Raw genomic sequence first — 57,671 nt, 5'->3', positions numbered from 1 at the left:
TTTCAGTCCCGGTTTCTTCACGGGTAAGCACTTTGCGGCAAAAATTAGCGACTCGGGTAAAAATGGTGCACCTCGGTTTTCGTGTCAGTCGTCGGAGTGAGGACAAAAAAATAGCGGCTAATCATAGCTCAGCACGACGCGTTTGAGAATGCTCGATTTCGGCGACAGCCGAAAGCTTCCAGTTATCCACTGCATTTTTCAGTAGATCCTCGTGCGTCATGTCCTGCCACTCATTAACAATAGTCTGATTCAGAAACTGTAAAGCCCTGATTAATTCCGGGCGCGGGTCGCCTGTAGAGAGCGCAGGCGCATGGTTTTGCTTTGACAGTTTATTGCCATCGCGATTCAGCGCCAGCGGCAGATGAATATAGTCAGGCACTGTCCAGCCGAAATGACGGTATAACGAGATTTGTCTCACCGTTGGTTCAATTAAATCCGCGCCGCGCACAATTTCCGTGACGCCCTGAAAATGGTCATCAACCACTACAGCAAGATTGTAGGCAAATAATCCGTCGCGGCGATGAATAATAAAATCTTCCCGCGCGAGTGATTCGTTAGTCACGATTGTGCCGCTTAAACGATCGTGAAATTGCAGAACCGGTTGAGTTTGATGCAGGCGCAGCGCCGCATTTTGCGGGCCGAGAGAAAGCGTGCGGCAATGACCGTCATAAATGCCGCCGACGCTCTGAATACGCGCACGCGTGCAGGTGCAGTAATAACTTAGACCGTGTTCGCGCAGCCACGCGAGCCGTTCACGGTAGGCATCATGGCGCTGAGACTGCCACAGAACGTCGCCATCCCAATGCAGGCCATAATGTTCCAGCTGACGCAGAATGGTGTGTGCGGCACCGGGAACTTCACGGGGAGGATCGATATCTTCGATACGAACGAGCCATTTACCCTGACGGGCACGCGCCTGGAGATAACTGCCGAGTGCGGCAATCAGTGAACCAAAATGGAGTTCGCCAGAAGGGGAAGGAGCAAAGCGCCCAATATAATCAGAATTTTCCATAGACCAGAAAGAACAAGGCGGGAGAGGACTCCCGCCAGAATTGTATTATACGAAGCGTATGACTTAGCCAGCCATCTGCTTTTCGCGGATTTCCGCCAGCGTTTTGCAGTCGATGCACAGATCGGCTGTCGGACGCGCTTCCAGACGACGGATACCAATTTCGACGCCGCAGGATTCGCAGTAGCCAAAATCTTCGTCTTCGACCTTTTTCAGCGTCTTCTCGATCTTTTTGATCAGCTTACGCTCACGGTCACGGTTACGCAGTTCGAGGCTGAACTCTTCTTCCTGGGCGGCACGGTCTACCGGATCCGGGAAGTTCGCTGCTTCGTCCTGCATATGAGTCACTGTACGATCCACTTCATCCCTGAGTTGGTTACGCCACGCTTCAAGAATACGCTTGAAGTGAGACAGCTGGGCTTCGTTCATATACTCTTCACCCGGCTTCTCTTGGTATGGCTCCACCCCAGCGATGGCGAGAATACTCAGGGACGATGTTTTACGGATTTGCCCTTCTTGCATGTTGCTTCTCCTTAACACGCACTATCGATCCCCATGTGGGGGAAAAATCAGGCCGCTATAAATAGCAGAAGCTTTTCAGGATAGCAATTGTCTAAACGTTACACTTGACAACCCTGTGAGGAAAAGCGTATTTGCGCACGCGACCAGCACATTTATTATTCAGTCGTTATCTCGGGTGTTAACACCACGGGCAACGGCTCTATCAGAGTCATATTATCGGCAGAAAGTTCCGCTTTGTAAGCCAGAATTTCAACCCCCTTTTTTTGTGCCTCATTCAACAATTGCGCGTACTTCGGATCGATATGGCGCGCGGGTGAAAAACGGGTAATGGCAGAGTGAAGTACCGCAAATAGCACTACGGCACGGTCGCCTGAGGCCGCCACGCCCATCAACTCTCGCAAATGCTTCTGACCACGTTCAGTCACCGCATCGGGGAAATAACCGTATTCAAGTTCAGCTAACGTTACCGATTTCACTTCAATATAGCAGTTTCGGCGATCTTCCGCCTGTAACATGAAATCGATCCGGCTGCGTTCTGCGCCGTATTTCACTTCACTTTTCAACACGCTATAGCCGTTTAATTCAGGAATGGCTTTTGACTCGATCGCTTCTTTTACCAGCTGATTGGCTCGTAACGTGTTGACACAAATAAATGCGCCGGTTTGCGTCTGCGTGATTTCCCAGGAGTGCGGATATTTGCGCGTTGCGCTGTCCGAGGTGGAAAACCAGACGGTATCACCCGGCGTCGCACAGCCGGTCATCGCACCGGTATTGGCGCAATGCAGCGTGAATTCTTCGCCCTCAGGCGTAACGACATCGGCAAGAAAACGTTTATAGCGTTTGAGCAAACGAGCCGGTTTGAGTGGGGGCAAAAACTGCATAGGAATTCCTTGTTATTCGGTAAGCGTCCAGCGTTCAAGCGGGGTGTAACGCGTGCGTCCGCGGGAATATTCAGAACTGTATAAAGCGAATCCATCGACGGGGACTTGCCAGGAAAAGCCCGGCGCGGGGATCGGGACGGCGTGAGCGGTATTGCGCAACAGCGTAATGTGCGGATGAAAGGGCTGCGGGCTCTGGTAGCAACCGCTGCGGGCCGCCTGGGCACGAAGCAGATTCGCTAGTTGCAACAAACCGCGTGGCGGCTGGCGTGTGCCGAGCCACACCACCTGTGAACGTAGCCATTGTCCCGCGTCGTTAAGATCTAACGTAAACCCTGGCTGGCGGATTCGCCCGGCCAGTGCGGCTAACGCCCGCTGTTTTTCTGCGCTCACTTCCCCGAGAAACGCCAGCGTCAGATGCAGGTTCGCTGCCGCAATGGGACGTCCGCTGTCGGCTGGGAAATTCGCCGCCCGCCAGTGGATAATCTGCTGCTGAATAGCGTCGGGAAGCTCAAGGGCAAAAAACAGTCTTTTGGGTTCGGGCATGCCTGGTACTCGGTAATGATTTGGCGCAATGCTACAATGCCCGGCCATTTAAAGTCACCCACTGGAGCCTTTTGTGTCGTCATTGCCGGTCGCCGTTGTCCTTCCTGAACTTCTTCAGGCGTTAAATGTTGCGCCACAGGTGCTGCTGAACGCGCCCACAGGTGCCGGTAAATCCACCTGGCTGCCACTGCAAATTCTGCAGCAGGGCGGTATCGACGGAAAAATACTTCTGCTGGAACCACGCCGACTAGCGGCGCGGAATGTCGCGCAACGGTTGGCTGAACTGCTGAATGAAAAACCGGGCGACACGGTGGGCTACCGAATGCGTGCAGAAACCTGCGTCGGTAAAAACACCCGAGTAGAAGTGGTCACGGAAGGCATTCTGACGCGCATGATCCAGCGTGATCCCGAACTCAGCGGCGTCGGGTTGGTGATCCTTGATGAATTCCATGAACGCAGTTTGCAGGCCGATCTGGCGCTGGCGCTATTGCTCGACGTGCAACAAGGGCTACGCGACGATTTAAAATTACTGATTATGTCTGCAACGCTGGACAACGTTCGGCTGCAAACGCTGTTACCAGATGCGCCCGTTATTTCCTCTGAGGGACGCGCGTTTCCGGTTGAACGGCGCTATCAGGCGTTGGCCTCCCATCAACGTTTTGATGAAGCGGTTGCCGTGGCGACGGCTGAATTGTTACGCAATGAATCTGGATCGCTGCTGCTGTTTTTACCGGGCGTAGGGGAAATTCAGCGCGTGCAGGAGCAGCTCGCCGGGCGTGTGGGAAGCGATGTAGTGCTTTGCCCACTGTATGGTGCGCTTTCTCTGAGCGACCAACGGAAAGCGATTCTGCCAGCAGAAAAAGGCACGCGTAAAGTGGTGCTGGCGACCAACATCGCCGAAACCAGTCTGACCATCGAAGGCATTCGTCTGGTGGTGGATTGCGCCCAGGAGCGCGTGGCGCGATTTGACCCGCGTACCGGTCTCACGCGCTTAATCACCCAGCGCGTTAGTCAAGCCTCAATGACGCAACGCGCAGGCCGTGCGGGGCGTCTGGAGCCGGGCATCTGTTTGCATCTGCTTGGCAAAGAACAAGCCGAACGCGCCGCCGCACAAGCCGACCCTGAAATATTGCAAAGCGATTTCAGCGGATTGCTACTTGAGCTATTGCAGTGGGGCTGCCAGGATCCGGCGCAATTAAGTTGGCTGGATCAACCGCCCGCGATTAACTTAGCAGCGGCTCGGACGTTGCTCACACAACTCGGTGCTTATGACGGTAAACAACTGACGGCTAAAGGGCAGAAAATGGCGACGCTTGGCAACGATCCGCGTCTGGCTGCAATGTTGATTGCCGCGAAGACAACCGATGACGTCGCAACAGCCGCTAAACTCGCCGCGATTCTCGAAGAGCCTCCGCGCGGGGGCAATGCCGATTTAGGCATGGCCTTTTCCCGCAACCAGCCGAACTGGCAGCAGCGCGCAAAAGCGCTAATTCAACGACTTGATTCTCCTTCCGGTGCGGCTGATGCCGGAAGGATAAGCGTTTTGCTGGCGCAAGGGTTTGCCGATCGCATTGCGCGTCGTCGCGGTCAGGAAGGGCGCTATCAACTGGCAAACGGCATGGGCGCGATGCTCGACGCGGATGATGCGTTAGGACGGCATGAATGGCTGATAGCGCCTTTGCTATTACAGGGCAGTCAGTCGCCCGATGCCCGCATTTTGCAGGCGCAGGCGCTCGATATTGACGCGCTGATGGCGGAATGTCCCGAGCTGTTAAGCCAATCTGACACCATCGAATGGGATGAAAATCAGGGCACGCTGAAAGCCTGGCGGCGCAGTCGTATCGGACAGTTGACGGTGAAAGTGCAGCCGCTGGCGAAACCGTCGGAAGACGAACTGCATCAGGCGATGCTCAACGGGATCCGTGACAAAGGACTTGGCATTCTTAACTGGACGCCGGAAGCGGAACAGCTACGCTTGCGTATTCAGTGCGCTGCCCGCTGGCTGCCGGAAGAAGACTGGCCTGCCGTTGATGATGAATCGCTGCTGGCGGGGCTTGAGTCCTGGCTGTTGCCGCACATGAGCGGTGTGCACTCACTCAAAGCGCTAAAGGCGCTGAATGTCACTCAGGCATTACAGGAGCTGTTGCCGTGGTCTTTACGACAACGTCTGGTGAGTTCGTTACCCACGCATTACACTGTGCCGACCGGGAGCCGGATTGCCCTGCGTTATGATGCGGATAATCCACCGGTTTTGTCGGTGCGGATGCAGGAAATGTTCGGCGAAGCCAGCACGCCAACGATAGCCGAAGGGCGCGTGGCACTGGTGCTGGAGCTGTTATCTCCAGCGCAGCGACCGCTGCAAATTACGCGCGATCTCAGTGCATTTTGGGCGGGGACGTATCGCGAAGTGCAAAAAGAGATGAAAGGGCGTTATCCCAAACATGTCTGGCCGGATGACCCGGCGAACACGGCACCGACGCGGCGAACGAAAAAGTATTCCTAGTTTTCAGATCGCACACCCCTTTCCCTATCAGAAAGGGGCATTATTTTGAGAGATTTCTTCTTTCACTTGATTGTGAAAGAAAAGAGAATCAGGCGCTTACGCCTGAATTTAGCGGAGAAAAAGTATGGCGGGGAATGACCGCGAGCCAATTGGACGTAAAGGCAAGCCTGCACGTCCGGCTAAGCAAAAGGTTAGCCGTCGTCGTCTCGAGGACGATGAGTACGACGACGATTACGAAGATGAGGATGATGAACCCATGCCCCGCAACGGAAAAGGCAAAGGTAATGGCAAAGGCCAAAAACCTCGGCGCAAATACGGCTGGTTCTGGCTGCTGGTAAAACTCGGCATCGTATTTGCGGTGCTGATGGCGATTTACGGCGTCTATCTCGACCAAAAAATTCGCGCCCGCATCGATGGTAAAGTCTGGCAGCTGCCTGCGGCGGTTTACGGTCGCATGGTCAATCTTGAACCGGATATGCCCATCAGCAAGAACGAGATGGTGCGCCTGCTGACCGCGACACAGTACCGCCAGGTGACGGCGATGACCCGTCCGGGCGAGTTTACCGTGCAGGCGAACAGCATCGAGATGATCCGCCGTCCGTTTGATTTCCCGGACAGCAAAGAAGGCCAGGCGCGCGCGCGGCTGACCTTTGACGGCGATCGTCTGGATTCGATCACCAACATGGATAACAACCGCCAGTTCGGTTTCTTCCGTCTCGATCCACGTCTGATCACCATGATGTCGTCGCCGACGGGCGAACAACGCCTGTTCGTGCCGCGCAGTGGCTTCCCGGATCTGCTGATCGACACCCTGATCGCCACCGAAGACCGCCATTTCTACGAGCATGACGGCATCAGCTTCTACTCGATGGGCCGTGCAGTGCTGGCGAACGTTATGGCGGGGCGTACCGTGCAGGGCGCAAGTACCCTGACGCAGCAGTTGGTCAAAAACCTGTTCCTTTCCAGCGAACGCTCCTACTGGCGTAAAGCCAACGAAGCGTACATGGCGCTGATCATGGATGCTCGCTACAGCAAAGACCGTATTCTTGAGCTGTACATGAACGAGGTGTATCTCGGTCAGAGCGGCGACAACGAAATCCGTGGTTTCCCGCTGGCGAGTCTCTATTACTTTGGCCGTCCGGTGGAAGAGCTGAGCCTCGACCAGCAAGCATTGTTGGTGGGCATGGTGAAAGGGGCGTCAATCTACAATCCGTGGCGTAACCCGAAACTGGCGCTGGAGCGTCGTAATCTGGTCCTGCGTCTGCTGCAACAGCAGAAGGTTATTGATCAGGAACTGTACGACATGCTGAGTGCGCGTCCGTTGGGCGTACAGCCGCGCGGTGGTGTGATTTCCCCGCAGCCAGCGTTCATGCAGATGGTGCGTCAGGAGTTGCAGGCGAAGCTCGGCGATAAGGTGAAAGATCTTTCCGGCGTGAAAATCTTTACCACCTTTGATTCCGTGGCGCAGGATGCGGCTGAAAAAGCAGCGACCGAAGGTATTCCGGTGCTGAAGAAACAGCGCAAGCTGAGCGACCTCGAAACCGCGATGGTGATTGTTGACCGTATGACTGGTGAAGTCCGGGCGATGGTCGGTGGCGCGGAGCCGCAGTTTGCGGGCTATAACCGTGCTATGCAGGCGCGCCGTTCGATTGGCTCGCTCGCAAAACCCGCGACCTATCTGACCGCACTGAGCCAGCCGAATATCTATCGTCTGAACACCTGGATTGCCGATGCGCCAGTGACGATTCATCTGTCTAACGGTCAAACCTGGTCGCCGCAGAACGATGATAAGCGCTTCAGCGGGCAGGTCATGCTGGTGGATGCGCTGACCCGTTCGATGAACGTGCCAACGGTCAACCTCGGCATGGCGCTGGGTCTGCCAGCGGTCACTGATACCTGGCAGAAACTGGGGGCGCCGAAAGAGCAGCTCAACGCCGTTCCGGCGATGTTGTTGGGGGCGCTGAACCTGACGCCAATCGAAGTGGCGCAGGCGTTCCAGACCATTGCCAGTGGCGGTAACCGTGCCACGCTTTCAGCGCTGCGTTCCGTCATTGCCGAAGACGGCACGGTGCTCTACCAGAGCTATCCGCAGGCTGAACGCGCCGTTCCGGCACAGGCCGCGTACATGACGCTGTGGACGATGCAGCAGGTTGTGCAGCGTGGTACGGGTCGCCAGCTTGGCGCGAAATACCCGAACCTGCATCTGGCCGGTAAAACCGGGACCACCAACAACAATGTCGATACCTGGTTTGCCGGCATTGACGGACGTGAAGTGGTGATCACCTGGGTCGGCCGTGATAACAACCAGCCAACCAAGCTGTACGGCGCCAGCGGGGCGATGTCCATCTATCAACGCTATCTTTCCAACGAAACGCCGATCCCTCTGGATCTGACAGCGCCGGAAGATATCGTCAATATGAGCGTGGACGACAACGGCAACTTTATCTGTGACGGGGCGGGTATGCGGCAGTTGCCGGTGTGGACCACAGATCCGGATCAGCTGTGCCAGCAGAGCCAGGCGATGCAGCAGCAGTTGCAGCAACAGCAGCAGGATGCCAATCCGTTTGGCGGTTCGACGCAACAGCAGCCTCAGCAACCGCAGCAGCAACAGCAACAGCCAGCGAAGCAAGAGAAAAGCGATGGCGTTGCAGGCTGGATCAAAGATATGTTTGGCAGCAACTAAGCCAATTGACCCCTTCACCGCAGGGTGAAGGGGTTTTGTAGGCCGGGCAAATGCAGTACCGCCCGGCGAAAAGCCCGGTGGCGCTATGTTTACCGGGTCTACATTTTCCCCAACTGCGGTTTTTTTTAACCTCGCCATAACTCCCCATCAACCATCAGGTTATTTTTTAAACCCTCAATTCAGCCAGGGATGTATTCCGCTTGCTATGACTTCCGCGTTTCGCCTATTATTCTGCGGGCATAATAATAATTCTCGTTTACGTTATCATTCACTCAATATCATCAGAGAAAAATAATGGCGCGTCTCAACACTGCTCAGCCAACAAATACCTCGCTGCGCAAGCTCGCAGTGGTAGTAGCCACAGCGGTCGGCGGCATGTCTGCTTTTGCACAAGCGGCAACACAACCGAAAGAAGAAACCATCACCGTGACGGCAGCACCTGTCGCACAGGAAAGCGCGTGGGGTCCATCTCCGACCATCGCGGCTAAACACTCTGCCACCGCCACCAAAACCGATACGCCAATCGAAAAGACGCCACAGTCGATTTCGGTCGTGACGCGTGAAGAAATGGACATGAAGCAGCCGACCACGGTAAAAGAAGCGCTGGCCTATACGCCAGGCGTCTTTGCGACTCGCGGCAGCTCTACGACCTATGACGTCGTGTCTATTCGTGGCTTCACCACCTCTTCAACGGTCAACACCAACCAGTACCTCGACGGCATGAAACTTCAGGGCGATAACTACTCTGAAATGTCGATGGACCCGTATTTCCTGGAACGCGTGGAAGTGATGCGCGGTCCGGTTTCCGTTCTGTACGGAAAAAGTAACCCAGGCGGGATTGTCAGCATGGTCAGCAAGCGTCCGACCACTGAGCCGCTGAAAGAAGTGCAGTTCAAAATGGGCACTGACAATCTGTGGCAGACCGGTTTTGATTTCAGCGATGCGATTGATGACGATGGCGTGTGGTCTTACCGCCTGACCGGTCTCGGCAGCAGCCAGAACGCGCAGCAGGAAATGGTGAAATCCACCCGTTATGCGATTGCACCGTCCTTTAGCTGGCGTCCGGATGACAAAACCGATTTCACCTTCCTGAGCAACTTCCAGAGCGACCCGAATGCGGGTTATTACGGCTGGTTGCCGCGTGAAGGGACCGTCGTGCCGTATCATGATGCGAATGGCAATGAACATAAATTGCCAACCGATTTCAACGAAGGCGATCCAGACAATAAAATGTCTCGCCGTCAGAAGATGGTGGGCTACAGCTTCGCGCATGAATTTAATGACACCTTCACCGTGCGCCAGAACCTGCGTTACGCCGAAGTGAACACACTGTACCGTTCCGTTTATGGTAATGGTTATATTGCGCCAGGCCAGATAAGCCGTGCGTATGTGCGTTCTGATGAACAGCTGAACTCGTTCACCGTTGATAACCAGTTGCAGTCTAAATTCGCAACCGGCCCGGTGGATCACACCTTGCTGACTGGTGTCGATTACATGCGTATGCGTAATGACGTCGATGCTGACTACGGTTCTGCTGATCCGATCAGTATGCAGGATCCGCAATACAACAACCCGAACATCAACGTGACGTTCCCGTATGCAGTGCTGAACCGTCAGGAACAAACCGGCGCATATGTTCAGGACCAGGCAGAATGGGATAAGTGGGTGCTTACTGTTGGTGGTCGCTATGATTACGCAAAAACGTCTACCCTGACGCGTGCCTCAAATACCACTGCCGAAGTTAATGACCACAAGTTTACCTGGCGCGGTGGTCTGAACTATCTGTTCGACAACGGCATCTCTCCGTACTTTAGCTACAGCGAATCCTTCGAGCCTGTTTCGGGCGCGACCATGGGCGGTAAACCGTTCAATCCGTCGAACGGGAAGCAGTACGAAGGCGGTGTGAAGTACGTGCCGAAAGATATGCCTGTGGTGCTGACGGCGGCGGTTTATCAATTGACCAAAGACGGCAACCTGACGGCGGATCCGAGCGCACCGACCAGCGGCTTTAGCGTTCAGGGCGGCGAAATTCGTTCCCGTGGCCTTGAGCTTGAAGCGAAAGCGGCGGTGAATGCCAATATCAACGTCACGGCGTCCTATACCTATACCGATGCGAAATACACGCAGGATACCTGGTATGAAGGCAAACGTCCGGCAGAGATCCCTCGCAACATGGCTTCTCTGTGGGCGGATTACACCTTCCACGAAACGGCCCTCAGTGGTTTGACTATCGGCGCAGGCACTCGTTACATTGGCAACACCGTGAGCTATTACTCGGCGAACTCACCGAAAGCGTATGAGTCGTTCAACGTAGCGGGTTACATGCTGGCGGATGCGACCATCAAGTACGATTTGGCTCGTCTCGGCCTGCCAGGTTCGTCAGTTGGTGTGAACGTGAACAACCTGTTTGACCGCGAGTACGTTTCCAGCTGTTACAGCGAATATGCGTGCTACTGGGGCTCCGAGCGTCAGGTTGTGGCAACAGCCACCTTCCGTTTCTAATCTCGTCATTAGGCGCGGGTTTTCCGCGCCATTTTTAACAAGTTGGCCGTTATGCAGGACACCACAACTCAGACCGACACCACGTTCGCCCTGAACGATGTCGCTTTTCGTGTACCAGGCCGTACGCTGTTGCACCCGCTTTCGCTGACCTTTCCACCCGGCAAAGTCACTGGCCTTATCGGTCATAACGGCTCGGGAAAATCCACGCTACTGAAAATGCTCGGTCGCCATCAGCCGCCTTCTGAAGGCGATATTTTGCTGGATGGTCAACCACTCGAAAGCTGGAACAGCAAAGCCTTCGCGCGCAAAGTGGCGTATCTGCCACAGCAGTTACCGCAGGCGGAAGGGATGACAGTGCGCGAACTGGTGGCGATTGGTCGTTATCCGTGGCACGGAGCGTTAGGCCGTTTTGGCGTAGCGGATCGTGAGAAAGTGGAAGAGGCGATTGCGTTGGTCGGCCTGAAACCGCTGGCGCATCGTCTGGTGGACAGCTTGTCCGGCGGAGAGCGTCAGCGGGCGTGGATTGCGATGCTGGTGGCACAGGACAGCCGTTGTTTGCTGCTTGATGAACCGACGTCAGCACTGGATATTGCCCACCAGGTCGACGTGCTGGCGCTGGTGCATCGTCTTAGTCAGCAGCGTGGATTAACGGTTATCGCGGTATTGCATGACATCAACATGGCGGCGCGTTATTGCGATTATTTGGTCGCATTGCGCGGCGGTGAAATGATTGCTCAGGGCACACCGGAAACCCTGATGCGCAGTGAAACGCTGGAACACATTTACGGCATTCCGATGGGGATCCTGCCGCACCCGGCAGGCGCGGCCCCGGTAAGTTTTGTTTATTGATGAATGATTCTCTCCTGATTAGCCGTCGTCGTTTACTGACGGCGATGGCGCTGTCGCCTCTGTTGTGGCAGATGAAAAGTGCGCACGCAGCGACGGTAGATCCGCATCGCATTGTGGCCCTCGAATGGCTCCCGGTCGAACTGTTGCTGGCGCTGGGCGTGACGCCTTACGGCGTGGCTGATATTCCCAATTACAACCTGTGGGTCAATGAACCGGGGTTACCTGCGTCGGTGATCGATGTTGGCCTGCGTACTGAACCGAATCTCGAACTGCTGACCGAAATGAAACCGTCGTACATGGTGTGGTCGGCAGGTTATGGCCCGTCGCCGGAAAAACTGGCGCGTATCGCCCCCGGGCGCGGCTTCAATTTCAGTGATGGTAAACACCCACTCACCAACGCCCGCCAGTCCTTGACCGAAATGGGCAAATTGCTGGGTATGGAAAACCAGGCGCGCGATCACCTGAATCACTTTGATGATTTTGTGGCGCAGCATAAACCGCGTTTTGCCGCCCGTGGCAGCCGTCCGTTACTGATGGTCACGCTGCTCGATGCCCGTCATATGCTTGCTTTCGGTCCGAACTGTTTGTTCCAGCAAATTCTTGATGACTACGGGATCGTTAACGCCTGGCAGAGCGAAACTAACTTCTGGGGCAGCCAGGTTGTGGGCATTGATCGACTCGGCGAGTTTAAAGATGTGGACGTGATTTGCTTCGATCACGGCAACGAAGCCGAGATGCAAAAACTGATGGCGACGCCGCTGTGGCAGGCGATGCCATTCGTACGGCAGCAGCGTTTCCAGCGTGTGCCTGCCGTATGGTTCTACGGTGCGACGCTGTCGGTGATGAATTTCGTGCGCATTCTTGATAATGCGTTGGGAGGCAAGGCATGAGCCAGCGCATAGCGCGTTTCCCGGCGTTGCTGCTTCTGCTGTTGTTTATCGCTTCGGCGTGGCTGAGCTGGCACAACTTCAATGTGGCGTTGCCGCGTGCGCAGTGGCGCGAGGCGCTGTGGCAGCCGAACGTCGACAGTATACGCCAGATGTTATTCCACTACAGTTTGCTGCCACGAGTGGTGGTTTCGCTGCTTGTAGGTGCTGGACTTGGGCTGGTGGGCGTGCTGTTCCAGCAGGTGCTGCGAAATCCGTTGGCTGAGCCGACAACGCTTGGTGTCGCAACGGGCGCGCAACTGGGCATTACCTTTACCACTTTGTGGGCGCTGCCGGGCGCATTCACTACGCAATTTGCTGCACTGGCAGGAGCCTGCGTGGTCGGGGCTCTAGTCTTCGGCGTATCCTGGGGAAAACGGCTTTCGCCAGTGACGCTGATCCTCGCGGGGTTAGTGGTCAGCATGTACTGCGGTGCGGTCAATCAACTGCTGGTTTTGTTCCATCATGACCAGTTGCAAAGCATGTTCCTCTGGAGTTCCGGCACGCTGACGCAAACCGACTGGGGCGTCGTGCAACATCTTTGGCCACAGTTGCTCGGCGGGGTGATGTTGACGCTGCTGCTGTTACGTCCGTTAACGTTGATGGGGCTTGATGATGGCGTCGCGCGGAATTTAGGCCTGGCATTGTCACTCGCTCGCCTTGGTGCGTTGACGCTGGCGATTGTGATCAGTGCGCTGCTGGTAAACGCTGTCGGGATCATCGGTTTTATTGGCCTGTTTGCGCCACTGCTGGCGAAAATGCTCGGCGCACGGCGTTTGCTCTCCCGTTTGATGCTGGCCCCGCTGATTGGGGCGTTAATCCTCTGGCTTTCCGACCAGCTGATTTTGTGGCTGTCCCAGGTGTGGATGGAAGTCTCTACCGGTTCAGTGACCGCATTGATTGGCGCGCCGCTATTGCTGTGGCTGTTGCCACGACTGCGCAGCATCAGCGCTCCGGCAATGGACGCGGGCGATCGTGTGGCGGTAGAACGTCAGCGAGTGCTGGCGTGGTCGCTGGCGGCGCTGGGCTTACTTCTGCTCGGTATGTTGGTGGCCGTATCGCTTGGGCGTGATACGCATGGTTGGCATTGGGCCAGCGGTGATTTGCTGAATGCGTTGATGGAATGGCGTGCGCCCCGCATTCTGGCGGCGCTGGTCGCCGGGATGATGCTGGCGGTGGCGGGCTGTATTATTCAGCGTCTGACCGGCAACCCGATGGCAAGCCCGGAAGTGCTGGGTATTTCCTCCGGCGCGGCGTTTGGCGTGGTGTTGATGCTGTTCTTTGTGCCAGGCAATGCTTTCGGCTGGCTGCTGCCTGCGGGCAGTCTCGGGGCGGCGGTGACATTGATGATCATCCTGATTGCTTCCGGGCGCGGCGGGTTTTCCCCGCATCGAATGTTGTTAGCCGGGATGGCGCTCAGCACGGCATTCACCATGTTGCTGATGATGTTGCAGGCGAGCGGCGATCCACGGATGGCGCAGATCCTGACCTGGATTTCCGGTTCGACCTATAACGCCTCTTATCAGCAGGTCTGGCACACCGGGATCGTGATGATGGTGTTGCTGGCGCTGGCGCCGTTTTGCCGCCGTTGGCTAACGATTTTACCGCTCGGCGGGGATACCGCGCGTGCCGTGGGCATCGCGTTAACGCCAACACGCATTGCGCTACTGTTGCTGGCGGCCAGTCTGACTGCGGCGGCAACCATGACCATCGGTCCGTTGAGTTTCATCGGCCTGATGGCACCGCATATCGCGCGCATGATGGGCTTTCGTCGAACGATGCCGCACATGATTCTTTCTGCATTAGTGGGGGGGATTTTGTTGGTGTTCGCGGACTGGTGTGGACGGATGGTGCTGTTCCCGTACCAAATTCCGGCCGGGTTGCTGTCGACGTTTATCGGTGCGCCGTATTTTATTTATTTGTTGAGAAAACAGAGTCGGTAATAAAAGCAAAACGGCAACCGAGGGTTGCCGTTTTGCTTTTTGTTGGCCGGGTAGGGCGTTAACCGCCACCCGGCACCACGATTACAATTTGGCAAACACCTTACGCGCGGCGTCGATGGTGTTGTTGATATCCTGCTCGCTGTGCGCCACAGACATGAAGCCCGCTTCGAACGCGGACGGTGCCAGATACACGCCTTCTTCCAGCATCAGATGGAAGAACTTCTTGAAGCGTTCCACGTCGCATTTCACCACGTCCTGGTAACAGGTCACGGTTTTCGCGTCGGTGAAGAAAATGCCGAACATGCCGCCGACGTTATTTACCACCAATGGAACGCCCGTTTCGCGTGCTGCGCGCAACAGACCGTCAGCCAACTGATTGGTCAGACTGGTCAGGGTTTCATGCACGCCAGGCTGTGCCACTTCGCTCAGGCAGGCAAAACCGGCTGCCATTGCAATCGGGTTACCGGAAAGCGTACCCGCCTGATAAACCGGGCCGGTTGGGGCCAGCGCTTCCATCACGTCACGACGACCACCAAATGCACCCACTGGCATCCCGCCGCCGATGATTTTGCCAAGACAGGTCAGGTCAGGAACAACGTTGTAGTGATCCTGCGCGCCCGCCAGTGCCACACGGAAGCCGGTCATCACTTCATCGATGATAAACAGTGCGCCAAATTCATCACACAGCGCACGCAGGCCCGGAAGGAAATCCGGCTCTGGTGGAATGCAGTTCATGTTGCCTGCAACCGGCTCGACGATGATACAGGCGATATCCTGCGGGTATTGCTCGAACGCTTCACGCACCGAAGCCAGATCGTTATAGGTGCAGGTCAGGGTGTGTTTGGCGAAATCAGCCGGCACGCCCGGGGAGTTTGGCTGGCCCAGCGTCAACGCGCCAGAACCGGCTTTCACCAGCAGGCAATCGGCGTGGCCGTGATAGCAGCCTTCGAATTTGATGATTTTGTCACGCCCGGTAAAACCGCGAGCCAGACGGATGGCGCTCATGGTCGCTTCCGTACCGGAGTTCACCATGCGTACCATGTCCATGGTCGGCACCAGTTCGGTGACCAGTTCCGCCATTTTGACTTCCATCTCGGTCGGCGCGCCGAAGCTTAAGCCACGTGAAGCCGCTTCAATCACCGCATTACGGATAGCAGGGTGGTTGTGGCCCAGCACCATCGGGCCCCAGGAACCGACGTAATCGACGTAGACTTTGCCGTCCACATCGTATAAATAGGCGCCATCAGCACGTTCGATAAACAGCGGAGTGCCGCCGACGCCGGTAAAGGCGCGAACCGGCGAGTTAACACCGCCGGGGATCAATTCACGTGCCGCGCTGTACAGATTCTCAGATTTACTCATTGCGAGGTTCCTGGTTCGTAGAAAGCTTGTTAGCCGACTATTCTAAGTTATTCCCGGAAGGTTATGAAAGTTTTGCCCAATTGAAACAATGTAATAATGAAGGAACTTTAACGCGACGTACCCCCTTTTGGGTGGGTACAATGCAATCTGCGATTTTTCCTGGCAATAATGATAATGGCATGAAACCAGAAACTCCCTCTTTTGAATCACAGCAAATCGTTCGTCTGCGCCGCGGAGATGCGGTACGCCGTTTAGTTCGTAGGGATAAAACACCGTTAGCCATTCTTCTGATGGCTGCCGTTGTCGGTACGCTGGCGGGGCTGGTGGGTGTGGCTTTTGAGAAAGCCGTAAACTGGGTTCAGCACCTGCGGATCGGTTCGCTGTCCCACGTCGAGAACCATTGGTTTTTAGTCTGGCCGCTGGCCTTCATTCTCTCCGGATTGCTGGCGATGGTTGGCTATTATCTGGTGCGTCGCTTTGCGCCGGAAGCGGGCGGTTCGGGCATTCCTGAAATTGAAGGCGCGCTGGAAGAATTACGCCCGGTACGCTGGTGGCGTGTCATCCCGGTGAAATTTATCGGTGGCATGGGCACGCTGGGCGCGGGGATGGTGCTTGGTCGAGAAGGCCCGACAGTGCAGCTCGGCGGTAATATCGGGCGTATGGTGCTTGATATCTTCCGCCTGCGCACCGCAGAAGCGCGACATTCTCTTTTGGCAACCGGTGCGGCGGCGGGTCTGGCGGCGGCTTTTAACGCGCCGCTGGCGGGGATCCTCTTTATCATCGAAGAGATGCGTCCGCAGTTTCGTTACAACCTGATTTCCATCAAAGCCGTGTTTATCGGCGTGATTATGTCGAGCGTCGTGTTCCGCATCTTTAATGGCGAAACCGCGGTGATTGAGGTGGGAAAACTCGCCAATGCGCCGGTTAATACGCTGTGGCTTTATCTGGTTTTAGGGATGATCTTCGGCTGTGTCGGCCCGTTGTTTAACGCGCTGGTGCTACGTACGCAGGATATGTTCCAGCGTATTCACGGTGGCGATATCAAAAAGTGGGTATTGATTGGTGGCCTGCTGGGCGGCGTCTGTGGCTTGCTCGGGCTGATAACGCCAGAAGCCGCAGGTGGTGGCTTCAATCTGATTCCTGTCGCGGCAGCGGGTAATTATACCGTTGGTCTGCTGATGTTTATCTTTATTGCTCGCGTAATCACGACGCTGCTGTGCTTCGGTTCGGGCGCGCCAGGCGGGATTTTCGCGCCGATGCTGGCGTTGGGTACACTGTCAGGTACCGCGTTTGGTATGGCGGCCACGGCCTGGTTCCCGGCCTATCATCTGGAGCCTGGGACGTTTGCGATTGCGGGGATGGGCGCGCTGTTTGCCGCTTCAGTACGTGCGCCGCTCACCGGGATCGTGCTTGTTCTGGAAATGACCGACAATTATCAGCTCATTTTGCCAATGATTATTACCTGTCTTGGCGCAACACTATTAGCCCAGTTCCTTGGCGGAAAACCGCTCTATTCCTCGATCCTGACCCGCACGTTAGCGAAGCAGGAAGCGGAAAATGCGGCGAAAGAGAAACCGCCCGTCGGGGAGAATACTTGAACGATTTAGTCAGGTATTGGATAATGAGTAAAAGACCCGGCGAGACTTTAGGCCTAGCGAATTAACTGGAGTATGAAATGAGTGATGACGTAGCGCTGCCCCTGCAGTTTACTGATGCGGCTGCCAGCAAAGTAAAAAACCTGATTGCGGATGAAGAAAATCCGGACCTGAAACTGCGCGTCTATATCACTGGCGGTGGTTGCAGCGGATTCCAGTACGGCTTCACCTTCGACGATAAGATCAACGAAGGGGATATGACCATCGAGAAACAGGGTGTTGGCCTGGTGGTTGACCCGATGAGCCTGCAATATCTGGTGGGCGGTTCGGTGGACTACACCGAAGGTCTGGAAGGTTCACGTTTCATCGTGACCAATCCGAACGCCAAAAGCACCTGCGGGTGTGGTTCTTCGTTCAGCGTCTGAGTTATTCAGCCGTCGAAACAAAAAAGCCGTGTTATCAACAACACGGCTTTTTGCTATCTGGCATTCTCGTCTAACGCAAAAGTCGGCAACTTCAAATGCCAGCGTATTGCCGCCAGACGTATCGCAAGCGTCACCAGCATCCCGAACATAGCCGCATTTTCCAGCGAAACGTTAAACGTGTAGTGCGCCGTGGCGTGAACAATCCCCCCGAGAATACAGGCGGTGGCGTAAATCTCCGTGCGCAGGATCATCGGTATTTCACGTGCCAGCACGTCACGAATAATCCCGCCGCCCACGCCCGTGATCACGCCCATGCAGATGGCGACCAGCGGTCCGCTTCCGGCGACAAAGGCTTTGTTTACGCCTATACCGACGAACACCGCCAGACCGACGGCATCCAGTACCGGTAAAATCCATTTTGGTATCCGGCGCGGTTGGCGCACCAACAGAATAGTCAGCATGCTGGTGACCATCGCCACGACCAGATCGGTGGGGTCTTTCACCCAGAATACCGGGCCATTTGCGAGTGCCATATCGCGTATCGTGCCGCCGCCCACGGCGGTGACGACGCCAAGCACCAGCACGCCAAAAGGATCCATGCGCAGTTTCCCGGCTAACAACACGCCAGAGATGGCAAATACGGCTGTGCCCACTATATCCAGCCAATAGACAAGCATTGATGCGTTTCCCGTTAATTGACCTGCGCCATTGCGGTGCAGAGTTGTTTTGCGGCGAGGATAATACGCGGGGAGGCGCGTTCAAACCAGTCGCTGTTGACGGGAATCACCGGAATGTTGAGCTGACCATGCCAATACTGCCCAATTTTCGCCGCTTCTGCCTCGCCACCTGCGGTGATAATTAATTGTGGCTGGCGTGCAAGCACCTGCTCGCGACTCACCTGCGGCCACGGCACACGGCTGTCAGCAAAGAGATTGGTTCCCCCGCAGGCCTCAATCACTTCATTCTGGATCGAATCTTTATTACTGGTAAACAACGGGTTAGTGCCAAATTGCAAGAATACCGTTTTTTTCGGGGTATTAGCGTGCGCTCGCTTGAGCAGGTTGAAATCCTGCAGCAACGTCTGCGCCGCCTGCGTTGCCTGTTGAGGTTTTGGGCTCAAGGCCGCGAGCTGTTGCAGAGTGCTGGCGATTTGCTCGACGCTGCCCGTTTCCACCCACATTACCTTAATGCCGAGCGCACTGAGCTGATTGACTTGTCGTTCGGCGTTGCCACCTCGCCACGCCAGCACAACATCGGGCTTGAGGGCCACGATGCGTTCCAGATTCATCCCTTGCCAACTGGCAATTTCTTCAATGCCTGCGGCCTGTGGGGGATAATTAGAAAAAGCGCTTACGCCGACGGGCGTGATGCCTGCGGCGAAAGCCAGTTCGGTGTTGGCAGGGGAGAGGGTGATAACCCTCGGCGCGGCAATCAGCCACGCCGGAAGGGACAACAGCAGGGCGAAAATGCCCGATGTCAGAGACTTATGCATTCGCCAGTTTCTGGACCAGCGTTTCCACCATCAGGCTGGACTGTTTCGCCGCCACGGCAAGGAACTCGTCAAAGCTCAGATGTGACTGCTGATCGGCCACGTCAGAAATGGCGCGAACCACTACAAATGGCAGGCCGAAGTTATGGCATACGTGGGCGATGGCGGTGGCTTCCATTTCAACGGCAACGGCCTGAGGGAAGTTGTGGCGGATTTTCGCCAGACCCACGGAACCGTTGATGAACGAATCACCGCTAACGATAAGCCCGCGTACTGCGTTCAGATTAAGATGTTTGATGCAGCTTTCGGCGGCTTCAATCAGTTTTGAGTCGGCGGCGAACCCGGCCGGGCAGCCCGGAAGTTGACCATATTCATAGCCAAATGCGGTAACGTCAGCATCGTGGTAGCGTGCTTCATCCGACACCACGATATCGCCCACTTTCAACGATGACGCAAGGCCGCCTGCGGAACCGGTGTTGATGATGGCGTCGGGTTTGCAGCGCTCAATCAGCAGGGCGGCACCCATCGCGGCAGCCACTTTGCCGATCCCTGATTTCAGCAGCGCAACATCAGCGCCGTTCAACTGGCCGGTATAAATTTCGCTCCCGCCCACGGTGAGGGTCTGACGGTTCTGGATTTTGTCACGCAGCAGCGTCACTTCTTCTTCCATTGCACCAATAATGCCGATTTTCATAGATTTACTCGCGATGTGATGGGTTTAAAGGCATAGTTTATCATGGAGCTCGCATTTCCGGACCGGGAGAGGCTATGGCCGTAATTGATTTTCGCAAAAAGATAAACTGGCGTCGACGTTATCGCTCGCCGCAAAACGCCGTGACAGAGCATGAGATCCTGCGTATTTTCGAAAGCGATCGCGGGCGAATCATCAACTCTCCGGCCATTCGTCGATTGCAGCAGAAAACGCAGGTCTTTCCCCTGGAGCGTAACGCAGCGGTGCGCACGCGTCTGACGCATTCAATGGAAGTACAGCAGGTCGGGCGCTATATCGCCAAAGAAGTGTTGAGTCGCCTGAAACAGCGCAAGCTGCTTGAGGTATATGGCCTGGACGATTTAACCGGACCGTTCGAAAGCATTGTTGAAATGGCCTGCCTGATGCACGACATTGGCAACCCACCATTTGGTCATTTCGGCGAAGCGGCGATTAATGATTGGTTCCGTCAGCGCCTGTGGCCCACCGATGCGGCCAGCCAGCCTTTAAGCGAAGACCGCTGCCTTGTCAGTTCCCTGCGTTTGCGCGACGGTGAAGACACGCTGAATGAATTACGTCGCCGGGTCAGACAAGATCTTTGCCAGTTTGAAGGCAACGCCCAGGGGATTCGCCTGGTGCATACCTTGATGCGTATGAATCTCACATGGTCGCAGGTGGGGTGCATTCTTAAGTACACCCGCCCTGCGTGGTGGCGTGGCAATCCGCCAGAAAGTCACAGCTATTTAATGAAGAAACCCGGCTACTACTTTTCTGAAGAGGCCTATATTGAGCGGTTACGTAAAGAACTCGATTTAGCCCCTTACAGTCGCTATCCATTGACGTGGATTATGGAAGCCGCCGACGATATTTCTTATTGCGTGGCGGATCTGGAAGATGCAGTAGAGAAACGCATTTTTACGGTAGAGCAACTTTATCAGCACTTGCATGACGCATGGGGCGCTCATGAAAAAGGTTCCCTGTTCTCACAAGTGGTCGAAAACGCATGGGATAAATCTCGTTCTAATACCCTGAGCCGTAGCACTGAAGATCAGTTCTTTATGTATTTGCGGGTCAATACGCTGAATAAACTGGTGCCGTTCGCCGCACAGCGATTTATCGATAATCTGTCGCAGATATATGCGGGCGACTTCAATCATGCATTGCTGGAAGATGGCAGCGATTACAGCCAGCTCCTTGAGTTATATAAAAACGTCGCCATAAAACAGGTGTTCTGTCATCCGGATGTTGAGCAGTTAGAGTTGCAAGGATATCGCGTGATCAGCGGCTTGCTGGAGATCTATCAACCGCTGTTGAAATTATCCCTTGCCGATTTTAACGAGCTGGTGGAAAAAGAGCGTTTGCGGCATTTGCCGATTGAAAGTCGTCTGTTCCAGAAACTTTCTACGCGCCATCGGTTGGCCTATGTAGAAGCGGTAAATAAAATCCCGCGCGACGCCACGGAGTATCCGGTCATGGAGTACTATTATCGCTGTCGCCTGATTCAGGATTATATCAGTGGCATGACCGATCTCTATGCATGGGATGAATACCGCCGACTGATGGCCGTGGAATAACGTCGGAGTTTTGTAAAGACGGACAATAATTTTTTACTTTTTCCAGAAACTTAAATCCGGAACTTCGCGTTATAAACTGACTCTGAGTGTTACGTTCATAGCAACTTTTGCATTATCTGACATTTGAGATTACGACACATGAAAAAAACCACGTTAGCAATGAGTGCACTGGCTCTTAGTTTAAGTCTGGCCCTGTCCCCGCTGTCTGCATCGGCTGCGGAAACCGCATCTTCTGCAACTACAGCCACCGCGGCAACCACGGCCCAGCAGATGCCAAGCTTGGCACCGATGCTGGAAAAAGTGATGCCTTCTGTTGTGAGCATCAACGTGGAAGGCAGCACCACGGTGAACACACCGCGTATGGGGCGCAACTTCCAGCAGTTCTTTGGTGATAATTCACCGTTCTGCCAGGACGGTTCTCCGTTCCAGAATTCACCATTCTGCCAGGGCGGTAACGGTGGCCCAGGCGCGCCTGGCGGCAACGGCGGCAGTCAGCAGGAAAAATTCATGGCGCTGGGTTCTGGCGTCATTATTGATGCCGCGAAAGGCTATGTGGTGACTAACAACCATGTGGTTGATAACGCCAGCACCATCAAAGTCTCTCTGAGTGATGGCCGTAAGTTTGACGCGAAAGTGGTTGGCAAAGACCCGCGTTCTGACATCGCGCTTATCCAGATTCAGGATCCGAAAAACCTGACCGCCATTAAACTGGCTGATTCGGATGCACTGCGTGTCGGTGACTACACCGTGGCTATCGGTAACCCGTTTGGTCTCGGTGAAACCGTGACGTCCGGCATTGTGTCGGCGCTGGGCCGTAGCGGCCTGAACGTCGAAAACTATGAGAACTTTATTCAGACCGATGCAGCTATCAACCGTGGTAACTCCGGTGGTGCTCTGGTGAATCTGAACGGTGAACTTATCGGGATCAACACCGCGATCCTTGCACCAGACGGCGGCAACATCGGTATCGGCTTTGCTATCCCAAGTAACATGGTGAAAAGCCTGACTGAGCAGATGGTTAAATATGGTCAGGTGAAACGCGGTGAGCTGGGCATTATGGGCACCGAACTGAGCTCTGACCTGGCGAAAGCGATGAAAGTCGATGCTCAGCGTGGCGCGTTCGTAAGCCAGGTGCTGCCGAACTCTTCTGCGGCGAAAGCGGGTATCAAAGCGGGTGACGTGATCACCTCACTGAACGGCAAGCCAATCAGCAGCTTCTCTGCATTACGTGCTCAGGTCGGCACCATGCCTGTTGGCAGCAAAGTAGAGTTGGGCCTGGTCCGCGACGGCAAACCTGTGAATGTCACCATTGAACTGCAGCAGAGCAGCCAGACTCAGGTTGATTCCAGCAGCATTTTCAATGGCATTGATGGCGCAGAGATGAGCAACAAAGGCGCTGATAAAGGTGTTGTTGTGAGCAGCGTGAAAGCCGGAACTCAAGCCGCGCAAATCGGCCTGAAAAAAGGTGATGTGATTATGGGTGCTAACCAGCAGCCAGTGAAGAATATTGCTGACCTGCGTAAGATCCTCGACAGCAAACCGTCTGTTCTGGCGCTGAATATCCAGCGTGGCGACAGCACTATCTACCTGTTGATGCAGTAATTCTCCTCGCCCTTCTCCATCCGGAGGAGGGCGTTTCTCTTTTCCTCTCCTGCTTTCTGTGAACCTTCCCACAACTTCATACTTCCTCACCGCAGTTTGTGCATTTGCACAATGCACGGCATGATGCACTTCTCTATTCTGTTGTTCTGCAATGGGAGGGGTTATGGCTGGCTGGCATCTTGATACCAAAATGGCGCAGGATATCGTGGCGCGCACCATGCGCATTATTGATACCAATATCAACGTGATGGATGCGCGTGGACGGATTATTGGTAGCGGTGACCGCGAACGTATTGGTGAATTGCACGAAGGCGCGCTGCTGGTGCTTTCACAAGGTCGCGTTGTGGATATCGACGATGCTGTTGCACGACATCTGCACGGCGTGCGGCAAGGGATTAACCTGCCATTGCGTCTGGAAGGTGAAATCGTCGGTGTTATCGGCCTGACCGGTGAACCTGCATCATTGCGTAAATACGGCGAGCTGGTGTGCATGACAGCGGAAATGATGCTCGAGCAATCCCGGTTGATGCATCTGCTGGCACAGGATACCCGCCTGCGCGAAGAACTGGTAATGAACCTGATCCAGGCAGAAGAACACACGCCTGCACTGACCGAATGGGCGCAACGACTGGGCATCGATCTCAATCAGCCGCGCGTTGTGGCGGTGGTGGAAGTGGATAGCGGACAGTTGGGTGTAGACAGTGCGATGGCTGAATTACAGCAACTGCAAACCGCATTGACCGTACCGGAACGCAATAACCTGGTGGCGATTGTATCGCTGACGGAAATGGTGGTATTGAAGCCCGCACTGAATACTTTTGGTCGCTGGGACGCAGAAGATCATCGTAAGCGCGTGGAACAACTGATCGCACGCATGAAAGAGAACGGGCAGCTGCGTTTTCGTGTGGCACTCGGCAATTATTTTACCGGGCAGGGCAGCATCGCCCGTTCATACCGCACCGCGCGCACTACGATGATGGTGGGCAAACAGCGGATGCCGGAAAGCCGTAGCTATTTTTATCAGGATTTGATGCTACCGGTTCTGCTCGACAGTTTACGCGGCGGCTGGCAGGCGAATGAGTTAGCGCGCCCATTGGCAAAACTCAAAGCAATGGATAATAACGGTCTTTTACGGCGAACCTTGGCAGCCTGGTTTCGTCATAATGTGCAGGCGCTGGCGACATCTAAAGCGCTGTTTATTCATCGTAATACGCTGGAATATCGGCTGAACCGTATTTCTGAACTGACCGGATTAGATCTGGGGAATTTTGACGACAGGCTGCTGTTGTATGTGGCGTTGCAGCTGGACGAGCAGCGGTAGACGGAATTTGCCGGGCAAGCGTCTGCGCCGCCCGGCGAGAGGGACACGGCGGGGACTTATTTACCGCGAGTCAGCTTCTCAAGATCGGATTCAATTTCGGTTATCTTGTTGGCTACCACACTCTCGAGATGACGCAGGTCATCGAGGATCTTACGTTTCAGATCCACTTCGGTGCGATCGCGTTTGCACAGCTGATCCAGTTCATCGATCACATAGCGCAGGTTCGGGCTGATTTCCTGGACTTCTTTATATCCCTGACCCACACCGTCGGCGACCACGGTTTTACGCTGACGCGGATATTTAAACTTCACGCTTTTTGCGAAAAACTCGCCTTTATCCTTATGAAAATAGATTTTGAGGATATCGTTGTTGGCTTCCTGCCGGAGGCTGTAACGATCGATTTCATCAGGATTGGTAATGCCCAAACTTTTCAGATTGTCGTACATAGCGGTATCCTTGAAGTAAACTTAACCTTTGAATAATTAACGAAAAAATCTACTTTCGCCAGCGTTAGATATAAAAAAAGCGGGGTTGCCCCCGCTTTTTAAGCGACTCAGTTAGTCGATAGTACGCAGCAGTTCGTTGATGCCAACTTTACCGCGCGTTTTCGCGTCGACTTTCTTCACGATAACGGCACAGTACAGGCTGTATTTGCCATCTTTCGACGGCAGGTTGCCAGAAACGACAACAGAGCCTGCCGGAACGCGTCCATAGAACACTTCACCGGTTTCGCGATCGTAAATTTTGGTGCTCTGACCGAGGTAAACGCCCATCGAAATTACGGAGCCTTCTTCGACGATAACGCCTTCAACGACTTCGGAGCGCGCGCCGATGAAGCAGTTGTCTTCGATGATGGTCGGGTTAGCTTGAAGGGGTTCCAGAACACCGCCGATACCAACGCCACCGGACAGGTGAACGTTTTTACCGATCTGCGCACAGGAGCCAACGGTCGCCCAGGTATCCACCATGGAGCCTTCATCAACGTAGGCACCGATGTTCACATAGGACGGCATCAGTACGGTGTTACGCGCGATGTATGCACCCTGACGCACTGCCGCTGGCGGCACGACGCGGAAACCTTCTTTCTGGAAACGCGCTTCGTCATAGTCAGCGAATTTCATCGGCACTTTATCGAAGTAGCGGCTTTCCGCACCGTCGATAACCTGGTTATCGTTAATACGGAAAGAGAGCAGTACCGCTTTCTTCAGCCATTGATGCGTTACCCACTGACCATCAATCTTTTCCGCCACGCGCAACGCGCCGGAATCCAGCAGGGAAATAACCTGGTTAACCGCTTCGCGGGTAACGGTATCTACATTTGCCGGAGTGATCTCGGCGCGGCGCTCAAAAGCGGTCTCAATAACGTTCTGTAACTGCTGCATTGTTAAACTCTTTCCATTAAAAAAAACACACTACCCTTTATCGTTTGGATTGAGGGCCGCTGTCAACCGCTGTTGTACCTCTTGTTGAAGCACATTATTAAGGGCACGGCGGTCGGCTGTCGCGATTATAAATAAATCTTCTACTCGCTCGCCAATTGTCGTAATTCTCGCCCCGTGGAGCGAAATACCGAGGTCGGCGAAGACTTGCCCGACGCAGGCCAATAAGCCTGGCTGATCGAGCGCAATCAGCTCAAGGAACGATTTTCTCTCCGTATGCGTCGGCAGGAAATTGACTTCGGTATCGACGGTAAAGTGACGCAGTTTTGCCGCCTGGCGACGTGGCGTGGGTGGCTGCCACGAGCGCTGTGTGATGGCTTGCTCAAGACCCTGGCGAATGGCTTCATGACGATCACCGGAAAGTGGGCTGCCGTCGGGTTCGAGCACGATAAAGGTGTCCATCGCCATGCCGTCACGCGTCGTGAAGATCTGCGCGTCGTGAACGCTGAGATTACGCCTGTCGAGTTCGGCGCAGACGGCAGCAAACAGGTAAGGGCGGTCCGGGCTCCAGATAAAGATTTCCGTACCGCCACGCGTTGCCTGCGGGCTGAGCAGGATCAGCGGATTATTCAGATCATGTTTCAGCAGATGACGTGCGTGCCAGGCCAGTTGAATAGGTGTATGGCGCACAAAGTAATTCGCACGGCAGCGCGCCCAAATCTGATGCAACGCTTCTTCGTCGATGTTATCCATCCGCAACAGCGCCAGAGCCTGAAGCTGATGATGACGCACGCGTTCACGCATATCCGGCGTACTTTGCATTCCACGGCGAAGCTGTTTTTCGGTGGCAAAATAGAGCTCGCGCAACAGGCTCTGCTTCCAGCTGTTCCACAGCGTTTCGTTGGTCGCGCAGATATCTGCCACGGTCAGGCACACCAGATAACGCAGGCGATTCTCGGTTTGCACTTCTTCCGCAAACTGCTTGATGACTTCTGGATCCTGAATGTCACGGCGTTGGGCGGTGACTGACATCAACAGGTGATGGCGCACCAGCCAGGCCATAAGCTGCGTTTCGCGGGAATTAAACCCGTGTAGCTCAGCAAACTTCAATACGTCTTGTGCGCCCAGCACCGAATGATCGCCGCCACGGCCTTTGGCGATGTCGTGGAACAGCGCGGCGATCAGAATAAGCTCTGGATGATTGAGACGCGGCCACAGCTCGACGCACAGCGGATGGCGCGAACGCGTCTCTTCTTTGGCGAAACTTTCCAGTTTCAGCAGCACGCGAATTGTGTGTTCATCGACGGTGTAGGCGTGGAACAAGTCAAACTGCATCTGACCGACAATGTGCGACCACTGTGGCATATACGCCCACAGCACGCTATGGCGATGCATCGGCAATAACCCACGGCTGACCGCGCCCTGATGGCGCAGCATGCTCAGGAACAACTCGCGTGCTTCCGGGATATAACACAACGGTTGGCTGAGGTGGCGACGTGCATGGCGCAAATGGCGCAATGTTGTCGAATAAATGCCGGTTATGCTGCTGTTGCGCACCATGATGTGGAACATGCGCAGGATCGCCTGCGGTTCACGGATGAACAAATCGTCATTACGCAGATCGATAAGCGTGCCGCGAAGTTGAAAATCGTCGTCAATGGGGCGCGGTTTTTCGTCTTCGGTGAGCGCCAGGATCGCTTCATCAAACAACTGCAACAGCATTTGATTCAGTTCGCCCACCCGACGGGTGACGCGATAGAAATCTTTCATCATTTGTTCAACCGGCTGATTGCCTTCGCCGCTGTAGTTCAGGCGTTGAGCTACGTTCAGTTGGCGGTCGAACAGCAGGCGGTTATCGTAGCGGTTGATTTCCAGATGCAGCGCAAAACGGATGCGCCAAAGCAGATGCAGGCATTCGTTGAGTTCATTACGTTCGGCTTCGGTCAGAAAGCCGAAGCCGACCATTTCATCGAGCGATGTGGCACCGAAATGGCGACGCGCCACCCATTGCAGGGTGTGAATGTCGCGCAGGCCACCGGGGCTGCTTTTGATGTCGGGCTCAAGATTGTAGCTGGTGCCGTGATAGCGCTGGTGGCGCTCGTTTTGTTCTTCCACTTTCGCGGCGAAGAATTTCTCTGACGGCCAGAAGCCGTCACTGAAGATGTGTTTTTGCAGCTCAAGAAACAGGGCGACGTCGCCGATCAACAGCCGTGATTCAATCAAATTGGTGGCGACAGTCAGATCAGAAAGGCCTTCAAGCAGGCATTCTTCGAGGGTGCGTACGCTGTGACCGACTTCCAGTTTCAAATCCCACAGCAGTGTCAGCAGTTCGCCAATTTTCTGTGCTCGTTCATCGGGCAGCCTTTTACGGCTGAGGATCAGCAAATCAATATCAGAAAGGGGGTGCAGTTCGCTGCGACCATAGCCACCAACCGCAACCAGTGCCGCGTCTTCAACTTCACCAAAGCCGTAATGCAGCCACAGGCGCTGGAGCATTTGATCGATATATTCGGTACGGGCGGTCATCAACTGTTCGGCGGAGGTTCCGCTATCGAAGGCATCACCCAACCAACGCTGGAACGCGTCGAGGTGCGCCTTGATACTGGCGCAGTTTAGCTCTGTTTCCGCCCAACTCACCGGGTTATCCGGCTGGCCTGGCAGAACAGGTACGGCAGTGTCAGGTAAGGAATTGCTCATTGCGCCACCCATAAGAAAAAACGATTATAGATAAAATCGCCGGGAGCGATTTTAAACGTCGCTTGCGACGGCCCGAAGGGGGACGGGCAGGACGCCCGTCATATATAAAAAAACCGGCTCGCGCCGGCTTCTTGTCATTCGTTGTGCGAGATTATCGCCGGGATGGTGTCATCCTTGCGTAACGTCAGTATTTCGCAGCCGTTGTCTGTCACCACAATAGTATGCTCGTACTGCGCCGACAAGCTTCTGTCCTTCGTTTTTACCGTCCAGCCATCTTTCATCGTGCGAATGCGGTAATCACCGGAGTTGACCATTGGCTCAATGGTGAACGTCATGCCTTTCTGCAACACAACGCCGCCGTCGTCTGCATCATAATGCAGCACCTGCGGTTCTTCGTGGAACACGCGACCAATGCCGTGTCCGCAGTATTCACGCACCACAGAGAAACCTTCCGCTTCGGCAAATTTCTGGATAGCCGCGCCAAGCGTGCGCAGACGAATGCCGGGTTTTACCATCTTCAGGGCAAGGTACAGGCTTTCTTGTGTCACGCGGCACAGACGTTCGCCGAGAATGGTCGGTTTGCCGACGATGAACATTTTCGAGGTGTCACCGTGGTACTCGTCTTTAATGACGGTCACATCGATGTTGACGATATCGCCATCTTTCAGCAGTTTTCCATCATCCGGAATACCGTGACAAACCACTTCATTAATAGAGATGCACACGGATTTCGGGAAACCGTGATAGCCGAGGCAAGCCGAAACGGCATGCTGTTCGTTGACGATATAGTCGTTGCAGATGCGATCCAATTCGCCAGTGCTTACGCCCGGTTTGATATGCGATTCGATCATTTCCAGCACTTCGGCAGCCAGGCGGCCAGCGACGCGCATTTTTTCAATTTCTTCAGGTGTCTTGATTGAGATAGCCATGAATTCTGTCCATCGGGCCGATTTATCGGCAATACTAGTGTAAGTGCTGACAATGGTAACAGCCGCCGCCGCCGAGTGCCAAATTGAGAATCATTCTGACCTTTGCCTTTTGTGCCACATGCTATTTGGCTGAGGACCACGAATTGTAGTTTCTGAGTGCAATTTGTAGTTTCTGCTCTCGATTTATGGTATAAAGCGCGCCGAACTTCCATTCCGTTTGATATACACAGAAACGGTCTGGCAGCGACTAATCTCACTTTGTGTAATAACACACACGTATCGGCACATACGCCGGGGTGCCCTTCGGGGTCGGTCGTATGGGATACGTGGAGGCATAACCCCAACTTTTATATAGAGGTTTTAAAACATGGCAACTGTTTCCATGCGCGATATGCTCAAGGCCGGTGTTCACTTTGGTCACCAGACCCGTTACTGGAACCCGAAAATGAAGCCTTTCATCTTCGGCGCACGTAACAAAGTTCACATCATCAACCTTGAAAAAACTGTACCAATGTTCAACGAAGCTCTGGCTGAACTGGGCAAGATTTCTTCTCGTAAAGGTAAAATCCTTATCGTTGGTACCAAGCGCGCTGCAAGCGAAGCGGTAAAAGAAGCTGCTCTGAACTGCGATCAGTTCTTCGTGAACCATCGCTGGTTGGGCGGTATGCTGACTAACTGGAAAACCGTTCGTCAGTCTATCAAGCGTCTGAAAGACCTGGAAACTCAGTCTCAGGACGGCACCTTCGACAAGCTGACCAAGAAAGAAGCGCTGATGCGTACTCGTGAGCTGGGCAAGCTGGAAAACAGCCTCGGCGGTATCAAAGACATGGGCGGCCTGCCGGACGCACTGTTTGTTGTTGATGCTGACCACGAGCACATCGCTATCAAAGAAGCAAACAACCTGGGTATCCCAGTATTTGCTATCGTTGATACCAACTCCGATCCAGACGGCGTTGACTTCGTTATCCCTGGTAACGACGATGCAATCCGTGCAGTTAGCCTGTATCTGAATGCCGTTGCTCAGACCGTACGTGAAGGCCGTTCTCAGGATCTGGCTTCCCAGGCGGAAGAAAGCTTCGTAGAAGCTGAATAATAAGGTCTAAGCCCTTATTAGTACCGTGTATGGATAGGGGCCCTCTTAGCGGCCCCTTTTTCACTTTTAAGACCGTTTGGCTCAATGCCGGGCGGTCACAATTCCGAGGATTTTAGAATGGCTGAAATTACCGCTTCCCTGGTAAAAGAGCTGCGCGAGCGTACTGGCGCAGGCATGATGGATTGCAAAAAAGCACTGACTGAAGCCAATGGCGACATCGAGCTGGCAATCGAAAACATGCGTAAATCTGGTGCGATCAAAGCAGCTAAAAAAGCAGGCAACGTTGCTGCTGACGGCGTGATCATCACTAAGATCAACGGCAACTACGGTATCATTCTGGAAGTTAACTGCCAGACTGACTTCGTTGCTAAAGACGGTGGTTTCCAGGCTTTCGCTAACAAAGTTCTGGACGCAGCAGTCGCTGGCAAAATCACTGATATTGACGTTCTGAAAGCACAGTTCGAAGAAGAGCGTGTTGCGCTGGTTGCTAAAATCGGTGAGAACATCAACATCCGTCGTGTTGCTTCCCTGGAAGGCGACGTGCTGGGTAGCTACCTGCACGGTGCTCGCATCGGTGTTCTGGTTGCCGCTCAAGGCGCAAGCGAAGAACTGGTTAAGCAAGTTGCAATGCATGTTGCTGCAAGCAAGCCAGAATTCGTGAACCCAGAAGACGTGTCTGCAGACGTGGTAGAAAAAGAATACCAGGTACAGCTGGACATCGCCATGCAGTCTGGCAAGCCGAAAGAAATCGCAGAGAAAATGGTTGAAGGCCGCATGAAGAAATTCACTGGCGAAGTTTCTCTGACTGGCCAGCCTTTCGTTATGGACCCAAGCAAATCTGTGGGCCAGTTCCTGAAAGAGAACAACGCGACCGTGACTAACTTCATCCGCTTTGAAGTGGGCGAAGGTATCGAGAAAGTTGAGACTGACTTCGCAGCAGAAGTTGCTGCAATGTCCAAGCAGTCTTAATTATCTTAAAGGAGCCGCCTGAGGGCGGCTTCTTTTTGAGCCTCATCAAGTGAAAATCAGTCAGGTTCCTATAGGCTTGCACTGATAAGCGACTTATCTTGTCGCGAGACATTTACTCATCTCAAACGTTGACAGTCCCAGGAAAGAAATATGGCTACCAATGCAAAACCCGTCTACAAACGCATTCTGCTGAAGCTCAGTGGCGAAGCACTGCAGGGAACTGAAGGCTTCGGTATCGACGCCAGCATTCTCGACCGTATGGCGCAGGAAATTAAAGAACTGGTCGAACTGGGCATCCAGGTCGGTGTGGTGATTGGTGGTGGTAACCTTTTCCGTGGTGCGGGCCTGGCAAAAGCGGGTATGAACCGCGTTGTGGGCGACCACATGGGCATGCTGGCAACGGTCATGAACGGCCTGGCAATGCGTGATGCACTGCACCGCGCCTATGTGAATGCTCGCCTGATGTCCGCCATTCCATTGAATGGTGTGTGTGATAACTACAGCTGGGCAGAAGCGATTAGCTTACTGCGTAATAACCGCGTGGTGATCCTCTCCGCCGGTACCGGCAACCCATTCTTTACCACCGATTCCGCTGCATGTTTGCGCGGGATTGAAATCGAAGCCGATGTGGTGCTGAAAGCCACCAAAGTGGACGGCGTGTTTACCGCTGACCCGGCAAAAGATCCGACTGCGACCATGTACGAGCAGTTGTCCTACACCGAAGTGTTGGATAAAGAGCTGAAAGTCATGGATCTTGCCGCGTTCACGCTGGCTCGTGACCATAAACTGCCTATTCGTGTCTTCAACATGAACAAACCGGGCGCATTGCGTCGCGTGGTTATGGGCGAGCAAGAAGGCACATTGATTACGGAATAATTTCCGTATCCTGCAAATAAAGGTAAGATTCCGCTTCATTATTGCCTTTGTTGCAAGCCTGCCGTTTTCGGCGGCAAGAATTTTACGGACTATACTTAGCACACTCGCAAATTGGCGGGGGTGCTATATGGTCAGCCTGAGACAAGATTTCAAGGATTCGTAACGTGATTAGCGATATCAGAAAAGATGCCGAAGTACGCATGGAAAAATGCGTAGAATCATTCAAAAACCAGATCAGCAAAATCCGTACGGGTCGTGCTTCTCCGAGCCTGCTCGATGGTATTATTGTTGAATACTACGGTACTCCGACTCCGCTGCGCCAGCTGGCAAGCGTGACGGTAGAAGACTCCCGCACCCTGAAAATCAACGTGTTTGATCGCTCCCTGAGCCCAGCCGTTGAGAAAGCGATCATGGCCTCTGACCTCGGTCTGAACCCAAGTTCAGCGGGCACCGATATTCGCGTTCCACTGCCACCACTGACGGAAGAACGTCGTAAAGATCTGACCAAGATCGTACGTGGTGAAGCGGAGCAGGCGCGTGTTTCCGTGCGTAACGTGCGGCGTGATGCGAACGACAAAGTGAAAGCTTTGCTGAAAGATAAAGAAATCAGTGAAGATGATGATCGTCGTTCTCAGGACGATGTACAGAAGATGACTGATGCTGCGATCAAAAAAGTCGACGCGGCGCTGGCAGAGAAAGAAGCGGAACTGATGCAGTTCTGATTTCTGATGTTATCTGATGAACGCCGTTCAGGAAACCTCCGGGTTTTGCTGGCGGCGTTTTGCTTTTTAGCCTTTCTTCTTCGGATTTTTCATGAAGCATTTAACCGTTCTGGGCTCCACGGGCTCCATTGGCTGCAGCACGCTGGACGTGGTGCGTCACAATCGTGACCTTTTCTCCGTGACCGCGCTGGTGGCAGGGAAAAACGTCGACCGTATGGTCGAACAATGCCTGGAGTTCTCCCCGCAATATGCCGTAATGGATGATGCGCAGAGCGCGGCCGCATTGATTGTCGCGCTGCGCCAGCACGGGAGCCAGACGGAAGTTCTGAGTGGGCAGCAGGCGGCCTGCGACGTGGCTGCGATGGATGATGTTGAGCACGTCATGGCGGCGATTGTAGGGGCGGCGGGGCTGATGCCGACGCTCGCGGCGATTCGGGCCGGGAAAACCATTCTGCTGGCCAATAAAGAGTCGCTGGTGACCTGTGGACGCTTGTTCATGGAGGCGGTGAAAGAGAGCGGGGCGCGTCTGCTGCCCGTAGACAGTGAACATAACGCGATTTTTCAGAGTTTACCGGAAACAATTCAAAATCAGCTAGGTTACGCTTCCCTTGAGCAGAATGGCGTATCGTCGATTCTGCTTACCGGATCGGGTGGCCCGTTCCGCGAAACGCCTCTGCCTGAGCTGCGCGATATGACGCCAGATCAAGCTTGTCGTCATCCGAACTGGTCGATGGGACGTAAAATCTCCGTCGACTCTGCCACCATGATGAACAAAGGTCTGGAATACATAGAAGCACGTTGGCTGTTTAACGCATCGGCAAAACAGATGGAAGTCATTATCCATCCGCAGTCTGTTATCCACTCGATGGTTCGCTACCGTGATGGCAGTGTGTTGGCACAATTGGGCGAACCTGATATGCGTACGCCGATTGCCCATACAATGGCATGGCCAAACCGCGTGGAATCGGGTGTTAAACCGCTGGATTTCTATGCGCTGAGTGAGTTGTCATTTGCGGCTCCTGATTATGAGCGCTACCCATGCCTGAAATTGGCGATGGATGCCTTTGATCAAGGGCAGGCGGCGACGACAGCGTTGAACGCGGCGAACGAGGTGAGCGTTGAAGCATTTCTGACGTCGAAGATCCGCTTTACGGATATCGCCGCCGTGAACCTCGCCGTCCTGGATACCTTAAGTCTGCAAGAACCTGCTTGCGTTGATGAGGTGATGGACGTCGATGCTCGTGCCAGAAATGCGGCAAGCCAACAGGTGATGCGCCTCGCAAGCTGATGATTATCCATCCAACGGATGCGGCATCATTTGTTAGCGCTGGGCTTCAGTGTTATAGTCTGCGCCACTCGATAACGCTGTAACGACAAAGTGTTATCGAGTGAGCCGTGGATTTGCACGGCTTTTTTGCGCTAAGCGTCTGTATTCCGGTACCGCTAATTCCTTTTCATGGACTAATAACGCGTTATGTTGTCTGTTAACCAATCAATCAGCGAGAACCTGCCTGCCCACGGCTGTCATCATGTGGCTATTATTATGGATGGCAATGGTCGCTGGGCGAAGAGACAAGGCAAGATCCGTGCCTTCGGTCATAAAGCCGGGGCAAAATCGGTGCGCCGTGCCGTCTCTTTTGCTGCAAATAATGGTATTGAGGCGTTAACGCTTTACGCTTTTAGCAGTGAAAACTGGAACCGCCCCGAGCAGGAAGTCAGCGCGCTGATGGAACTGTTTGTCTGGGCGCTTGATAGTGAAGTGAAAAGCCTGCACAGACATAACGTACGCTTACGTATTATCGGTGATACCCACCGTTTTAACGCCCGTTTACAGGAGCGTATTCGCAAGGCAGAGACGTTGACCCAGGATAATACCGGGCTGACGCTAAATATTGCCGCGAATTATGGTGGCCGCTGGGACATTATCCAGGGAGTTCAGCATCTGGCTGCACAGGTTCAGGAAGGGCACCTTCGTCCTGATGAAATCACAGAGGATTTGTTGGGTCAGCAAATCTGCATGCATGAACTGGCTCCCGTAGATTTAGTAATTAGGACAGGGGGAGAGCATCGCATTAGTAACTTTTTGCTTTGGCAAATTGCCTACGCCGAACTTTACTTTACAGATGTTCTCTGGCCCGATTTCGATGAACAAGACTTTGAAGGTGCGCTGCATGCTTTTGCCAATCGAGAGCGTCGTTTCGGCGGCACCGAGCCTGGTGGCGACAAAGCCTGATGGGGGTAGCTCTTGCTGAAGTATCGCCTGATCTCTGCTTTCGTTTTAATACCCGTTGTAATAGCGGCACTGTTTCTGTTGCCGCCAGCCGGCTTTGCTATTGTCACTTTAGTGGTGTGCATGGTAGCGGCCTGGGAATGGGGACAATTCAGCGGTTTTAACACTCGTTCACAGCGAGTATGGCTGGCGGTGCTTTGCGGATTGATTCTCGCCGCAATGCTCTTTTTGCTGCCGGAATATCATCACAACGTCCATCAACCGTTGGTGGAAGGCGCCCTTTGGGCCTCGATGGGGTGGTGGATTGTGGCGCTGTTGCTGGTCCTGTTTTATCCGGGTTCTGCCGCGCTGTGGCGTCACTCTAAAACGCTGCGTCTGGTGTTTGGTCTGTTGACCATTATCCCTTTCTTCTGGGGAATGCTGGCTCTGCGTGCCTGGCATTATGATGAGAATCATTACAGCGGTGCGGTTTGGCTGCTCTATGTCATGATCCTGGTTTGGGGCGCAGATTCAGGTGCTTATATGTTTGGAAAACTGTTCGGTAAGCACAAGCTTGCGCCGAAAGTGTCTCCGGGCAAGACCTGGCAAGGCTTTATTGGTGGATTGTTCACGGCGGCTGTGATTTCATGGATTTATGGCCTGTGTGTGAACCTTGATGTTCCACCTGCAACACTGCTGATTTGCTCATTGATTGCCGCTTTAGCGTCGGTTCTCGGTGATTTAACCGAAAGCATGTTCAAGCGTGAAGCAGGCATTAAGGACAGCGGGAATTTGATTCCCGGGCATGGTGGGATCCTCGACCGAATTGACAGCCTGACGGCAGCCGTTCCGGTCTTTGCTTGCCTGCTACTTTTAGTCTTCAGGACGATTTGACGGAAGGTTTTATGCTGAGCATTCTCTGGAATTTGGCTGCATTCATTGTTGCACTGGGTGTATTAATCACCGTGCATGAATTTGGTCATTTCTGGGTTGCTCGTCGCTGCGGCGTACGTGTAGAGCGCTTTTCCATTGGTTTTGGCAAAGCGCTCTGGCGTCGTGTTGACCGTCAGGGTACTGAATATGTCATCGCCCTCATCCCTCTGGGCGGTTATGTCAAAATGCTGGATGAACGCGTTGAACCGGTTGCACCGGAAATGCGTCACTACGCCTTCAACAACAAAACCGTCGGCCAGCGCGCCGCGATCATTGCGGCCGGTCCGGTTGCGAATTTTCTTTTTGCTATCTTCGCCTACTGGCTGGTGTTTATCATCGGCGTCCCTGGCGTGCGGCCCGTTGTTGGTGAAATAACGCCCAACTCGATTGCATCCGAAGCACAAATTGCACCAGGAACGGAACTTAAAGCCGTAGATGGTATCGAAACGCCTGATTGGGATGCAGTTCGTCTGGCGCTGGTGACCAAAATCGGTGATGAGCAAACGACGCTTACGGTTGCGCCTTTCGGCACGCAACAGCGTCAGGACAAAATTCTCAATTTGCGTCACTGGGCCTTCGAGCCTGACAAAGAGGATCCCGTTGCGTCACTGGGGATTCGTCCGCGTGGGGCGCAAGTCGAAACCGTGTTGGCTGAAGTGCAAATTGACTCGGCTGCACGTAAAGCAGGTTTGCAAGCTGGCGACAGGATCGTTAAAGTCGATGGTCAGCCACTCACGCAGTGGATGACATTTGTCACTCAGGTGCGCGACAATCCCGGCAAGCCATTGCGCCTCGAGATTGATAGACAGGGAAGTGCCTTGTCTTTAACGCTGATACCAGATACAAAACCCGGCAAAGGGAAAGCTGAAGGGTTTGCGGGAGTGGTTCCAAAAATTATCCCGTTGCCCGATGAATACAAGACAGTGCGCCAGTACGGGCCGTTCGCCGCCATCATTCAAGCCACGGATAAAACCTGGCAATTGATGAAGTTAACGGTTCAGATGCTGGGGAAATTGATAACCGGTGACGTAAAACTGAACAACCTCAGTGGGCCAATTTCGATTGCTCAGGGGGCTGGGATGTCAGCGGAGTTTGGGTTGATTTACTATCTGATGTTTCTTGCGCTCATCAGTGTGAATCTGGGCATTATCAACCTGTTCCCGCTTCCCGTTTTAGACGGGGGTCATCTGCTCTTTTTGGCGATTGAAAAGCTGAAGGGCGGACCGGTATCCGAGCGAGTTCAAGACTTTAGTTATCGCATTGGCTCAATATTGCTGATGCTGTTAATGGGGCTTGCACTTTTCAATGATTTCTCTCGGTTGTAGAGAGAGTGTTAGGAAGAACGCATAATAACGATGGCGATGAAAAAGTTGCTCATAGCGTCGCTGCTGTTCGGCAGCGCGACCGTATACGGGGCTGACGGATTCGTAGTGAAGGATATTCATTTCGAAGGCTTGCAGCGAGTCGCTGTTGGTGCGGCCCTCCTCAGCATGCCAGTTCGTCCTGGCGATACGGTTACTGATGATGACATCAGTAACACCATCCGTGCGTTGTTTGCCACTGGCAACTTCGAGGATGTTCGTGTTCTGCGTGATGGGGATACGTTGTTGGTGCAGGTTAAAGAGCGCCCAACGATTGCCAGCATCACTTTCTCCGGTAATAAATCGGTGAAAGATGACATGCTCAAACAGAACCTCGAAGCCTCTGGCGTACGTGTTGGCGAATCTCTCGACCGTACCACTCTCGGTGATATCGAGAAGGGACTGGAAGACTTCTATTACAGCGTCGGTAAGTACAGCGCGAGCGTAAAAGCCGTTGTCACTCCGCTGCCGCGTAACCGTGTTGACCTCAAACTGGTCTTCCAGGAAGGCGTGTCTGCCAAAATTCAACAGATCAACATCGTCGGTAACCATGCGTTCAGTACCGATGAACTGATCTCCAACTTCCAGCTGCGCGACGAAGTGCCGTGGTGGAACGTGGTCGGCGATCGTAAATACCAGAAACAGAAGCTGGCGGGTGACCTTGAAACTCTGCGTAGCTACTATCTGGATCGCGGCTATGCGCGTTTCAATATCGATTCCACGCAGGTCAGCCTGACGCCGGATAAAAAAGGTATCTACATCACCGTTAACATTACCGAAGGCGAGCAGTACAAGCTGTCGGGCGTTGAGGTGAGCGGAAACCTGGCGGGCCACTCTGCGGAGATCGAAAGCCTGACCAAAATAGAGCCAGGCGAGCTCTATAACGGCGCCAAAGTGACCAAAATGGAAGATAACATTAAGAAACTTCTCGGTCGCTACGGTTACGCTTATCCACGCGTACAGTCCCAGCCTGAAATTAACGATACTGACAAAACCGTGAAGCTTCACGTGAGCGTGGATGCGGGTAACCGTTACTACGTGCGTAAGATCCGTTTTGAAGGAAACGATACCTCCAAAGATGCCGTTCTGCGTCGCGAAATGCGTCAGATGGAAGGCGCATGGCTCGGTAGCGATCTGGTCGATTCAGGTAAAGATCGTCTGAACCGTCTTGGTTACTTTGAAACCGTTGACGTAGATACCCAACGTGTACCGGGCAGCCCGGATCAGGTTGATGTGGTCTACAAGGTTAAAGAACGTAACACCGGTAGCTTCAACTTCGGTGTGGGTTACGGCACCGAAAGTGGTATCAGTTTCCAGGTCGGTGTCCAGCAGGATAACTGGCTGGGTACAGGCTATTCTGTTGGTATCAACGGCACGAAGAACGATTATCAGACCTATTCTGAGTTCTCTGTCACTAACCCGTACTTTACGGTGGATGGTGTGAGTCTCGGCGGTCGTATCTTCTATAATGACTTTAAAGCCGATGATGCTGACCTCTCCTCGTATACCAACAAGAGCTATGGTCTTGACGGTACGCTTGGCTTCCCGGTTAACGAATACAACACGCTACGTGCGGGCTTAGGTTATGTGCATAACGACCTGTCCAACATGCAGCCGCAGGTGGCGATGAACCGTTACCTGGATTCTATCGGTCAGGGAACAAGCACGACGGGTAACGAAAACGGATTCTCTGCAGATGACTTCACCTTCAACTATGGTTGGACGTATAACAAACTTGACCGTGGGTTCTTCCCAACGGACGGTTCGCGCGTCAACCTGAACGGTAAAGTGACGATTCCGGGTTCTGATAATGAATTCTATAAAGTCACGCTGGATACCGCGTCCTACTTCCCACTGGATAACGATCATAAGTGGGTCTTGTTAGGTCGTACGCGTTGGGGTTACGGTGATGGCTTAGGCGGGAAAGAGCTTCCGTTCTATGAAAACTTCTATGCCGGTGGTTCAAGCACGGTACGTGGTTTCCAGTCGAACAACATCGGTCCTAAAGCGGTTTACTACGGTCCGAACCAGGATAACTGCGGAAGCACTGCTACTGGCGTCTGTAAGTCAGACGATGCAGTCGGTGGTAACGCCATGGCTGTTGCCAGTGCCGAGTTGATTGTTCCAACGCCGTTTATCAGCGATAAATATGCTAACTCAGTACGTACTTCTGTCTTCTGGGATGCCGGTACTGTCTGGGATACAAACTGGGAAAACACCGCGCAGATGCAAGCCGCAGGGGTGCCTGATTATGGCGACCCGGGCAATATCCGTATGTCTGCAGGTATCGCATTACAATGGATGTCGCCATTGGGGCCGTTGGTCTTCTCCTACGCCCAACCGTTTAAAAAGTACGATGGAGACAAAGCAGAACAGTTCCAGTTTAACATTGGTAAAACCTGGTAATTGTTTTGTGCAAAGGAATGCTAGTGCTGTGTAGCGATGACATCTGACGATCACTCGCGTGGTTGCATGACTTCGCAAAGAACGGTGCCTCCGGGCACTCTTAGGATGGTAAGGAGTTTTATTGTGAAAAAGTGGTTATTAGCTGCAGGTCTGGGTTTGGCAATGGCAGCATCTGCACAAGCTGCAGATACTATTGCAATTGTTAACATGGGTACTTTGTTCCAGCAGGTTGCGCAGAAAACGGGTGTTTCCGCGACTCTGGAGAACGAATTCAAAGGCCGCGCCAGCGAATTGCAGCGTCAGGAATCTGATCTGCAGAGCAAAATGCAGCGTCTGCAGCGTGATGGCTCTACCATGAAAGCTAGCGATCGCAGCAAGATGGAAAAAGACATCATGACTCAGCGCCAGGCATTCTCTCAGAAAGCTCAGGCTTTCGAGCAGGATCGTTCACGTCGTTCTAACGAAGAGCGCGGCAAGCTGGTTACTCGTATCCAGGCTGCAGTGAAGAGCGTAGCGGCTGACCAGAAAATTGATCTGGTTGTTGACGCCAATACCGTTGCTTACAACAGCAGTGACGTTAAAGACATCACCGCTGATGTGCTGAAACAGGTTAAATAAGTAATGCCTTCAATTCGACTGGCTGATTTAGCTCAGCAGTTGGATGCAGAATTACACGGTGATGGCGATCTCGTCATCACCGCTGTTGCGTCCATGCAATCGGCTAAAACAGGCCAAATTACGTTCATGGTAAATCCTAAATACCGTGAACACCTGGCCGCATGCCAGGCATCTGCTGTTGTGATGACGGCGGACGATTTGCCTTTTGCCAAAAGCGCGGCATTGGTAGTGAAGAATCCCTACCTGACCTATGCCCGTATGGCCCAAATTCTCGATTCCACGCCACAGCCGGCGCAGGATATTGCACCCAGTGCGGTGGTTGATGCCACGGCAAAACTGGGGCAGAACGTTTCAATTGGCGCGAATGCCGTTATCGAATCCGATGTCGTTCTTGGTGATAATGTGCGTATTGGCGCAGGTTGTTTCGTTGGTAAAAATACGACGATCGGTGCCGGAACTCGCCTGTGGGCGAACGTTTCCGTTTACCATGAGATTGAGATCGGTGAAAATTGCCTGATCCAGTCCAGTACGGTTATCGGTTCTGATGGTTTTGGATACGCTAACGATCGTGGTAATTGGGTGAAGATCCCTCAATTGGGTCGTGTCATTATTGGCGATCGTGTAGAGATTGGCGCCTGTACCACCATCGATCGTGGTGCACTTGATGATACCGTGATCGGCAATGGCGTTATCATTGATAACCAGTGTCAGATTGCGCATAACGTGATCATTGGTGACAATACCGCCATTGCAGGTGGCGTTATCCTCGCGGGCAGCCTGAAAATTGGCCGTTACTGCATGATTGGTGGTGCGAGTGTAATCAATGGCCATATGGAAATCTGTGACAAAGTCACCGTGACTGGAATGGGTATGGTTATGCGTCCGATCACCGAGCCTGGTGTATACTCCTCTGGCATTCCGCTACAGCCGAATAAGGCATGGCGTAAAACTGCTGCACTGGTGATGAATATTGATGGCATGAGCAAACGTCTCAAAGCACTCGAGCGTAAAGCCAGCCAACAAGACTGACGTTTCATCCTAAGCGCCAACCTTCCCGGCCTGTCTGATTTCTTATAATCTGGCAGGCCGTGTTATTATTGCATTTAAGTATATTTAGACAGGAAGAGTATTTTGACTACTGACACTCATACTCTGCACATTGAAGAGATTCTGGAACTTCTGCCACACCGCTACCCGTTTTTACTGGTTGATCGCGTGCTGGACTTTGAAGAAGGTCGTTTTCTGCGCGCAGTTAAAAACGTCACCGTGAATGAACCGTTTTTCCAGGGGCATTTTCCGGGCAAGCCCATTTTCCCAGGCGTGTTGATTCTGGAAGCCATGGCTCAGGCCACAGGCATTCTGGCATTTAAGAGCGTGGGTAAACTGGAACCGGGTGAACTCTACTACTTCGCAGGTATCGACGAAGCACGCTTCAAGCGGCCAGTTGTGCCTGGTGATCAGATGATCATGGAAGTTACCTTTGAGAAAACTCGCCGTGGCCTGACCCGCTTCAAAGGCGTGGCAATGGTTGACGGTAAAGTTGTTTGCGAAGCGACTATGATGTGCGCGCGCAGCCGGGAGGCCTAATACGTGATTGATAAAACTGCCTTTATCCATCCTACCGCCATTGTGGAAGAAGGCGCCGTTATCGGTGCTAACGCTCACATTGGTCCGTTTTGTATTGTTGGACCTAACGTCAGTATTGGCGAAGGGACCGTACTGAAGTCTCATGTTGTGGTTAATGGTCATACGACCATTGGCCGCGACAATGAAATTTATCAGTTTGCTTCCATCGGGGAAGTTAACCAGGATCTCAAATACGCTGGCGAACCGACTCGTGTGGAGATTGGCGATCGCAACCGCATCCGCGAAAGCGTCACCATTCATCGTGGCACAGTACAGGGCGGTGGATTGACGAAGGTAGGCAGCGACAACCTGATGATGATCAACGCTCACGTGGCGCATGATTGTACTGTCGGTGACCGCTGCATTCTCGCCAACAACGCAACGTTGGCGGGTCACGTATCACTGGACGACTTCGTGATTATCGGCGGTATGACGGCTGTCCATCAGTTCTGCATCATTGGTGCACACGTGATGGTCGGTGGCTGTTCTGGCGTTGCCCAGGACGTCCCTCCGTACGTTATCGCGCAGGGCAACCACGCCACCCCTTACGGTGTAAACATCGAAGGGTTGAAGCGCCGCGGTTTCAGCAGAGAAGCGCTGATTGCGATTCGCAATGCGTATAAAGTGCTCTACCGCAGCGGTAAAACGCTGGAAGAAGCTAAACCGGAAATCGCTGAACTTGCAGAGAAACATCCTGAAGTGAAAGCCTTCTATGACTTCTTCGAACGCTCTACGCGTGGTCTGATTCGTTAATGGCTGAACGTCCGCTAACGATTGCCCTGGTCGCCGGAGAAACCTCCGGCGATATTCTTGGTGCAGGTCTGATTCGTGCGCTGAAAGCACGCGTGCCGAACGCCCGATTCGTCGGTGTGGCTGGCCCACTGATGCAGGCTGAAGGCTGCGAAGCCTGGTATGAAATGGAAGAACTGGCAGTGATGGGGATTGTCGAAGTCCTCGGTCGCCTGCGTCGTTTGCTGCATATTCGTGCTGACTTAACCCGCCGTTTTACCGAACTCCAACCTGACGTTTTCGTCGGCATCGATGCCCCTGATTTCAACATTACCCTTGAAGGGAATCTGAAAAAGAAGGGTATAAAAACCATTCATTACGTCAGCCCGTCCGTTTGGGCATGGCGACAGAAACGTGTTTTCAAAATTGGCAGAGCTACCGATATGGTGCTTGCGTTTCTGCCTTTCGAAAAAGCGTTTTATGACCGATTCAATGTGCCTTGCCGCTTTATCGGCCACACCATGGCTGATGCCATGCCGCTGGATCCTGATAAAAACGCCGCCAGAGACACGCTGGGTATCGCCCATGATGTCCATTGTCTGGCGCTGTTACCGGGCAGTCGTGGTGCGGAAGTGGAAATGCTCAGTGCTGATTTCCTGAAAACAGCACAATTGCTGCGCCAGCATTATCCGGACCTGGAAGTTGTCGTGCCGCTGGTGAATAGCAAGCGTCGCGAGCAGTTTGAACGCATTAAAGCGGAAGTCACCCCGGATCTGAATGTCCATATGCTGAATGGCATGGGACGCGAAGCCATGGTTGCCAGTGATGCCGCACTGCTTGCCTCTGGCACGGCGGCGCTTGAATGCATGCTGGCAAAATGCCCGATGGTGGTAGGTTATCGCATGAAGCCGTTCACTTTCTGGCTTGCGAAGCGGTTGGTGAAAACCGACTACGTGTCGCTGCCTAATCTGTTGGCAGGCCGGGAGCTGGTCAAAGAACTGTTGCAGGATGAGTGTCAGCCAGAAATGCTTGCGCAAGCGCTGCGACCGTTACTGGCCGATGGGAAAACCAGCCACGCGATGCACGATACTTTCCGCGAACTGCATCAGCAGATCCGCTGCAATGCCGATGAGCAGGCAGCCGACGCGGTGCTGGAGCTGGCACAATGACAGACATATTTACCTATCCGCACACCCATCTGGTGGCGGGTGTTGACGAAGTGGGGCGTGGCCCGTTGGTGGGCGCAGTCGTCACGGCGGCGGTGATCCTCGATCCGGCAAACCCTATTATCGGTCTGAACGACTCCAAAAAACTGAGTGAAAAGCGCCGTCTGGCGCTGTTCGTTGAAATCAAAGAGAAGGCATTAAGCTGGAGCCTTGGACGTGCGGAGCCGCACGAAATCGACGAACTCAACATTCTGCACGCCACGATGCTGGCGATGCAACGTGCGGTGGCGGGGCTACATATTGCTCCGGAGTACGTGCTGATTGACGGCAACCGATGCCCTGCATTGCCGGTGCCATCAATGGCCGTCGTTAAAGGCGACAGCCGTGTTGCGGAAATCAGTGCGGCCTCCATTCTGGCGAAAGTGTCCCGCGATGCGGAAATGACCACGCTGGATCACGCTTTTCCCGAGTATGGCTTCGCCCAGCATAAGGGATATCCGACGGCTTTCCATCTGGAAAAGTTGGCTCTGCATGGCGCCACTGAACACCACCGCCGCAGTTTCGGGCCTGTTAAACGCGCACTGGGCATTGCCTGACTAAGTAAAGCGGGATCTGAAGATGGCTGAACCACGTTTCGTACACCTGCGGGTGCATAGCGACTACTCCATGATTGATGGGCTGGCGAAGACCGGGCCGCTGGTGAAAAAGGCGGCCGAGTTCGGCATGCCTGCACTTGCGATCACCGATTTCACCAACCTTTGCGGTCTGGTCAAGTTCTATGGCGCAGGTCACGGCGCTGGACTGAAACCAATTATCGGTGCCGATTTCCACGTCCAGAGCGATCTGTTGGCGGATGAACTAACACAACTGACCGTGCTTGCCACCAACAACGAAGGCTATCAGAACCTGACGCTGCTGATCTCGCGCGCGTATCAACGCGGATATGGCGCGCTTGGGCCGTATATCGACCGCGACTGGTTGGTTGAGCTGAAAGAAGGCCTGATTCTGCTTTCTGGCGCACGAATGGGTGATGTGGGCCGAGCCTTGCTGCGTGGCAATACGCCGCTGGTCGAGCAGTGCGTTTCCTTTTATGAAGAACATTTCCCGGATCGCTACTATCTGGAGCTAATCCGCACCGGTCGCGCCGACGAAGAAAATTACCTTCACGCGGCGGTAAAACTGGCCGAAGAACGCGGTTTACCGGTCGTAGCGACCAATGACGTACGCTTTATCGACACCGGGGATTTTGATGCCCATGAAATCCGTGTTGCAATCCACGATGGTTTTACGCTAGACGATCCGAAGCGACCACGTAACTATTCCACGCAACAATACCTGCGTACCGAAGATGAAATGTGCGAGCTGTTTGCCGACATTCCGGAAGCGTTGGCCAACACGGTAGAAATCACCAAACGCTGTAACGTTACCGTTCGTCTTGGTGAATATTTTCTGCCGCAGTTCCCTACCGGGGAAATGACCACCGAAGATTTCCTCGTGGTGAAATCGAAAGAAGGTCTTGAAGAGCGCCTGGAATTCTTGTTCCCGGAACCAGCCGAGCGCGCTGAGAAACGCAAAGAGTACGATGAGCGCCTGGATATTGAACTCCAGGTTATCAACCAGATGGGCTTCCCGGGCTACTTCCTGATCGTAATGGAATTTATCCAGTGGTCGAAGGATAACGGCGTGCCGGTTGGTCCTGGTCGTGGTTCCGGTGCTGGCTCACTGGTCGCTTATGCGCTCAAAATTACCGATCTCGATCCGCTGGAATTCGACCTGCTTTTCGAACGTTTTCTTAACCCGGAACGTGTCTCGATGCCCGACTTCGACGTTGACTTCTGTATGGAGAAACGCGACCAGGTCATTGAACACGTTGCAGAAATGTACGGACGTGATGCGGTTTCGCAGATCATCACCTTCGGTACGATGGCGGCGAAAGCGGTTATCCGCGACGTAGGGCGCGTGCTGGGCCATCCGTATGGTTTCGTCGACCGAATTTCTAAACTGGTGCCGCCCGATCCGGGCATGACACTCGCCAAAGCCTTTGAAGCTGAGCCGCAGTTGCCGGAAATCTACGAGGCTGACGAAGAAGTCAAAGCGCTGATCGACATGGCGCGTAAGCTCGAAGGCGTCACGCGTAACGCCGGTAAACACGCCGGGGGCGTAGTCATCGCGCCAACCAAAATTACTGATTTTGCGCCGTTGTACTGCGATGAATCCGGGAACCATCCGGTTACACAGTTCGATAAAAACGACGTGGAATATGCCGGGCTGGTGAAGTTCGACTTCCTCGGCCTGCGTACGCTTACGATCATCGACTGGGCGTTGAAGATGATCAACCCGCGCCGGGCGAAGCAGGGTTTAGATCCAATCGATATCGCCGCGATCCCGCTGGAAGATAAGAAAAGCTTCGACATGCTGCAACGCTCGGAAACCACTGCGGTGTTCCAGCTTGAATCCCGCGGCATGAAAGACCTGATTAAACGTCTGCAGCCGGACTGCTTCGAAGACATGATAGCCCTGGTGGCCCTGTTCCGTCCGGGGCCGTTGCAATCAGGGATGGTAGATAACTTTATCGACCGTAAACACGGCCGCGAAGAAATTTCCTATCCCGATATCCAGTGGCAGCACGAATCCCTGAAACCCGTGCTGGAACCGACCTATGGCATCATTCTGTATCAGGAACAGGTGATGCAGATTGCGCAGGTTCTGGCCGGTTACAGCCTCGGCGGTGCGGATATGCTGCGTCGTGCGATGGGGAAAAAGAACCCTGTCGAAATGGCCAAACAACGCGGTGGCTTTGAAGATGGCGCGAAATCTCGCGGCGTTGATGGCGAACTGGCGATTAAAATTTTTGACCTGGTGGAAAAATTCGCCGGGTACGGCTTTAACAAATCTCACTCCGCCGCTTATGCGCTGGTTTCCTACCAGACGCTGTGGCTGAAAGCGCACTATCCGGCCGAGTTTATGGCGGCGGTAATGACTGCTGATATGGACAATACCGAGAAAGTGGTCGGCCTGGTCGACGAATGCTGGCGCATGGGGCTGAAAATCCTGCCGCCGGATATCAACTCCGGGCTGTACCATTTCCACGTCAATGATGACGGGGAGATAGTGTACGGTATTGGCGCGATCAAAGGCGTTGGCGAAGGCCCGATTGAGGCTATCCTTGAGGCACGTAACGAAGGCGGCTATTTCCGAGAGTTGTTTGATCTCTGCGCCCGCGTAGATACCAAAAAGCTCAACAAGCGTGTGCTGGAAAAACTGATCATGTCCGGGGCGTTTGACCGCCTCGGCCCGCACCGTGCTGCGCTGGCGAATTCTCTGCCGGATGCACTGAAAGCGGCCGATCAGCACGCCAAAGCCGAAGCTATCGGTCAGGCTGATATGTTTGGCGTTCTGGCCGATGAGCCGGAACAGGTAGAACAATCCTACGCCAGCTGTCAGCCGTGGCCAGAACAAATCGTACTGGATGGGGAGCGAGAAACGTTAGGTTTGTACCTGACCGGACACCCGATCACTCAGTATTTAAAAGAAATTGAGCGCTATGTCGGCGGCCTGAGGCTTAAAGACATGCATCCGACCGATCGTGGTAAAGTGACCACAGCGGCGGGGCTCGTGATTGCATCGCGGGTAATGGTCACCAAGCGAGGCAATCGTATCGGCATCTGTACGCTGGATGACCGTTCCGGGCGGCTGGAGGTGATGTTGTTCACCGACGCGCTGGATAAATACCAGCATTTGCTGGAAAAAGACCGCATACTTATCGTCAGCGGACAGGTCAGCTTTGATGACTTCAGCGGGGGGCTTAAAATGACCGCCCGTGAAGTGATGGACATTGACGAAGCCCGGGAAAAATATGCTCGCGGGCTTGCTATCTCGCTGACGGACAGGCAAATTGATGACCAGCTTTTAAACCGTCTCCGTCAGTCTCTGGAACCCCACCGTTCGGGGACAATTCCGGTACATCTCTACTATCAGAGGGCGGATGCACGCGCGCGGCTGCGTTTTGGCGCAACCTGGCGTGTTTCTCCGAGCGATCGTTTACTCAACGATTTGCGTGGCCTCATTGGGTCGGAGCAGGTGGAACTGGAGTTTGACTAATACAGGAATACTATGAGTCTGAATTTCCTTGATTTCGAACAGCCGATTGCAGAGCTGGAAGCGAAAATCGATTCCCTGACCGCCGTAGGCCGTCAGGATGAAAAACTGGATATTAACATCGACGAAGAAGTGTATCGTCTGCGCGAGAAAAGCGTAGAACTGACGCGCAAAATCTTCGCCGATCTCGGTGCATGGCAGGTTGCTCAGTTGGCTCGCCATCCGCAGCGTCCGTATACCCTGGATTATCTGCGTCTGGCCTTCGATGAATTTGACGAACTGGCGGGCGATCGCGCTTATGCCGACGACAAAGCTATCGTGGGCGGCATCGCACGTCTGGATGGGCGTCCGGTGATGATCATTGGTCATCAGAAAGGTCGCGAAACCAAAGAGAAAATCCGTCGTAACTTCGGCATGCCGGCACCAGAAGGTTATCGCAAAGCGCTGCGCCTGATGGAAATGGCAGAACGTTTCAACATGCCTATCGTGACCTTCATCGACACCCCGGGTGCTTATCCTGGCGTGGGCGCTGAAGAACGTGGTCAGTCTGAAGCGATTGCCCGTAACCTGCGTGAAATGTCTCGCCTGAAAGTGCCGGTTATCTGTACGGTGATCGGTGAAGGCGGTTCCGGTGGTGCGCTGGCGATTGGTGTGGGCGATAAAGTGAATATGCTGCAGTACAGCACCTATTCCGTTATCTCTCCGGAAGGTTGTGCCTCCATTCTGTGGAAAAGTGCGGATAAAGCACCGCTGGCCGCAGAAGCGATGGGTATCATCGCGCCACGTCTGAAAGAGCTGAAGCTTATCGATACCGTTATCCCGGAACCACTGGGTGGCGCACACCGTAAGCCGGAAGCAATGGCGGCAAGCCTGAAAGCGCAGCTGCTGGCGGATCTGGCGGATCTCGACGTGCTAAGCACGGAAGATTTGCTCAACCGTCGCTATCAACGTTTGATGAGCTACGGCTACGCCTGATTTTTCCTCATTCGTGATAAAAAGGCCTGATTATGTCAGGCCTTTTTTGTTTTTGTGCCTGCTGATATTTCGTGATTCCGCTGTTAGGGGATATGAGATCGCCTCTTTTTTCAGCCTCGTAGACTCGTGTTACTGCCTGAATAACCAGCGCAGCAGAAAATGAACGCGAGGAAAGAGAGATGACAACGAAACGCATATGGGCAGTGGCTGCCCTGGCGGGGGCGGTGACCGGTTTATCCGGCGCACATGCCGCACTCCTGAGTAGCAGTGAACCCTACACCATTAAGCAAAGCGATCTCGATAAAAAAGAGAAGGAACTGACCAGCTTCCCTGAAATGGCGGCGGTTAAAGCCTCTATTGCCACGCTCAGCAATGATCAGGTTGAAGCCATCACCGTCGGGCGCAGTGCAAACCCGGAAAACATGAAACGCGTCGAGAAGATTGTGGCAGAGAAGGACTGGAATTATCTTTTCCCGCTGCGCGCTCCGGAATATACCTATCTTAACTTCCTGAAAGCGGTGGGAAAATTCCCGGCCCTTTGCGCCAGTTACACTGATGGGCGCGATAGCGAAGCCATTTGTCGTAAATCTTTGGCCACCATGTTTGCCCACTTTGCCCAGGAAACCGGCGGGCACGAAAGCTGGCGCGATGAGCCTGAATGGCGGCAGGCGCTGGTCTATGTGCGGGAAATGGGATGGACGGAAGGGCAGAAAGGCGGCTACAACGGGGAATGCAATCCGGATACCTGGCAGGGGCAGACATGGCCCTGCGGTAAAGATAAGGACGGTGATTTCCTGAGCTATTTTGGCCGCGGTGCGAAACAACTTTCCTATAACTACAACTACGGTCCGTTCTCTGAAGCCATGTACGGTGATGTTCGGCCGCTGCTCGATCACCCTGAACGCGTGGCAGATACCTGGATGAACCTGGCCAGTGCCATTTTCTTCTACACCTATCCTCAGCCACCGAAACCTAGCATGCTGTTCGTGATTGATGGCACCTGGAAACCCAACGAGCATGACAAAGCCAACGGTTTGGTTCCGGGGTTCGGGGTCACCATTCAGATAATCAACGGCGGCGTAGAGTGCGGTGGTGCAGATGAAAATGCGCAATCCATTAACCGTATCAATTACTACAAAGAGTTTGCGAAGTATCTGAAGGTGCCTATCCCGGCGGATGAAGTGCTGGGTTGTAAAAACATGAAGCAATTTGATGAAGGCGGGTCGGGTGCATTGCCTGTGTACTGGGAGCAGGATTGGGGCTGGAGTCCGGATACGCCAACGGGCAGTGTCTATGCGTGCCAGTTGGTAGGTTACCAGACACCGTTCAGCGCGTTTAAAGAAGGGGATTATACCCGCTGCGTTCAGCACTTCTTCAACGTGAAAATCGTGCAGGACGCAGGCGGCACAACGCCAGAACCGACACCAGAGCCTAAGCCAGAACCGACCCCCGCCGCCAACGTGGCACCTGTCGCCAGAATCGCAGGCCCAACCGGAGCGGTGACAGCGGGCAGTAAAGTGTCGTTGAGTGCTGAAGGGTCGACTGACGCCAACGGCGATGCTCTGACCTACACCTGGCAATCGCAGGATGGGCAAACGGTGGCCGGTAAAGATAAAGCGGTGATTACCTTCAATGTGCCGGAAAGCGCCAAAGACGCACAGTATGCCATCGGGCTGACGGTGAGTGACGGAGCGCTGACTAGCTCGACGAGCTATATTCTCAACGTCAAAGCGAAAGCCAGTGGTGGGGGTCAGGACGAGGTGACTTACGGCAACTGGAGTGTCACGAATAAATACAATCCGGGTGACATTGTGCGAAATAACGGCGCATTGTATCAATGCAAATCGTTCCCGGAGGGGGCATGGTGTAACGTTTCGCCATCCTATTATGAACCGGGTGCAGGCATTGCCTGGCAGGATGCGTGGAACGCGTTGTAATGTAATAACCTGTACACGCCGGTGCAGTCTCCGGCGTGTCTTTGCTATGCTTATCAGACTGAAATTGCAGGGAGAAATGCGTGAATATTATCGCCATCATGGGGCCACACGGCGTCTATCACAAAGATCAGCCAATTAAAGATCTGGAAGCCGCGCTGACTCAGCAGGGATTCAAAATTATCTGGCCGCAGAACAGTGCCGATCTCATCAAGTTTGTCGAACAGAACCCACGGATCTGCGGCGTCATTTTTGACTGGGACGAATACGGCGAGGATCTGTGCAGTGAAATAAACCAGCTCAACGAATATTTGCCGCTGTACGCGTTTATCAACACCCATTCGACGCTGGACGTCAGCATTAACGATATGCGCATGGCGCTGTGGTTCTTTGAGTACGCGCTGGGCGCGGAAGAGGACATCGCCACGCGTATAGGCCAGTACACGAAAGAATATCTCGATAACATCACCCCGCCGTTTACCCGCGCGTTGTTCAATTATGTGAAAGAGGGGAAATATACCTTCTGTACACCAGGGCATATGGCGGGAACGGCCTACCAGAAAAGCCCGGTCGGCTGCCTGTTCTACGATTTTTTTGGCGCTAATACGCTTAAAGCGGATGTGTCGATTTCGGTTACGGAATTGGGATCGTTGCTCGATCACACCGGGCCGCATCTGGAAGCGGAAGAGTATATCGCCCGCACTTTTGGCGCTGAGCAAAGTTATATGGTGACCAACGGCACGTCGACGTCAAATAAGATTGTCGGGATGTATGCCGCTCCGGCGGGCAGCACGCTGCTGATTGACCGAAACTGCCATAAGTCGCTGGCTCATCTGTTGATGATGAGTGATGTGGTGCCGCTGTGGCTGAAGCCAACGCGTAATGCGCTCGGTATTCTCGGTGGGATTCCGAAGCGTGAATTTACCCGCGACAGCATCACGCAAAAAGTGGAGGCGGCAGCTGGTGCAGAGTGGCCGGTTCACGCGGTGATCACCAATTCAACCTATGACGGGCTGTTGTACAACACAACCTGGATTAAAGAAACGCTGGATGTGCCGTCGATTCACTTTGATTCCGCGTGGGTGCCTTATACCCATTTTCACCCGATTTATCAGGGCAAAAGCGGCATGAGTGGCGACCGCGTGCCGGGCAAAGTTATCTACGAAACGCAGTCCACGCACAAAATGTTGGCGGCGCTGTCGCAGGCCTCGTTGATTCATATTAAAGGCGATTACGACGAAGACACCTTCAACGAAGCCTTTATGATGCATACCTCGACGTCACCGAGTTACCCGATTGTCGCCTCGATTGAAACCGCAGCGGCAATGTTGCGCGGGAATCCTGGCAAGCGCCTGATCAATCGTTCCGTGGAGCGTGCGCTGCATTTCCGCAAAGAGGTTCAGCGTCTGCGCGAAGAATCTGACGGTTGGTTCTTCGATATCTGGCAGCCGGAAAAAGTGGACGAAGCAGAGTGTTGGCCCGTTTCACCGGGTGAGGACTGGCACGGTTTTACTGACGCCGATGCGGATCATATGTATCTCGATCCGGTGAAAGTCACGATCCTGACGCCGGGCATGGATGAACAAGGTACTATGAGTGAAGAGGGGATCCCGGCGGCGCTGGTGGCGAAATTCCTCGACGAGCGCGGCGTGGTCGTTGAGAAAACCGGGCCGTATAATTTGCTGTTCCTGTTCAGTATCGGCATTGATAAAACTCGCGCCATGGGCCTGCTGCGTGGATTGACCGAGTTTAAGCGTTCTTATGATTTGAACCTGCGGGTCAAAAATATGCTGCCGGATCTTTACGCGGAAGATCCTGATTTCTATCGCAACATGCGTATTCAGGAATTGGCGCAGGGGATCCATAAATTAATTCGTCAGCATCAGCTTTCTCATTTGATGCTTCGGGCGTTCGACGTGTTGCCGGAAATGAAAATGACGCCACATAAGGCCTGGCAGCGTCAGATCAAAGGTGAAGTCGAAACGATCGAGATAGAGCAAGTGGTGGGGCGCGTGTCAGCGAACATGATTCTGCCGTATCCACCGGGCGTACCGCTGTTAATGCCGGGCGAAATGATCACCGAAGAGAGCCGGGCGGTACTCGACTTTCTGTTGATGCTTTGCTCCATCGGCCGCCATTACCCGGGATTTGAAACGGATATTCACGGTGCGAAGCGCGATGAGCATGGCGTGTACTGGGTACGAGTCTTAAAAGAGGCCTGACGGCTTGCGTCAAACGGCTCGTGACAGGTAACGTGCTGCGCAGACGAATAAGGAGATAACATGCTGGGTTTGAAACAGGTTCACCACATTGCCATCATCGCGAGTGACTATGCGATCAGTAAGGCGTTTTACTGCGATATTCTCGGCTTCACGCTGGAAAGCGAATTTTATCGTGAAGAGCGCGACTCCTGGAAAGGCGATCTGGCACTTAACGGACAGTACACCATTGAGCTGTTTTCTTTTCCATTCCCGCCCGCGCGTCCGTCACGTCCGGAAGCCTGCGGTCTGCGCCATCTTGCCTTTAGCGTCGATGACATTGATGCCGCTGTCGCGCATCTCGAAAGCCACGGTGTGAAGTGCGAAGCGATTCGTATCGATCCGTTCACCGACCGCCGTTTCACCTTCTTTAATGATCCGGATGGACTGCCGCTGGAGCTGTATCAGCAATAAACCATGAACCTTAATTCTGTCGCCAACGCATTACCTCTACACCGCAATATTCTGGTCGCCTTTAGCGGCGGCCTTGATTCGACGGTACTTTTGCACAAACTGGTGTGCTGGCGCGAACAGTCACCCGACGTCACGTTGCGTGCTATCCATATTCATCATGGGTTGAGCGTCAACGCCGACGCCTGGACGACGCATTGCCAGCAGGTTTGCAGCGAATGGGCTGTGCCGCTGGAGGTGGTGAAAGTGACGCTGGCAGAAAATGGGCTTGGCGTTGAGGCTCACGCACGCGAAGCGCGTTATGCCGCTTTTCGTGCATCATTGCAGCCTGGTGAGGTGTTGGTTACGGCGCAGCATCTGGACGATCAGTGCGAAACTTTTTTGCTGGCATTGAAGCGCGGCAGCGGCCCGGCAGGGTTGTCGGCGATGGCTGTAGAGTCTGAGTTCGCCGGAACAAAACTGCTGCGTCCGCTGCTGAATGACAAGCGTGACGATCTCGAACGTTGGGCTGTCGCTAATGCGCTGCGCTGGATTGAAGACGAAAGCAATCAGGACGATCGCTATGATCGCAATTTTTTACGCCTGCGCGTGCTGCCGCAACTGACCGATCGTTGGCCGCATTTCGCCGAAGCTGCGGCCCGGAGCGCGGCACTGTGCGGTGAGCAGGAACAATTGCTGGATGAGCTTCTTGCCAACGAACTGGCGGCCTTAACCGGAACGCAGGGTCAACTCGCCATTGAACCGTTATTAAAGGTGAGTGATATCCGGCGCGCAGCATTGCTCCGTCGCTGGCTGGCACAACGTCAGGCCACAATGCCTTCACGGACAATGCTTGAGCGTATCTGGCAGGAAGTGGCATTGGCGCGTGAAGATGCGAATCCGTTGCTGCAAGTAGACCCGTTCGAAATCAGGCGTTATCAACAGCAACTCTGGCTGATCCCGGCTTATGCGCGTCAAAGTGATATGCAGATTGCGTGGCCCGATACCACGCAGCCGCTGTTATTGCCAGGCTCAAGCGCACTTCATTTGGTGGCTGGTACAGAAATCCGTGCGCCAAATGAAGATGAGCGCGTAAGTGTGCGGTTCACTGCATCTGGCAATCTGCATATTGTTGGGCGCAACGGTGGGCGTAAGCTTAAAAAAATCTGGCAGGAATTGGGGGTTGCGCCCTGGCTACGTGACACCACGCCGCTGCTTTTTTATGGTGAAACGTTAATTGCAGCGGCAGGATATTTCGTGACTGTCGAAGGGCAATTCAGGGAAGGCAGTGAAGGTTTAGCGTTTGTCAGGCAAAGAAAAGGGCAGTAATGAATACTGCCCTTCTATGGATTACTCTTCGCTTACTACCACAGTACCAATTTCCGGGTGGCTAAAGCTCGCTATCTTGTCGAGTCGCAGCTCGCGGCTTTCGCCTGAGATGTCGACGACCAGATATTCGACGTTTTTGCGTGAGACTAAGTCACTGGCTTTCGCCTTCAGCACTTCGCCATCTTTCAGCTCCAGCGCCAAAACAAGATGGTGCTGGCAGGCGAGTTCGAGATTGTCATAGTCGTCACAGTTGATCGGTTGATAAGACTCATTCATTGACATAATCGCTCACCAGTAAGTTTGCCGCCGCATAGGCCGCTTTTTCCCTGACCGACTCTGAAATCGCGTCATCCGCCGCCACTTCATTCAATACTTTTAGCACACAACCCAGCGCATCCGGAACATATCCTAAGTCTCCGCTGGCTATTTCCGCATACCGCTTGCGTATTAACTCACAATACTTTTCCACATGCCCTCCTGTCAGCGTTCTGACTTAACTGTGGGATGCAAGTTTAAGCCTACGAAGATAAACTCTGTTTAGCAAGGTGACTATACCATACTCATTTAAGCAATATCAGCAGGATGAGCTGTCTTACGCTGAATTGGCGACAGCCTTTTGCGGCTGATTTCGGTACAATGGCCGCCAATTTTCAGGAGTAAAATCATGGCGCTGAAAGCGACAATTTATAAAGCAGCGGTAAACGTTGCCGATCTCGACCGCAACCAGTTCCTCGATGCCAGCCTGACGCTGGCCCGTCATCCGTCGGAAACCGAAGAGCGTATGATGCTGCGCCTGCTGGCATGGATTATGTATGCCGATGACCGTTTGCAGTTTACTCGTGGGCTGAGTGCTGACGACGAACCGGAAGTGTGGTTGTTAAACGATCATCTGGGTATCGATCTGTGGATTGAACTTGGCTTGCCTGACGAACGCCGAATCAAAAAAGCCTGTTCGCGTTCGAAGCAAGTGGCGCTGTTTACCTATAACAGCCGCGCGGCAGAAATTTGGTGGCAGCAGAATCAGGCGGCGCTTAAAGGGTTCAGTAATCTCAGTATTTGGTATTTTGATGATGCCAAATTGGCGCAGTTGACGACATTTGCCGCCCGCAATATGACGCTACAGGCGACATTGCAGGAAGGGACGGTTTGGTTATCTGATGCGCAGAACAATCTGGAAATCTTGCCGACAAGTTGGCAGCAGCCGCAATGATTGTCATCTCACGTCAGGTATCGTTGGCTGACGACGAAGTGGAAATCACCGCGATCCGTGCGCAGGGGAACGGCGGTCAGAACGTGAATAAATCCTCAACGGCTATTCACTTGCGCTTTGACATCCGGGCCTCCAGCCTGCCAGAGTATTACAAAGAGCGGCTGCTCGCGGCCAGTCACCATTTGCTCACGTCTGATGGCGTTATCATTATCAAGGCGCAGGAATATCGCAGCCAGGAAATGAATCGCGAAGCGGCTGTTGCGCGTCTGGTTTCGGTTATCCAGACGCTGACCGTTGAACAAAAACACCGCCGAGCAACGCGTCCCACCCGAGCGTCGAAAGAGCGTCGGCTGGCATCAAAATCACAAAAGTCATCGGTGAAATCGATGCGGGGCAAAGTCCGGCACTCCGGTGATTGATCGAAAGAATGAATAGCATAAGGACATTACGGTGAAGAAGGTACTGGTTACTCTCGCAGCGATAGGCATGCTTTGCGCGCTGCCGGGCTGTAATAATCGTTCAGATGAGACTCTGAAACCGGCGCAGGAAGAAGCTCTGCAACCGATGCAGCAAAGCTGGCGTGGCGTGCTGCCCTGCGCTGACTGCGAAGGCATTGAAACGTCATTGTATCTGGAAAAAGACGGCACCTGGGTGATGAACGAACGCTATCAGGGCGTTAAACGCGAACCTTCTTCGTTTGGTTCTTACGGCACCTGGGCGCGTACGGCTGAAAAATTGGTACTGACCGACAGCAACGGTGATAAGTCTTACTATCGCGCGAAAGGCGACAAGCTGGAAATGCTTGACCGTGAAGGCAATCCGATTGTTTCCACATTGAACTACACGCTTGAACCGGTGAAATCCAGCCTGCCGGTTACGCCAATGGCGATGCGCGGCATGTATATCTACATGGCAGATGCCGCAACCTTTACCGACTGCGCAACGGGCAAGCGCGTTGCGGTGGCGAATAACGCGCAGTTAGAGCGCGATTATGCCGCTGCACGAGGTACTGCGAGCAAACCCGTTCTGCTGAATGTCGAAGGGCACTTCACGTTGCAAGCCAATCCAGATACTGGCGAACAAATGAAAACGCTGGTGGCGGATAAATCGACGCATTTTGACGCACAGAAAACCTGTAAAGACTGATTTTCAGACTGGCCGTTAAAGAAAGGCTCATCCGATGATGTAATGCCGATCAGTTAAGGATCGGTTGATCGATCCAGTGGCTGTGTAAGAATCCGGAAATGCTCCCTCGTTTCCGGATTTTTTTATGCACATTGGACAGGCTCTCAATCTCGTTTCCCGATACGACTCTCTGCGTAACCC

At 53.7% G+C, this 57,671-nt stretch carries 50 protein-coding genes (1 of these 50 running past the window's edge); 35 read left to right on the top strand and 15 right to left on the bottom strand.

The genetic code is table 11. The annotated features are described in order from the left end of the window. The 5 genes from pcnB to thpR all read right to left on the bottom strand — a co-directional run. Positions 1-64, bottom strand: partial view of a polynucleotide adenylyltransferase PcnB gene (pcnB, locus tag VH187_RS02480; protein WP_329699989.1) — the beginning only. The gene continues 1,334 nt to the left of window position 1, outside the view; 64 of the gene's 1,398 nt are visible here — the first part of the coding sequence; its start codon is at positions 62-64; its stop codon lies off the left edge, out of view. A gap of 57 nt (positions 65-121) precedes the next feature. Beyond that, positions 122-1,012, bottom strand: coding sequence for a tRNA glutamyl-Q(34) synthetase GluQRS (gene gluQRS, locus VH187_RS02475; protein WP_329699897.1), 891 nt, complete (start codon positions 1,010-1,012; stop codon positions 122-124). 63 nt (positions 1,013-1,075) lie between these two features. Next, positions 1,076-1,531 (bottom strand): RNA polymerase-binding protein DksA, encoded by a 456-nt coding sequence (gene dksA, locus VH187_RS02470; RefSeq protein WP_097162920.1) that lies wholly within the window; start codon positions 1,529-1,531, stop codon positions 1,076-1,078. A gap of 155 nt (positions 1,532-1,686) precedes the next feature. Further along, positions 1,687-2,412: a DNA/RNA nuclease SfsA gene (gene sfsA, locus VH187_RS02465; protein WP_329699896.1), complete on the bottom strand. Its 726-nt coding sequence runs from the start codon at positions 2,410-2,412 to the stop codon at positions 1,687-1,689. A 12-nt stretch (positions 2,413-2,424) separates the two neighbouring features. Then, positions 2,425-2,955 (bottom strand): RNA 2',3'-cyclic phosphodiesterase, encoded by a 531-nt coding sequence (gene thpR / locus VH187_RS02460; RefSeq protein ID WP_329699895.1) that lies wholly within the window; start codon positions 2,953-2,955, stop codon positions 2,425-2,427. Between the two features lie 73 nt (positions 2,956-3,028). Between thpR and hrpB the strand changes: the two genes are divergently transcribed. The 6 genes from hrpB to fhuB all read left to right on the top strand — a co-directional run bounded on the left by hrpB (position 3,029) and on the right by fhuB (position 14,361). Further along, a complete protein-coding gene (gene hrpB / locus VH187_RS02455) occupies positions 3,029-5,458 on the top strand; it encodes an ATP-dependent helicase HrpB (protein ID WP_329699894.1) in 2,430 nt (809 codons plus the stop codon). Between the two features lie 124 nt (positions 5,459-5,582). Beyond that, positions 5,583-8,141, top strand: coding sequence for a bifunctional glycosyl transferase/transpeptidase (gene mrcB, locus VH187_RS02450; protein ID WP_329699893.1), 2,559 nt, complete (start codon positions 5,583-5,585; stop codon positions 8,139-8,141). Positions 8,142-8,435: 294 nt separating this feature from the next. Further along, positions 8,436-10,643 (top strand): ferrichrome porin FhuA, encoded by a 2,208-nt coding sequence (gene fhuA / locus VH187_RS02445; RefSeq protein WP_329699892.1) that lies wholly within the window; start codon positions 8,436-8,438, stop codon positions 10,641-10,643. A 51-nt stretch (positions 10,644-10,694) separates the two neighbouring features. Next, positions 10,695-11,492: a Fe3+-hydroxamate ABC transporter ATP-binding protein FhuC gene (gene fhuC, locus VH187_RS02440; protein WP_329699891.1), complete on the top strand. Its 798-nt coding sequence runs from the start codon at positions 10,695-10,697 to the stop codon at positions 11,490-11,492. Next, positions 11,492-12,382: a Fe(3+)-hydroxamate ABC transporter substrate-binding protein FhuD gene (gene fhuD / locus VH187_RS02435; protein WP_329699890.1), complete on the top strand. Its 891-nt coding sequence runs from the start codon at positions 11,492-11,494 to the stop codon at positions 12,380-12,382. The genes fhuC and fhuD overlap by 1 nt, the downstream gene beginning before the upstream one ends. After that, positions 12,379-14,361 (top strand): Fe(3+)-hydroxamate ABC transporter permease FhuB, encoded by a 1,983-nt coding sequence (gene fhuB / locus VH187_RS02430; RefSeq protein ID WP_329699889.1) that lies wholly within the window; start codon positions 12,379-12,381, stop codon positions 14,359-14,361. The genes fhuD and fhuB overlap by 4 nt, the downstream gene beginning before the upstream one ends. An 81-nt stretch (positions 14,362-14,442) precedes the next feature. On the opposite strand, the gene hemL is transcribed toward fhuB, so the two are convergent. Further along, the gene (gene hemL / locus VH187_RS02425; RefSeq protein ID WP_329699888.1) at positions 14,443-15,723 is read right to left on the bottom strand and encodes a glutamate-1-semialdehyde 2,1-aminomutase; all 1,281 of its coding nucleotides are present in this window, start codon (positions 15,721-15,723) and stop codon (positions 14,443-14,445) included. A gap of 179 nt (positions 15,724-15,902) precedes the next feature. Here hemL and clcA point away from each other — a divergent pair, with 179 nt between their 5' ends. Together clcA and erpA are read left to right on the top strand one after the other, a co-directional pair. Further along, a complete protein-coding gene (gene clcA / locus VH187_RS02420) occupies positions 15,903-17,321 on the top strand; it encodes a H(+)/Cl(-) exchange transporter ClcA (RefSeq protein ID WP_329699887.1) in 1,419 nt (472 codons plus the stop codon). A 77-nt stretch (positions 17,322-17,398) separates the two neighbouring features. Continuing rightward, positions 17,399-17,743 (top strand): iron-sulfur cluster insertion protein ErpA, encoded by a 345-nt coding sequence (erpA, locus tag VH187_RS02415; RefSeq protein ID WP_329699886.1) that lies wholly within the window; start codon positions 17,399-17,401, stop codon positions 17,741-17,743. Between the two features lie 53 nt (positions 17,744-17,796). Here the strand turns inward: erpA and VH187_RS02410 are convergent, their stop codons facing one another. Genes VH187_RS02410 through mtnN form a run of 3 tightly spaced genes read right to left on the bottom strand, consistent with a single transcriptional unit; the run spans position 17,797 to position 19,926 of the window. Then, the gene (locus VH187_RS02410) at positions 17,797-18,420 is read right to left on the bottom strand and encodes a TRIC cation channel family protein (protein ID WP_329699885.1); all 624 of its coding nucleotides are present in this window, start codon (positions 18,418-18,420) and stop codon (positions 17,797-17,799) included. 14 nt (positions 18,421-18,434) lie between these two features. Continuing rightward, the gene (btuF, locus tag VH187_RS02405; RefSeq protein WP_329699884.1) at positions 18,435-19,235 is read right to left on the bottom strand and encodes a vitamin B12 ABC transporter substrate-binding protein BtuF; all 801 of its coding nucleotides are present in this window, start codon (positions 19,233-19,235) and stop codon (positions 18,435-18,437) included. Beyond that, positions 19,228-19,926 carry a 5'-methylthioadenosine/S-adenosylhomocysteine nucleosidase gene (gene mtnN, locus VH187_RS02400; protein ID WP_329699883.1) on the bottom strand — a complete coding sequence of 233 codons (699 nt, stop codon included), beginning with the start codon at positions 19,924-19,926 and terminating at the stop codon, positions 19,228-19,230. Before mtnN ends, btuF begins: the two co-directional genes overlap by 8 nt. A 74-nt stretch (positions 19,927-20,000) precedes the next feature. Here mtnN and dgt point away from each other — a divergent pair, with 74 nt between their 5' ends. The 3 genes from dgt (at position 20,001) to cdaR (ending at position 24,438) form a co-directional block, all read left to right on the top strand. Next, the gene (gene dgt / locus VH187_RS02395; protein ID WP_329699882.1) at positions 20,001-21,515 is read left to right on the top strand and encodes a dGTPase; all 1,515 of its coding nucleotides are present in this window, start codon (positions 20,001-20,003) and stop codon (positions 21,513-21,515) included. Positions 21,516-21,653: 138 nt separating this feature from the next. Further along, positions 21,654-23,117 carry a serine endoprotease DegP gene (gene degP, locus VH187_RS02390; protein ID WP_329699881.1) on the top strand — a complete coding sequence of 488 codons (1,464 nt, stop codon included), beginning with the start codon at positions 21,654-21,656 and terminating at the stop codon, positions 23,115-23,117. A gap of 163 nt (positions 23,118-23,280) precedes the next feature. Next, on the top strand, positions 23,281-24,438 hold the full coding sequence (gene cdaR, locus VH187_RS02385; protein ID WP_329699880.1) for a DNA-binding transcriptional regulator CdaR: 1,158 nt from the start codon (positions 23,281-23,283) through the stop codon (positions 24,436-24,438). Positions 24,439-24,494: 56 nt separating this feature from the next. Here cdaR and VH187_RS02380 read toward each other — a convergent pair whose 3' ends face one another. From VH187_RS02380 to map, 4 genes are all read right to left on the bottom strand, one after another. After that, on the bottom strand, positions 24,495-24,884 hold the full coding sequence (locus VH187_RS02380; RefSeq protein WP_329699879.1) for a DUF3461 family protein: 390 nt from the start codon (positions 24,882-24,884) through the stop codon (positions 24,495-24,497). Positions 24,885-24,995: 111 nt separating this feature from the next. Next, positions 24,996-25,820: a 2,3,4,5-tetrahydropyridine-2,6-dicarboxylate N-succinyltransferase gene (gene dapD / locus VH187_RS02375; protein WP_329699878.1), complete on the bottom strand. Its 825-nt coding sequence runs from the start codon at positions 25,818-25,820 to the stop codon at positions 24,996-24,998. Between the two features lie 30 nt (positions 25,821-25,850). After that, on the bottom strand, positions 25,851-28,514 hold the full coding sequence (gene glnD / locus VH187_RS02370) for a bifunctional uridylyltransferase/uridylyl-removing protein GlnD (RefSeq protein WP_329699877.1): 2,664 nt from the start codon (positions 28,512-28,514) through the stop codon (positions 25,851-25,853). A 134-nt stretch (positions 28,515-28,648) separates the two neighbouring features. Next, entirely contained in the window at positions 28,649-29,443 is a 795-nt protein-coding gene (gene map / locus VH187_RS02365; RefSeq protein WP_329699876.1) for a type I methionyl aminopeptidase, read from the bottom strand. A gap of 367 nt (positions 29,444-29,810) precedes the next feature. On the opposite strand from map, the gene rpsB reads away from it, so the two are divergent. From rpsB to tilS, 21 genes are all read left to right on the top strand, one after another. Beyond that, a complete protein-coding gene (gene rpsB / locus VH187_RS02360; RefSeq protein WP_329699875.1) occupies positions 29,811-30,536 on the top strand; it encodes a 30S ribosomal protein S2 in 726 nt (241 codons plus the stop codon). A 117-nt stretch (positions 30,537-30,653) separates the two neighbouring features. Further along, a complete protein-coding gene (gene tsf / locus VH187_RS02355) occupies positions 30,654-31,505 on the top strand; it encodes a translation elongation factor Ts (RefSeq protein ID WP_329699874.1) in 852 nt (283 codons plus the stop codon). A gap of 150 nt (positions 31,506-31,655) precedes the next feature. After that, entirely contained in the window at positions 31,656-32,381 is a 726-nt protein-coding gene (pyrH, locus tag VH187_RS02350) for a UMP kinase (RefSeq protein ID WP_329699873.1), read from the top strand. A 164-nt stretch (positions 32,382-32,545) separates the two neighbouring features. After that, positions 32,546-33,103, top strand: coding sequence for a ribosome recycling factor (frr, locus tag VH187_RS02345; protein ID WP_319628112.1), 558 nt, complete (start codon positions 32,546-32,548; stop codon positions 33,101-33,103). A gap of 91 nt (positions 33,104-33,194) precedes the next feature. Then, positions 33,195-34,391: a 1-deoxy-D-xylulose-5-phosphate reductoisomerase gene (gene ispC, locus VH187_RS02340; RefSeq protein WP_329699872.1), complete on the top strand. Its 1,197-nt coding sequence runs from the start codon at positions 33,195-33,197 to the stop codon at positions 34,389-34,391. Positions 34,392-34,577: 186 nt separating this feature from the next. Further along, positions 34,578-35,336, top strand: coding sequence for a (2E,6E)-farnesyl-diphosphate-specific ditrans,polycis-undecaprenyl-diphosphate synthase (gene ispU / locus VH187_RS02335; protein ID WP_329699871.1), 759 nt, complete (start codon positions 34,578-34,580; stop codon positions 35,334-35,336). 12 nt (positions 35,337-35,348) lie between these two features. Then, a complete protein-coding gene (gene cdsA / locus VH187_RS02330) occupies positions 35,349-36,206 on the top strand; it encodes a phosphatidate cytidylyltransferase (protein ID WP_329699870.1) in 858 nt (285 codons plus the stop codon). Positions 36,207-36,217: 11 nt separating this feature from the next. Further along, complete coding sequence (rseP, locus tag VH187_RS02325) at positions 36,218-37,570, top strand: sigma E protease regulator RseP (RefSeq protein WP_329699869.1); 1,353 nt, start codon at positions 36,218-36,220, stop codon at positions 37,568-37,570. Between the two features lie 30 nt (positions 37,571-37,600). After that, positions 37,601-40,012 carry an outer membrane protein assembly factor BamA gene (gene bamA, locus VH187_RS02320; RefSeq protein WP_329699868.1) on the top strand — a complete coding sequence of 804 codons (2,412 nt, stop codon included), beginning with the start codon at positions 37,601-37,603 and terminating at the stop codon, positions 40,010-40,012. Positions 40,013-40,135: 123 nt separating this feature from the next. Then, positions 40,136-40,630 (top strand): molecular chaperone Skp, encoded by a 495-nt coding sequence (skp, locus tag VH187_RS02315; RefSeq protein ID WP_329699867.1) that lies wholly within the window; start codon positions 40,136-40,138, stop codon positions 40,628-40,630. A gap of 3 nt (positions 40,631-40,633) precedes the next feature. Further along, positions 40,634-41,659 (top strand): UDP-3-O-(3-hydroxymyristoyl)glucosamine N-acyltransferase, encoded by a 1,026-nt coding sequence (gene lpxD, locus VH187_RS02310; protein WP_329699866.1) that lies wholly within the window; start codon positions 40,634-40,636, stop codon positions 41,657-41,659. A 102-nt stretch (positions 41,660-41,761) separates the two neighbouring features. Further along, on the top strand, positions 41,762-42,217 hold the full coding sequence (gene fabZ, locus VH187_RS02305) for a 3-hydroxyacyl-ACP dehydratase FabZ (RefSeq protein WP_110510849.1): 456 nt from the start codon (positions 41,762-41,764) through the stop codon (positions 42,215-42,217). A 3-nt stretch (positions 42,218-42,220) separates the two neighbouring features. Further along, positions 42,221-43,009 (top strand): acyl-ACP--UDP-N-acetylglucosamine O-acyltransferase, encoded by a 789-nt coding sequence (gene lpxA, locus VH187_RS02300; protein ID WP_329699865.1) that lies wholly within the window; start codon positions 42,221-42,223, stop codon positions 43,007-43,009. After that, entirely contained in the window at positions 43,009-44,154 is a 1,146-nt protein-coding gene (gene lpxB, locus VH187_RS02295; RefSeq protein WP_329699864.1) for a lipid-A-disaccharide synthase, read from the top strand. Before lpxA ends, lpxB begins: the two co-directional genes overlap by 1 nt. Beyond that, entirely contained in the window at positions 44,151-44,747 is a 597-nt protein-coding gene (gene rnhB, locus VH187_RS02290) for a ribonuclease HII (RefSeq protein WP_329699863.1), read from the top strand. The genes lpxB and rnhB overlap by 4 nt, the downstream gene beginning before the upstream one ends. Positions 44,748-44,769: 22 nt before the next feature. After that, positions 44,770-48,252, top strand: a complete 3,483-nt coding sequence (gene dnaE / locus VH187_RS02285; RefSeq protein ID WP_329699862.1) for a DNA polymerase III subunit alpha — start codon at positions 44,770-44,772, stop codon at positions 48,250-48,252. Positions 48,253-48,264: 12 nt separating this feature from the next. After that, positions 48,265-49,224, top strand: a complete 960-nt coding sequence (gene accA, locus VH187_RS02280) for an acetyl-CoA carboxylase carboxyl transferase subunit alpha (RefSeq protein WP_329699861.1) — start codon at positions 48,265-48,267, stop codon at positions 49,222-49,224. Between the two features lie 179 nt (positions 49,225-49,403). After that, positions 49,404-51,161 (top strand): glycoside hydrolase family 19 protein, encoded by a 1,758-nt coding sequence (locus VH187_RS02275; protein ID WP_329699860.1) that lies wholly within the window; start codon positions 49,404-49,406, stop codon positions 51,159-51,161. Positions 51,162-51,241: 80 nt separating this feature from the next. Beyond that, positions 51,242-53,380 (top strand): lysine decarboxylase LdcC, encoded by a 2,139-nt coding sequence (locus tag VH187_RS02270; RefSeq protein ID WP_329699859.1) that lies wholly within the window; start codon positions 51,242-51,244, stop codon positions 53,378-53,380. A 60-nt stretch (positions 53,381-53,440) separates the two neighbouring features. Then, on the top strand, positions 53,441-53,830 hold the full coding sequence (locus VH187_RS02265) for a VOC family protein (RefSeq protein ID WP_329699858.1): 390 nt from the start codon (positions 53,441-53,443) through the stop codon (positions 53,828-53,830). A gap of 3 nt (positions 53,831-53,833) precedes the next feature. Further along, the gene (gene tilS / locus VH187_RS02260; RefSeq protein WP_329699857.1) at positions 53,834-55,135 is read left to right on the top strand and encodes a tRNA lysidine(34) synthetase TilS; all 1,302 of its coding nucleotides are present in this window, start codon (positions 53,834-53,836) and stop codon (positions 55,133-55,135) included. A 21-nt stretch (positions 55,136-55,156) separates the two neighbouring features. Here the strand turns inward: tilS and rof are convergent, their stop codons facing one another. Together rof and VH187_RS02250 are read right to left on the bottom strand one after the other, a co-directional pair. Further along, the gene (gene rof / locus VH187_RS02255; RefSeq protein WP_329699856.1) at positions 55,157-55,417 is read right to left on the bottom strand and encodes a Rho-binding antiterminator; all 261 of its coding nucleotides are present in this window, start codon (positions 55,415-55,417) and stop codon (positions 55,157-55,159) included. Next, positions 55,404-55,604, bottom strand: coding sequence for a YaeP family protein (locus VH187_RS02250; protein ID WP_329699855.1), 201 nt, complete (start codon positions 55,602-55,604; stop codon positions 55,404-55,406). The genes rof and VH187_RS02250 overlap by 14 nt, the downstream gene beginning before the upstream one ends. A 195-nt stretch (positions 55,605-55,799) precedes the next feature. Between VH187_RS02250 and VH187_RS02245 the strand changes: the two genes are divergently transcribed. Genes VH187_RS02245 through nlpE form a run of 3 tightly spaced genes read left to right on the top strand, consistent with a single transcriptional unit; the run spans position 55,800 to position 57,491 of the window. Beyond that, entirely contained in the window at positions 55,800-56,345 is a 546-nt protein-coding gene (locus tag VH187_RS02245; protein WP_329699854.1) for a YaeQ family protein, read from the top strand. Then, a complete protein-coding gene (gene arfB / locus VH187_RS02240; RefSeq protein WP_329699853.1) occupies positions 56,342-56,764 on the top strand; it encodes an alternative ribosome rescue aminoacyl-tRNA hydrolase ArfB in 423 nt (140 codons plus the stop codon). The genes VH187_RS02245 and arfB overlap by 4 nt, the downstream gene beginning before the upstream one ends. A gap of 31 nt (positions 56,765-56,795) precedes the next feature. Then, a complete protein-coding gene (gene nlpE, locus VH187_RS02235) occupies positions 56,796-57,491 on the top strand; it encodes an envelope stress response activation lipoprotein NlpE (protein WP_329699852.1) in 696 nt (231 codons plus the stop codon). Positions 57,492-57,671: the final 180 nt, after the last annotated feature.

The organism is Scandinavium sp., from assembly GCF_036271055.1.
Taxonomy (GTDB): Bacteria; Pseudomonadota; Gammaproteobacteria; order Enterobacterales; family Enterobacteriaceae; genus Scandinavium.
This window is presented reverse-complemented; position numbering and strand designations above follow the sequence as displayed.

Excerpts from the sequence above, each read along its gene's own strand:
- gluQRS (WP_329699897.1), bottom strand. The coding sequence starts at position 1,012 with ATGGAAAATTCTGATTATATTGGGCGCTTTGCTCCTTCCCCTTCTGGC.
- dksA (WP_097162920.1), bottom strand. The coding sequence starts at position 1,531 with ATGCAAGAAGGGCAAATCCGTAAAACATCGTCCCTGAGTATTCTCGCC.
- sfsA (WP_329699896.1), bottom strand. The coding sequence starts at position 2,412 with ATGCAGTTTTTGCCCCCACTCAAACCGGCTCGTTTGCTCAAACGCTAT.
- thpR (WP_329699895.1), bottom strand. The coding sequence starts at position 2,955 with ATGCCCGAACCCAAAAGACTGTTTTTTGCCCTTGAGCTTCCCGACGCT.
- mrcB (WP_329699893.1), top strand. The coding sequence starts at position 5,583 with ATGGCGGGGAATGACCGCGAGCCAATTGGACGTAAAGGCAAGCCTGCA.
- fhuA (WP_329699892.1), top strand. The coding sequence starts at position 8,436 with ATGGCGCGTCTCAACACTGCTCAGCCAACAAATACCTCGCTGCGCAAG.
- fhuC (WP_329699891.1), top strand. The coding sequence starts at position 10,695 with ATGCAGGACACCACAACTCAGACCGACACCACGTTCGCCCTGAACGAT.
- fhuD (WP_329699890.1), top strand. The coding sequence starts at position 11,492 with ATGAATGATTCTCTCCTGATTAGCCGTCGTCGTTTACTGACGGCGATG.
- fhuB (WP_329699889.1), top strand. The coding sequence starts at position 12,379 with ATGAGCCAGCGCATAGCGCGTTTCCCGGCGTTGCTGCTTCTGCTGTTG.
- hemL (WP_329699888.1), bottom strand. The coding sequence starts at position 15,723 with ATGAGTAAATCTGAGAATCTGTACAGCGCGGCACGTGAATTGATCCCC.
- clcA (WP_329699887.1), top strand. The coding sequence starts at position 15,903 with ATGAAACCAGAAACTCCCTCTTTTGAATCACAGCAAATCGTTCGTCTG.
- erpA (WP_329699886.1), top strand. The coding sequence starts at position 17,399 with ATGAGTGATGACGTAGCGCTGCCCCTGCAGTTTACTGATGCGGCTGCC.
- VH187_RS02410 (WP_329699885.1), bottom strand. The coding sequence starts at position 18,420 with ATGCTTGTCTATTGGCTGGATATAGTGGGCACAGCCGTATTTGCCATC.
- btuF (WP_329699884.1), bottom strand. The coding sequence starts at position 19,235 with ATGCATAAGTCTCTGACATCGGGCATTTTCGCCCTGCTGTTGTCCCTT.
- mtnN (WP_329699883.1), bottom strand. The coding sequence starts at position 19,926 with ATGAAAATCGGCATTATTGGTGCAATGGAAGAAGAAGTGACGCTGCTG.
- dgt (WP_329699882.1), top strand. The coding sequence starts at position 20,001 with ATGGCCGTAATTGATTTTCGCAAAAAGATAAACTGGCGTCGACGTTAT.
- degP (WP_329699881.1), top strand. The coding sequence starts at position 21,654 with ATGAAAAAAACCACGTTAGCAATGAGTGCACTGGCTCTTAGTTTAAGT.
- cdaR (WP_329699880.1), top strand. The coding sequence starts at position 23,281 with ATGGCTGGCTGGCATCTTGATACCAAAATGGCGCAGGATATCGTGGCG.
- VH187_RS02380 (WP_329699879.1), bottom strand. The coding sequence starts at position 24,884 with ATGTACGACAATCTGAAAAGTTTGGGCATTACCAATCCTGATGAAATC.
- dapD (WP_329699878.1), bottom strand. The coding sequence starts at position 25,820 with ATGCAGCAGTTACAGAACGTTATTGAGACCGCTTTTGAGCGCCGCGCC.
- glnD (WP_329699877.1), bottom strand. The coding sequence starts at position 28,514 with ATGAGCAATTCCTTACCTGACACTGCCGTACCTGTTCTGCCAGGCCAG.
- map (WP_329699876.1), bottom strand. The coding sequence starts at position 29,443 with ATGGCTATCTCAATCAAGACACCTGAAGAAATTGAAAAAATGCGCGTC.
- rpsB (WP_329699875.1), top strand. The coding sequence starts at position 29,811 with ATGGCAACTGTTTCCATGCGCGATATGCTCAAGGCCGGTGTTCACTTT.
- tsf (WP_329699874.1), top strand. The coding sequence starts at position 30,654 with ATGGCTGAAATTACCGCTTCCCTGGTAAAAGAGCTGCGCGAGCGTACT.
- pyrH (WP_329699873.1), top strand. The coding sequence starts at position 31,656 with ATGGCTACCAATGCAAAACCCGTCTACAAACGCATTCTGCTGAAGCTC.
- ispC (WP_329699872.1), top strand. The coding sequence starts at position 33,195 with ATGAAGCATTTAACCGTTCTGGGCTCCACGGGCTCCATTGGCTGCAGC.
- ispU (WP_329699871.1), top strand. The coding sequence starts at position 34,578 with ATGTTGTCTGTTAACCAATCAATCAGCGAGAACCTGCCTGCCCACGGC.
- rseP (WP_329699869.1), top strand. The coding sequence starts at position 36,218 with ATGCTGAGCATTCTCTGGAATTTGGCTGCATTCATTGTTGCACTGGGT.
- bamA (WP_329699868.1), top strand. The coding sequence starts at position 37,601 with ATGGCGATGAAAAAGTTGCTCATAGCGTCGCTGCTGTTCGGCAGCGCG.
- lpxD (WP_329699866.1), top strand. The coding sequence starts at position 40,634 with ATGCCTTCAATTCGACTGGCTGATTTAGCTCAGCAGTTGGATGCAGAA.
- lpxB (WP_329699864.1), top strand. The coding sequence starts at position 43,009 with ATGGCTGAACGTCCGCTAACGATTGCCCTGGTCGCCGGAGAAACCTCC.
- rnhB (WP_329699863.1), top strand. The coding sequence starts at position 44,151 with ATGACAGACATATTTACCTATCCGCACACCCATCTGGTGGCGGGTGTT.
- dnaE (WP_329699862.1), top strand. The coding sequence starts at position 44,770 with ATGGCTGAACCACGTTTCGTACACCTGCGGGTGCATAGCGACTACTCC.
- accA (WP_329699861.1), top strand. The coding sequence starts at position 48,265 with ATGAGTCTGAATTTCCTTGATTTCGAACAGCCGATTGCAGAGCTGGAA.
- VH187_RS02275 (WP_329699860.1), top strand. The coding sequence starts at position 49,404 with ATGACAACGAAACGCATATGGGCAGTGGCTGCCCTGGCGGGGGCGGTG.
- VH187_RS02265 (WP_329699858.1), top strand. The coding sequence starts at position 53,441 with ATGCTGGGTTTGAAACAGGTTCACCACATTGCCATCATCGCGAGTGAC.
- tilS (WP_329699857.1), top strand. The coding sequence starts at position 53,834 with ATGAACCTTAATTCTGTCGCCAACGCATTACCTCTACACCGCAATATT.
- rof (WP_329699856.1), bottom strand. The coding sequence starts at position 55,417 with ATGTCAATGAATGAGTCTTATCAACCGATCAACTGTGACGACTATGAC.
- VH187_RS02245 (WP_329699854.1), top strand. The coding sequence starts at position 55,800 with ATGGCGCTGAAAGCGACAATTTATAAAGCAGCGGTAAACGTTGCCGAT.
- arfB (WP_329699853.1), top strand. The coding sequence starts at position 56,342 with ATGATTGTCATCTCACGTCAGGTATCGTTGGCTGACGACGAAGTGGAA.